Origin of the sequence: Streptomyces sp. NBC_00503 (genome assembly GCF_036346895.1) — a bacterium.
Taxonomy (GTDB): domain Bacteria; phylum Actinomycetota; class Actinomycetes; order Streptomycetales; family Streptomycetaceae; genus Streptomyces.
The window spans coordinates 7,208,052-7,262,318 of sequence record NZ_CP107855.1 but is presented as its reverse complement, the minus strand read 5'-3'; the positions used below and the strand labels follow the sequence as shown (position 1 = coordinate 7,262,318).

57 protein-coding genes and 2 pseudogenes (2 of these 59 running past the window's edge) are annotated in these 54,267 nt (G+C 72.3%); 24 read left to right on the top strand and 35 right to left on the bottom strand.

Features of this window, described 5'->3' with window-relative positions; translation table 11 throughout:
* From OG490_RS33130 to OG490_RS33120, 3 genes are all read right to left on the bottom strand, one after another.
* Positions 1-229: the 5' end (the start) of a helix-turn-helix domain-containing protein gene (locus OG490_RS33130; RefSeq protein WP_330299955.1), read on the bottom strand. The gene continues 470 nt to the left of window position 1, outside the view; 229 of the gene's 699 nt are visible here — the first part of the coding sequence; it begins with the start codon at positions 227-229; its stop codon lies beyond the left edge, outside the window.
* 101 nt (positions 230-330) lie between these two features.
* Entirely contained in the window at positions 331-1,164 is an 834-nt protein-coding gene (locus OG490_RS33125; RefSeq protein ID WP_330299954.1) for an enoyl-CoA hydratase/isomerase family protein, read from the bottom strand.
* Positions 1,165-1,243: 79 nt separating this feature from the next.
* The gene (locus tag OG490_RS33120; RefSeq protein WP_330299953.1) at positions 1,244-2,011 is read right to left on the bottom strand and encodes a PIG-L deacetylase family protein; all 768 of its coding nucleotides are present in this window, start codon (positions 2,009-2,011) and stop codon (positions 1,244-1,246) included.
* An 18-nt stretch (positions 2,012-2,029) separates the two neighbouring features.
* Here OG490_RS33120 and OG490_RS33115 point away from each other — a divergent pair, with 18 nt between their 5' ends.
* Positions 2,030-2,833: an MBL fold metallo-hydrolase gene (locus tag OG490_RS33115; protein ID WP_330299952.1), complete on the top strand. Its 804-nt coding sequence runs from the start codon at positions 2,030-2,032 to the stop codon at positions 2,831-2,833.
* Between the two features lie 19 nt (positions 2,834-2,852).
* Here OG490_RS33115 and OG490_RS33110 read toward each other — a convergent pair whose 3' ends face one another.
* From OG490_RS33110 to OG490_RS33100, 3 genes are all read right to left on the bottom strand, one after another.
* Positions 2,853-4,166 (bottom strand): alpha/beta fold hydrolase, encoded by a 1,314-nt coding sequence (locus OG490_RS33110; protein WP_330299951.1) that lies wholly within the window; start codon positions 4,164-4,166, stop codon positions 2,853-2,855.
* A gap of 183 nt (positions 4,167-4,349) precedes the next feature.
* The gene (locus tag OG490_RS33105) at positions 4,350-5,435 is read right to left on the bottom strand and encodes an S-(hydroxymethyl)mycothiol dehydrogenase (protein ID WP_330299950.1); all 1,086 of its coding nucleotides are present in this window, start codon (positions 5,433-5,435) and stop codon (positions 4,350-4,352) included.
* 108 nt (positions 5,436-5,543) lie between these two features.
* Positions 5,544-6,506, bottom strand: coding sequence for a LysR family transcriptional regulator (locus tag OG490_RS33100; RefSeq protein ID WP_330299949.1), 963 nt, complete (start codon positions 6,504-6,506; stop codon positions 5,544-5,546).
* 70 nt (positions 6,507-6,576) lie between these two features.
* Between OG490_RS33100 and OG490_RS33095 the strand changes: the two genes are divergently transcribed.
* Positions 6,577-7,524: a dihydrodipicolinate synthase family protein gene (locus OG490_RS33095; RefSeq protein WP_330299948.1), complete on the top strand. Its 948-nt coding sequence runs from the start codon at positions 6,577-6,579 to the stop codon at positions 7,522-7,524.
* On the opposite strand, the gene OG490_RS33090 is transcribed toward OG490_RS33095, so the two are convergent.
* Positions 7,521-8,378, bottom strand: coding sequence for a GNAT family N-acetyltransferase (locus tag OG490_RS33090; RefSeq protein WP_330299947.1), 858 nt, complete (start codon positions 8,376-8,378; stop codon positions 7,521-7,523). The two genes, OG490_RS33095 and OG490_RS33090, sit on opposite strands and share 4 nt — an antisense overlap.
* Positions 8,379-8,518: 140 nt before the next feature.
* Here OG490_RS33090 and OG490_RS33085 point away from each other — a divergent pair, with 140 nt between their 5' ends.
* Both OG490_RS33085 and OG490_RS33080 read left to right on the top strand, forming a co-directional pair.
* Positions 8,519-9,544, top strand: a complete 1,026-nt coding sequence (locus OG490_RS33085) for a DUF5954 family protein (protein WP_330299946.1) — start codon at positions 8,519-8,521, stop codon at positions 9,542-9,544.
* Between the two features lie 358 nt (positions 9,545-9,902).
* Complete coding sequence (locus OG490_RS33080; RefSeq protein WP_330299945.1) at positions 9,903-10,610, top strand: LysM peptidoglycan-binding domain-containing protein; 708 nt, start codon at positions 9,903-9,905, stop codon at positions 10,608-10,610.
* 80 nt (positions 10,611-10,690) lie between these two features.
* On the opposite strand, the gene OG490_RS33075 is transcribed toward OG490_RS33080, so the two are convergent.
* The 9 genes from OG490_RS33075 to OG490_RS33035 all read right to left on the bottom strand — a co-directional run bounded on the left by OG490_RS33075 (position 10,691) and on the right by OG490_RS33035 (position 19,372).
* Positions 10,691-11,296, bottom strand: a complete 606-nt coding sequence (locus tag OG490_RS33075) for a response regulator transcription factor (protein WP_330299944.1) — start codon at positions 11,294-11,296, stop codon at positions 10,691-10,693.
* Entirely contained in the window at positions 11,293-12,528 is a 1,236-nt protein-coding gene (locus tag OG490_RS33070) for a sensor histidine kinase (RefSeq protein ID WP_330299943.1), read from the bottom strand. Before OG490_RS33070 ends, OG490_RS33075 begins: the two co-directional genes overlap by 4 nt.
* A gap of 51 nt (positions 12,529-12,579) precedes the next feature.
* Positions 12,580-13,302: an ABC transporter permease gene (locus OG490_RS33065; RefSeq protein WP_330299942.1), complete on the bottom strand. Its 723-nt coding sequence runs from the start codon at positions 13,300-13,302 to the stop codon at positions 12,580-12,582.
* Complete coding sequence (locus OG490_RS33060; RefSeq protein WP_330301158.1) at positions 13,299-14,285, bottom strand: ABC transporter ATP-binding protein; 987 nt, start codon at positions 14,283-14,285, stop codon at positions 13,299-13,301. Before OG490_RS33060 ends, OG490_RS33065 begins: the two co-directional genes overlap by 4 nt.
* 129 nt (positions 14,286-14,414) lie before the next feature.
* Entirely contained in the window at positions 14,415-15,335 is a 921-nt protein-coding gene (locus tag OG490_RS33055; RefSeq protein ID WP_330299941.1) for a squalene/phytoene synthase family protein, read from the bottom strand.
* Between the two features lie 39 nt (positions 15,336-15,374).
* Positions 15,375-17,060: a serine/threonine-protein kinase gene (locus OG490_RS33050; RefSeq protein ID WP_330299940.1), complete on the bottom strand. Its 1,686-nt coding sequence runs from the start codon at positions 17,058-17,060 to the stop codon at positions 15,375-15,377.
* Between the two features lie 107 nt (positions 17,061-17,167).
* The gene (locus OG490_RS33045; protein ID WP_330299939.1) at positions 17,168-17,443 is read right to left on the bottom strand and encodes a GlsB/YeaQ/YmgE family stress response membrane protein; all 276 of its coding nucleotides are present in this window, start codon (positions 17,441-17,443) and stop codon (positions 17,168-17,170) included.
* Between the two features lie 142 nt (positions 17,444-17,585).
* The gene (locus OG490_RS33040) at positions 17,586-18,578 is read right to left on the bottom strand and encodes a hypothetical protein (RefSeq protein ID WP_330299938.1); all 993 of its coding nucleotides are present in this window, start codon (positions 18,576-18,578) and stop codon (positions 17,586-17,588) included.
* Entirely contained in the window at positions 18,575-19,372 is a 798-nt protein-coding gene (locus OG490_RS33035; protein WP_330299937.1) for a phosphatase PAP2 family protein, read from the bottom strand. The genes OG490_RS33040 and OG490_RS33035 overlap by 4 nt, the downstream gene beginning before the upstream one ends.
* A gap of 254 nt (positions 19,373-19,626) precedes the next feature.
* Between OG490_RS33035 and OG490_RS33030 the strand changes: the two are divergent.
* Positions 19,627-20,229: pseudogene (locus OG490_RS33030) on the top strand (TetR/AcrR family transcriptional regulator); the annotation flags it as partial.
* A gap of 301 nt (positions 20,230-20,530) precedes the next feature.
* Here the strand turns inward: OG490_RS33030 and OG490_RS33025 are convergent.
* Both OG490_RS33025 and OG490_RS33020 read right to left on the bottom strand, forming a co-directional pair.
* Positions 20,531-21,067, bottom strand: a complete 537-nt coding sequence (locus OG490_RS33025) for a TerD family protein (protein ID WP_330299936.1) — start codon at positions 21,065-21,067, stop codon at positions 20,531-20,533.
* A 109-nt stretch (positions 21,068-21,176) separates the two neighbouring features.
* Complete coding sequence (locus OG490_RS33020) at positions 21,177-22,289, bottom strand: hypothetical protein (RefSeq protein ID WP_330299935.1); 1,113 nt, start codon at positions 22,287-22,289, stop codon at positions 21,177-21,179.
* Between the two features lie 260 nt (positions 22,290-22,549).
* On the opposite strand from OG490_RS33020, the gene OG490_RS33015 reads away from it, so the two are divergent.
* Positions 22,550-23,362 (top strand): glutamate ABC transporter substrate-binding protein, encoded by an 813-nt coding sequence (locus OG490_RS33015; RefSeq protein WP_330299934.1) that lies wholly within the window; start codon positions 22,550-22,552, stop codon positions 23,360-23,362.
* Positions 23,363-23,442: 80 nt separating this feature from the next.
* Here the strand turns inward: OG490_RS33015 and OG490_RS33010 are convergent, their stop codons facing one another.
* Positions 23,443-24,009 carry a DJ-1/PfpI family protein gene (locus OG490_RS33010; protein ID WP_330299933.1) on the bottom strand — a complete coding sequence of 189 codons (567 nt, stop codon included), beginning with the start codon at positions 24,007-24,009 and terminating at the stop codon, positions 23,443-23,445.
* Between the two features lie 237 nt (positions 24,010-24,246).
* Between OG490_RS33010 and OG490_RS33005 the strand changes: the two genes are divergently transcribed.
* Positions 24,247-25,083 (top strand): endonuclease I family protein, encoded by an 837-nt coding sequence (locus OG490_RS33005; RefSeq protein WP_330299932.1) that lies wholly within the window; start codon positions 24,247-24,249, stop codon positions 25,081-25,083.
* Between the two features lie 30 nt (positions 25,084-25,113).
* Here OG490_RS33005 and OG490_RS33000 read toward each other — a convergent pair.
* Positions 25,114-25,484, bottom strand: a pseudogene (locus OG490_RS33000) (GNAT family N-acetyltransferase).
* Between OG490_RS33000 and OG490_RS32995 the strand changes: the two are divergent.
* Positions 25,408-25,629 carry a hypothetical protein gene (locus OG490_RS32995; RefSeq protein WP_330299931.1) on the top strand — a complete coding sequence of 74 codons (222 nt, stop codon included), beginning with the start codon at positions 25,408-25,410 and terminating at the stop codon, positions 25,627-25,629. The pseudogene OG490_RS33000 and the gene OG490_RS32995 sit on opposite strands and share 77 nt — an antisense overlap.
* A 12-nt stretch (positions 25,630-25,641) precedes the next feature.
* Here the strand turns inward: OG490_RS32995 and OG490_RS32990 are convergent, their stop codons facing one another.
* The 3 genes from OG490_RS32990 to OG490_RS32980 form a co-directional block, all read right to left on the bottom strand.
* Positions 25,642-27,303: a beta-N-acetylhexosaminidase gene (locus OG490_RS32990; protein ID WP_330299930.1), complete on the bottom strand. Its 1,662-nt coding sequence runs from the start codon at positions 27,301-27,303 to the stop codon at positions 25,642-25,644.
* Positions 27,304-27,378: 75 nt separating this feature from the next.
* Positions 27,379-27,816, bottom strand: a complete 438-nt coding sequence (locus OG490_RS32985; protein ID WP_330299929.1) for a GlcG/HbpS family heme-binding protein — start codon at positions 27,814-27,816, stop codon at positions 27,379-27,381.
* A gap of 73 nt (positions 27,817-27,889) precedes the next feature.
* A complete protein-coding gene (locus OG490_RS32980) occupies positions 27,890-29,122 on the bottom strand; it encodes an MFS transporter (RefSeq protein WP_330299928.1) in 1,233 nt (410 codons plus the stop codon).
* 103 nt (positions 29,123-29,225) lie between these two features.
* Between OG490_RS32980 and OG490_RS32975 the strand changes: the two genes are divergently transcribed.
* Together OG490_RS32975 and OG490_RS32970 are read left to right on the top strand one after the other, a co-directional pair.
* Positions 29,226-29,690, top strand: coding sequence for a MarR family winged helix-turn-helix transcriptional regulator (locus OG490_RS32975; RefSeq protein ID WP_330299927.1), 465 nt, complete (start codon positions 29,226-29,228; stop codon positions 29,688-29,690).
* Positions 29,691-29,761: 71 nt separating this feature from the next.
* Positions 29,762-30,181, top strand: coding sequence for a hypothetical protein (locus tag OG490_RS32970; protein ID WP_330299926.1), 420 nt, complete (start codon positions 29,762-29,764; stop codon positions 30,179-30,181).
* Positions 30,182-30,332: 151 nt separating this feature from the next.
* Here OG490_RS32970 and OG490_RS32965 read toward each other — a convergent pair whose 3' ends face one another.
* The 3 genes from OG490_RS32965 to pdxR form a co-directional block, all read right to left on the bottom strand.
* Entirely contained in the window at positions 30,333-30,995 is a 663-nt protein-coding gene (locus OG490_RS32965) for a SigE family RNA polymerase sigma factor (protein WP_330299925.1), read from the bottom strand.
* A gap of 8 nt (positions 30,996-31,003) precedes the next feature.
* Positions 31,004-31,450 (bottom strand): LAETG motif-containing sortase-dependent surface protein, encoded by a 447-nt coding sequence (locus tag OG490_RS32960; RefSeq protein WP_330299924.1) that lies wholly within the window; start codon positions 31,448-31,450, stop codon positions 31,004-31,006.
* A 139-nt stretch (positions 31,451-31,589) separates the two neighbouring features.
* The gene (gene pdxR / locus OG490_RS32955) at positions 31,590-33,047 is read right to left on the bottom strand and encodes a MocR-like pyridoxine biosynthesis transcription factor PdxR (protein WP_330299923.1); all 1,458 of its coding nucleotides are present in this window, start codon (positions 33,045-33,047) and stop codon (positions 31,590-31,592) included.
* Between the two features lie 29 nt (positions 33,048-33,076).
* On the opposite strand from pdxR, the gene OG490_RS32950 reads away from it, so the two are divergent.
* Together OG490_RS32950 and OG490_RS32945 are read left to right on the top strand one after the other, a co-directional pair.
* Entirely contained in the window at positions 33,077-34,132 is a 1,056-nt protein-coding gene (locus tag OG490_RS32950; protein ID WP_330299922.1) for a DMT family transporter, read from the top strand.
* Between the two features lie 134 nt (positions 34,133-34,266).
* Positions 34,267-35,760, top strand: a complete 1,494-nt coding sequence (locus OG490_RS32945) for a recombinase family protein (RefSeq protein ID WP_330299921.1) — start codon at positions 34,267-34,269, stop codon at positions 35,758-35,760.
* 490 nt (positions 35,761-36,250) lie between these two features.
* On the opposite strand, the gene OG490_RS32940 is transcribed toward OG490_RS32945, so the two are convergent.
* Positions 36,251-36,451, bottom strand: coding sequence for a hypothetical protein (locus OG490_RS32940; RefSeq protein ID WP_330299920.1), 201 nt, complete (start codon positions 36,449-36,451; stop codon positions 36,251-36,253).
* A gap of 280 nt (positions 36,452-36,731) precedes the next feature.
* Here OG490_RS32940 and OG490_RS32935 point away from each other — a divergent pair, with 280 nt between their 5' ends.
* The 7 genes from OG490_RS32935 (at position 36,732) to OG490_RS32905 (ending at position 42,816) form a co-directional block, all read left to right on the top strand.
* Positions 36,732-37,085 carry an HNH endonuclease gene (locus OG490_RS32935; RefSeq protein WP_330299919.1) on the top strand — a complete coding sequence of 118 codons (354 nt, stop codon included), beginning with the start codon at positions 36,732-36,734 and terminating at the stop codon, positions 37,083-37,085.
* Positions 37,086-38,200: 1,115 nt separating this feature from the next.
* Entirely contained in the window at positions 38,201-39,031 is an 831-nt protein-coding gene (locus OG490_RS32930) for a major capsid protein (protein WP_330299918.1), read from the top strand.
* Between the two features lie 140 nt (positions 39,032-39,171).
* Entirely contained in the window at positions 39,172-40,386 is a 1,215-nt protein-coding gene (locus OG490_RS32925; protein WP_330299917.1) for a helix-turn-helix transcriptional regulator, read from the top strand.
* Between the two features lie 90 nt (positions 40,387-40,476).
* The gene (locus OG490_RS32920; RefSeq protein WP_330299916.1) at positions 40,477-40,665 is read left to right on the top strand and encodes a hypothetical protein; all 189 of its coding nucleotides are present in this window, start codon (positions 40,477-40,479) and stop codon (positions 40,663-40,665) included.
* Positions 40,662-40,892, top strand: coding sequence for a hypothetical protein (locus tag OG490_RS32915; RefSeq protein ID WP_330299915.1), 231 nt, complete (start codon positions 40,662-40,664; stop codon positions 40,890-40,892). The genes OG490_RS32920 and OG490_RS32915 overlap by 4 nt, the downstream gene beginning before the upstream one ends.
* 604 nt (positions 40,893-41,496) lie before the next feature.
* Positions 41,497-41,643 carry a hypothetical protein gene (locus tag OG490_RS32910; protein ID WP_330299914.1) on the top strand — a complete coding sequence of 49 codons (147 nt, stop codon included), beginning with the start codon at positions 41,497-41,499 and terminating at the stop codon, positions 41,641-41,643.
* Positions 41,644-41,649: 6 nt separating this feature from the next.
* Positions 41,650-42,816, top strand: coding sequence for a protein-L-isoaspartate(D-aspartate) O-methyltransferase (locus OG490_RS32905; protein WP_330299913.1), 1,167 nt, complete (start codon positions 41,650-41,652; stop codon positions 42,814-42,816).
* Between the two features lie 71 nt (positions 42,817-42,887).
* Here OG490_RS32905 and OG490_RS32900 read toward each other — a convergent pair whose 3' ends face one another.
* From OG490_RS32900 to OG490_RS32890, 3 genes are all read right to left on the bottom strand, one after another.
* On the bottom strand, positions 42,888-43,202 hold the full coding sequence (locus tag OG490_RS32900) for a YbjQ family protein (RefSeq protein ID WP_330299912.1): 315 nt from the start codon (positions 43,200-43,202) through the stop codon (positions 42,888-42,890).
* Between the two features lie 268 nt (positions 43,203-43,470).
* The gene (locus OG490_RS32895; protein ID WP_330299911.1) at positions 43,471-44,169 is read right to left on the bottom strand and encodes a response regulator transcription factor; all 699 of its coding nucleotides are present in this window, start codon (positions 44,167-44,169) and stop codon (positions 43,471-43,473) included.
* Positions 44,159-45,403, bottom strand: a complete 1,245-nt coding sequence (locus OG490_RS32890; RefSeq protein WP_330299910.1) for a sensor histidine kinase — start codon at positions 45,401-45,403, stop codon at positions 44,159-44,161. Before OG490_RS32890 ends, OG490_RS32895 begins: the two co-directional genes overlap by 11 nt.
* Before the next feature lie 367 nt (positions 45,404-45,770).
* Here OG490_RS32890 and OG490_RS32885 point away from each other — a divergent pair, with 367 nt between their 5' ends.
* Both OG490_RS32885 and OG490_RS32880 read left to right on the top strand, forming a co-directional pair.
* Positions 45,771-46,268 carry a hypothetical protein gene (locus OG490_RS32885; protein WP_330299909.1) on the top strand — a complete coding sequence of 166 codons (498 nt, stop codon included), beginning with the start codon at positions 45,771-45,773 and terminating at the stop codon, positions 46,266-46,268.
* Positions 46,269-46,459: 191 nt separating this feature from the next.
* Positions 46,460-47,101 carry a hypothetical protein gene (locus OG490_RS32880; RefSeq protein ID WP_330299908.1) on the top strand — a complete coding sequence of 214 codons (642 nt, stop codon included), beginning with the start codon at positions 46,460-46,462 and terminating at the stop codon, positions 47,099-47,101.
* Between the two features lie 64 nt (positions 47,102-47,165).
* On the opposite strand, the gene OG490_RS32875 is transcribed toward OG490_RS32880, so the two are convergent.
* The 4 genes from OG490_RS32875 to OG490_RS32860 all read right to left on the bottom strand — a co-directional run bounded on the left by OG490_RS32875 (position 47,166) and on the right by OG490_RS32860 (position 50,594).
* Positions 47,166-48,143: a phosphatase domain-containing protein gene (locus OG490_RS32875; protein WP_330299907.1), complete on the bottom strand. Its 978-nt coding sequence runs from the start codon at positions 48,141-48,143 to the stop codon at positions 47,166-47,168.
* 5 nt (positions 48,144-48,148) lie between these two features.
* The gene (locus OG490_RS32870; RefSeq protein ID WP_330299906.1) at positions 48,149-49,357 is read right to left on the bottom strand and encodes an RNA ligase; all 1,209 of its coding nucleotides are present in this window, start codon (positions 49,355-49,357) and stop codon (positions 48,149-48,151) included.
* A gap of 62 nt (positions 49,358-49,419) precedes the next feature.
* Positions 49,420-50,130 carry an epimerase gene (locus OG490_RS32865; protein WP_330299905.1) on the bottom strand — a complete coding sequence of 237 codons (711 nt, stop codon included), beginning with the start codon at positions 50,128-50,130 and terminating at the stop codon, positions 49,420-49,422.
* 29 nt (positions 50,131-50,159) lie between these two features.
* Positions 50,160-50,594, bottom strand: a complete 435-nt coding sequence (locus tag OG490_RS32860; RefSeq protein WP_330299904.1) for a VOC family protein — start codon at positions 50,592-50,594, stop codon at positions 50,160-50,162.
* Between the two features lie 130 nt (positions 50,595-50,724).
* Between OG490_RS32860 and OG490_RS32855 the strand changes: the two genes are divergently transcribed.
* Positions 50,725-51,432, top strand: coding sequence for a YoaK family protein (locus tag OG490_RS32855; RefSeq protein WP_330299903.1), 708 nt, complete (start codon positions 50,725-50,727; stop codon positions 51,430-51,432).
* A gap of 41 nt (positions 51,433-51,473) precedes the next feature.
* Here the strand turns inward: OG490_RS32855 and OG490_RS32850 are convergent, their stop codons facing one another.
* Positions 51,474-52,409 (bottom strand): tellurite resistance/C4-dicarboxylate transporter family protein, encoded by a 936-nt coding sequence (locus OG490_RS32850; protein WP_330299902.1) that lies wholly within the window; start codon positions 52,407-52,409, stop codon positions 51,474-51,476.
* 464 nt (positions 52,410-52,873) lie between these two features.
* Between OG490_RS32850 and OG490_RS32845 the strand changes: the two genes are divergently transcribed.
* Complete coding sequence (locus OG490_RS32845; RefSeq protein ID WP_443065903.1) at positions 52,874-53,839, top strand: urea transporter; 966 nt, start codon at positions 52,874-52,876, stop codon at positions 53,837-53,839.
* A gap of 128 nt (positions 53,840-53,967) precedes the next feature.
* Positions 53,968-54,267 carry the 5' portion of an urease subunit gamma gene (locus tag OG490_RS32840; RefSeq protein WP_330299901.1) on the top strand. It continues 6 nt past the right edge of the window, so only the first 300 of its 306 coding nucleotides appear in the window; its start codon is at positions 53,968-53,970; its stop codon lies off the right edge, out of view.

Sequence of the window (54,267 nt, the reverse complement as noted above, 5' to 3'; positions counted from 1 at the left end):
CGTCGCGGTGCTCGGCCTCGGCGACGAACGCGTACTTCGCCAGGACGCGCAGGTGGTAGCTGGTGGATGCGGAGGACTCCCCCGTGCTCACGGCGAGTTCGCTCGCGGTGGCCGGGCCGTCCTGCCGCAGCAGTCCGAGCAGCCGGATCCGCAACGGGTGCGTGAGGGCCTTCAGGGCTGCTGCGTCCCGTTCGGGATCGATGACTCGCCTCTGCTCTTCGCCGATCATGACGGGAGGCTAGATCACCCCGAGGGCTTTCCAAAAGTATTTTTGCAGAACTTCTTTTGGAATCTGGTGGATCGGCCGCCGGGACCTCAACCGCCGCGCCCTCAGGCCCCCGTGAAGCGTGGCGGGCGGCGGGACGCCTTGGCGGTGTAGCCCTCGCGGGAGTCCTCCGAGGTGAGGGTGAGGGCCGCCGTCATCGCCACACGGTCCAGGGCCGCGGGCAGGGCGGCGTCCGCGTAGGAGTCGACGGCCCGCTTGATGCCCTGGACCGCGAGGGGGGCGTTGGCCGCGATCTCCGCCGCGAGGGAGCGGGCCGTCGATTCCAACTCCGCCACCGGCACGACCTGTTGGACCAGGTTGAGCCGCAGCGCCGTCTGCGCGTCGATGCGGCGGCCCGTCAGTGCCAGGAACTTGGCCCAGCCCGCGCCCGCCTCGCGTGCGATGCGCAGGTCTCCGCCGGCGTCGACCGCAACGCCCAACTGGGCTTCCGGCAGAGCGAAGACGGCGTCGTCCGCCGCGATCCGGATGTCGGCCATCAGGGCCAGCTCGAAGCCGAAGCCCAGGCAGTAGCCCTGCGCCGCGGCCACCACCGGCTGCGGCAGCCGGGCGAGGACCGCGAAGCGTTCGTGGACCCAGCGGATGCCCTCGTAGTAGTTCCGGTTCCGCTCGGCGGCCGAGGCGCCCGTGATCGCCCCGCCCGGCGCCGTCACGTCGATCCCGGCGCAGAAGGCCCGTCCTTCGGCCCGGAGCAGGACCACCCGTACGTCCGGGTCGAAGCGGATCCGGTCGGCCAGCAGGCCCAGCTGGCGGGTGGACTCCCAGCTCCAGCCGTTGAGTTTGTCCGGTCGGCAGAGGGTGAGTTCCGCGATCCCGTCCGCGACCTCCAGACGGATCCGTTCCTCACCCTCCGCGATCTCCGTGCCGATGGTGTCGATCACGCGGACACCCTAAGCGGTCTCGGGGAAATGGGGTACGTTTCCGTGCCCCATTTCCCCGAGACCGCTTAAGGCGGACCGCTCAACGCGGGAAGACCTCGAACGCCACCGCCGGCCGCCCGCCGAACCGGGCCGACGCCTGCCGGGCGTTGCCCGTCAGGAAGTTGCGTACGTAGGTCTCCGGGTCCTCGTCCGTCAGGACCTCGATGTACGCCTTGTGCTCCATCAGCGATTTCACCGAACGCTCCAGCCCCGGACCGGCGTCGGCCGCGTGCGTGGGCGTCGTGGTGCCGGACACCGCGACCCAGCGCACCCCGTCCCAGGGCTCCAGCCCCTGCTCCGCGATGAGTTCGGGGAAGATCCAGCGGTTGCCCGCGTCGCCCGCCGCGTCCAGGGTGGCCCGGCCGACCGCCTTGTGGTCGGGGGTGTTCCACCAGCCGCCGCCGTCGGCACCGCCCCAGGTGTCGCGGTGGTTCATGGTGATGACCAGCTCGGGCCGGTGGCGGCGGATGGCGGCCGCGATGTCCCGGCGCAGTGCGAGGTTGTACTCGATCACGCCGTCGCGGTAGTCCAGGAACTCCACCGTGGACACGCCGACCACCGCGGCGCTGGCGCGCTGTTCGGCTTCGCGCAGCGGGGCGCAGGCGACGGGGTCGATCGTGTCGATGCCCGCCTCACCGCGCGTGGCCAGCAGGTAGACCACTTCGCGGCCGCCGTCGGTCCAGTCGGCGATGGCCGCCGCGCACCCGTACTCCAGGTCGTCGGGGTGGGCCACCACGGCGAGCGCGCGCTGCCAGTCGGTGGGCATGGGCTCCAAGGACGCTGCGGGCGCGTCCAATTGTTCAGTCATGCGTCGCACAATAGGCGAATGGACAGACGGGGCCGGGTAGTGGCACTGCTCGACGCATCGGGGACCTTCTTCGAGCCGGCCCGCACGGCCTTCCCCGGGGCGGACCCCGCCGCCTGGGCGCGGGCCGCCCGGCTGGATCCGGGCGCGGCCGGGCCGGACGGCTCCTGGCGGCTGGACTTCCGGTGCTTCGCGGTGGCCGGCCCGGGCGGCCGCTGGGTGCTGATCGACGCGGGGATCGGTCCGGCGCACGGGCCTGCGGCGGGCTGGGCCCCGGTGCCGGGCCGGCTGCCGGCGGCGCTCGCGGAGGCGGGGATCGGCCCGGCCGATGTGGAGGCGGTGGTCCTGACCCATCTGCACGAGGACCACACGGGCTGGACCCGGGACGCCACCGGCCGGCCGTTCTTCCCGGCCGCGCGTCACCTCGTACAGAGCGCGGAGGTGGCGGCGCTGGACCGGGCGGATCCCGTGTGGGAGTGGGTGGTCGCGCCGCTGCGGGCCGCCGGGCAGCTGCACGAGGTGACCGGGGTCCACCGGCTCGCCCCCGGTCTTACCCTGCTGCCGACGCCCGGTCACACTCCCGGCCACCAGTCGGTGCTGGTGGAGCAGTCGGCTCCGGGCGGCGGCGCCAGGGACGTGCTGGTCACCGGGGACGTGCTGGTGCATGCGGTGCAGCTGGCCGATCCGGCGGTCCCGTACTCCCACGAACGCGACCCGGCCGCCGCCCGCGCCTCGCGGGAGGCGCTGTTCGCCGAAGCGGCCGGGCGCGGCGCCCTGTTGGCCACCGCACACCTGACCCGCGCCTTCGTCGAACCCTCCGCCTGACCCGCTGCGGGGGCGCCGCTCAGACCTCGTCGCGTACGAGCGCCAGCAGCCGGTCCAGGACGCGCGGGCCGCCCGCCCGGACGCCGTCGTGGTCGAACTCGTCCGTCACCCAGGTCCGCAGGCCCCGTACGGCCCGGGCGGTGGCCAGGGAGTGCGCGGTGTCCACGTACATGTCGTCGTGGTAGACGGCGGCGGCCACCGGCACCTCGTTGGCGGCGAGCCGCGCCGGGTCGTACAGGGGCGTCCAGCCGGTACGGGCGGCCAGCAGTGCGGCGGTCTCGCGCAGCGGGGCGAGCGCCGGGTCGCAGTCGAAGTGCCAGGGGTGGACGGTCTCGCCGGTGAAGTACAGCGGCTCGTCGCCCTTGAGGGTGAGGGCTGCGTCGAAGCGCGGCTGCTCTGCGCGCACCCGGTCGGCTGCCCAGCCGAGGGGCGCGGCCGGGTCCTGGGCGTAAATGGTCTCGTGGATCAGCGCGTACAGGGGGTGTCCGGCGAAGGAGAGCTGGGCGTGGACGGCCTCCAGGAAGGCGTCCGAGAGGGCGGGCCCGGCCGTGGTGGGGACGAAGGCGTCCTCCAGCAGGTAGTGCAGCTGGTGGCTGCCGTCCGAGACGCCGAGGAGGAGGCCCAGGGACTGGAAGGCCTCGACCGTCAGCCGGTAGCCGCCCGGGAGTTCGGCGGGCTGGTCGTGGAGGTGGGCGGCGATGCGCCGGGCCCGCTCGACGTCCATGGGGTAGCGGGCGTAGTGCTCCCGGTTCTTGCGCTCCATGCGGGGGTACGCGGCCTCGTACACCTCGGCGGCCGTCGCGTCGAGGGACGGCAGCCCGCCGGTGATCAGGGCCGCGCTCAGCCCCTCGGGGGCGACGCCGAGGTAGTGGGTGACGCAGAACCCGCCGAAGCTCTGGCCGAGGACGGTCCAGGGCGCGCCGCCGGTGAGGAGGGGGCGGATGGTCTCGGCGTCGCGCACGATGGAGTCGGTACGGAAGTGGGCGAGGTACTCGGCCTGCTGCGCGGGGGTGCCGCGCAGGGGCAGGGTCTGCCGGTTGAGCGGGGTGGACCGGCCGGTTCCGCGCTGGTCCAGGAGGAGGACCCGGTACTCGGCCAGGGCCCGCTCCAGCCAGGCCTGCCGGCCGACGAACCGGCGGGCGCCGAAGCCGGGACCGCCCTCCAGGTAGAGCAGCCAGGGCAGGGACTCGGGGTCCTTCCCGGTGGCCACCAGCTCGCGCGCGTACAGCTCGATCCGCTCGCCGCCGTCCGGGCGGGCGTGGTCGAGCGGCACCGTGAAGCGGTGGTCGGTGATGACGACACCGGGCTGGCGGTAGCTGGCACTGGAGGTCACGGACGGCCCCTTGGACGGCGGTGCCCCGGCCGGGTCGCGACCGGGGTGCGGAATGGCGGTGCGGCCGAGTCTAGTACGACTCTCCGCTACGCCCTGCCCCTTACCCGGAGGGCCGGGCCCCGCGCGTCCTAACGGCAGGGGCCGGGCCCCGCGCACCCTAGCGGCAGGGCCCGAGCCCCCGCGTCAGAACTCGACCACCGAGCGGAGCACCTCGCCGCGCTCCATCCGCTCGAAGGCCGCTTCGACCCCGTCCAGTGCGATCCGCTCGGAGACGAAGGCGTCGAGGTCCAGGCGGCCCTGCAGGTAGAGGTCGATGAGCAGGGGGAAGTCCCGCTCGGGCAGGCAGTCCCCGTACCAGGAGGACTTCAGGGCGCCGCCGCGCCCGAAGACGTCCAGCAGCGGGAGTTCGAGCTGCATCTCCGGCGTCGGGACGCCGACCAGGACCACGGTGCCGGCCAGGTCGCGCGCGTAGAACGCCTGCCGGTACGTCTCGGGGCGGCCGACGGCCTCGATGACCACGTCCGCGCCGTTCCCGCCGGTCAGCTCCTGGATGGCCTTGACCACGTCCTGCGTACCGCCGTTGACGGTGTGCGTGGCGCCGAGCCCGCGCGCCCACTCCAGCTTCCGGTCGTCCAGGTCCACCGCGATGATCCGCGAGGCGCCGGCCAGCCGTGCGCCCGCGACGGCCGCGTTGCCCACTCCCCCGCAGCCGATGACGGCCACGGAGTCCCCGCGCCCGACGTTGCCCGTGTTCAGGGCGGCGCCGATGCCGGCCATCACCCCGCAGCCGAGCAGTCCGGCGGCGGCGGGCGAGGCGGCCGGGTCCACCTTGGTGCACTGGCCGGCCGCCACCAGGGTCTTCTCGGCGAAGGCTCCGATGCCCAGCGCCGGGGAGAGCGGGGTGCCGTCCTCCAGGGTCATCGGCTGGGTGGCGTTGTGCGTGGCGAAGCAGTACCAGGGCTTGCCGCGCTTACAGGCCCGACAACTCCCGCACACCGCACGCCAGTTCAGGATCACAAAGTCGCCGGGGGCCACGGAGGTGACGTCCGGGCCGACCGATTCGACGACCCCGGCGGCCTCGTGGCCGAGCAGGAAGGGGAACTCGTCGTTGATCCCGCCCTCGCGGTAGTGCAGGTCGGTGTGGCAGACCCCGCAGGCCTGGACCCGTACGAGGGCCTCGCCCGGCCCCGGATCGGGCACGAGGATCGTCGTCGTCTCCACCGGTGCGCCCTTGCTCCGGGCGATGACCCCTCGTACGCGATGTGTCACGTGCTACCCCGATCTCGTTCACGGTCCGGTCGGGTCCGGTCCGGCTGCTCCGACGGATCCCCCCGGTCCGGCCAACGTACACGCGCGTTCACATGTGCGGGAGTTGCCTCATGCCCCCGCGCGCCGGGGAGCCAGTTCCGGCGGCACCGCCGAGCGCAGGGCCGCGCCGAAGGCGGCCACGGCCGGGTGGGCGCCGGCCCCACTGCGGAAGGCCAGCTTGGTGCGGCGTTCCATGAGGAGGCGGGTGAGGCCGACCGCCGGGTCCGCGTGCCCGGCGATCCCCAGCTGCGGCACCACCGCCACGCCCTGGCCTGCCGCGACCAGCGCGAGGACGGTGGCGAAATCGTCGACCCGGTGACGGATCCTCGGGGCGAACCCGGCGGCCTGGCAGGCCCGTACGGTCATGGCGTGGCAGAGGGTGCCGTGCGTGGCCATGATCCAGGGCGCGTCGGCATGCCGGCGGAGCATCGCGCCCTGGTCGGGTGGGGCGGCTACGGCCGCTCCGGCCGCTCCGGGCAGGGGCGCCCGGGGCGCCTCCTCCGCCGGGGCCGCCAGGTACATCGCCTCCCGGTACAGCGGCTCGGTGGCCAGCCCGGGCTCCTCGGGGGCGGGGACGAAGTCGTACTCGTGGATCAGGGCCACGTCCAGGTCCCCGGCCCGCAGCGCGTGGGCCACGGCCGCCGGGTCGGTCTCGGACACCATCGGCTCCAGCCCCGGGTGGCGGCGGCCCAGGGCGACCAGGGCCGCCGGGACGATGGCCCGGGTGGCGGTGGGGAAGGACCCGATCCGCAGCGCTCCGGCCAGGCCGCTGCGGGCTTCGGCGAGATCCGCGTCGGCCTGTTCCAGCAGTTCGAGGACGGCTTCGGCGTAACGGACCAGGTTCTGCCCGGCGGGGGTGAGGCGGACCCGGCGGCCGGTGCGCTCCAGCAGGGCCAGGCCCGCCTCGCGTTCGAGGACGCCGAGCTGTTGGGACACCGCCGAAGGGCTGAAGGACAGCGCTTCGGCGACGGCGGCGATGGTCCCCCGGCGGGCGAGTTCGCGCAGCAGGCGCAGGCGTCGTACATCGAGCATCGGATCAGCTTACGGTTCGGATAAGAAATGCGAACTGGATTCGACGCTCGGAGCGGGCAAAGCTCTACGCATGACACCGAACCACTCCACGCGGAGCCTGCGCGGGATCCACGTACCGCTCGTCACCCCCTTCACCTCCACCGGCGAGGTCGCCGCCGAGGCCCTGGAAGCCCTGGCCCACGAGGTGCTCGGCGCGGGCGCCACCGGGATCGTGGCCCTGGGCACCACCTCCGAGGCCGCCGCCCTCGACGAGGGGGAACGCGACCTGGTCACCGACGTCTGCGCCCGGGTCTGCCGGGAGCGGGGGGCGCTGCTGAGCGTGGGCGCCGGGGCGAGCGCGACCCTCGCCGCCGAGGCCTCGCTCGTCCGGCTGAAGCGGTGGCCCGAGGTGGACGCGGCGCTGGTGAGCGTGCCCGCGTTCGTCCGGCCCGCGGCCGCCGGGGTGCTCGCGCACTTCACCCGGCTCGCGCAGGTGAGCCCGGTGCCGCTGATCGTCTACCACGTCCCGTACCGGACCGGGCAGTCGCTGGACGCGGCCGCGCTGCGGGCGATCGGATCGCTGCGCGGGGTGGCGGGAGTGAAGTACGCGGTCGGCGCGGTCGACCAGGACGCGGTGGAGCTGATCGGCGACCTGCCCGAGGAGTTCGAGTTCCTGGTGGGCGACGACGCGTACCTGTCCGCGCTGCTCGCGCTCGGTGCGGCGGGCGGGATCCTCGCCTCGGCGCATCTGGCGACGGCCTCCTTCGCCTCGCTCGCGACGGCCTGGAGCGCGGGCGGGGCGGGCGACGCGGACCGGGCCCGCGCCCTGGGCCACGGGCTGGCCCGCCTCTCCGCCACGCTCTTCGCCGAGCCCAACCCGGCAGTCATCAAGGGCGTGCTGTACGCGCAGGGCCGGATCCCGACCCCCGACGTACGGCTCCCCCTGCTGCCGGCGAGCGGGGCCGCGGTGGCGGCGGCTCAGCGGGAACTGGGCCGCCTCCAGGACGCGTTCCCGGGGCTCGGCGGGGAGACGGCCTAGAGGCCGATGTAGCGGAACTCGTCCAGCACGGCGAAGCCGGTGTTGTCGTAGAGGCTCATCGCCACTTCGTTGCCGCCGAAGACGTTGAACATCATCGCCTCGTCTCCGCCCTGCCGGGTGGCCCACTCGCCTGCGGCCATGGCGGCGCGTCCGTAGCCCTTGCCGCGGTGCTCCTCGTAGACCTCCAGCGAGAAGCCGAAGGTCACGCCGGGCAGGAAGCCGTGGTTCACCCAGCCGGTGCCGATCGCCCGCCCCTCGGCCTCCAGCGCGTAGAAGGCGTGACCCGGGGTCAGGTACCCCTGCGGAAGGTACTTCTCGAAATCCCGGTCGGACTTCTCCTTGGCCTGGGCCGGGGTCAGGGCTCCGGCCCGGACGATGTCCGCGATGTACGCGGCCTCCTCCCCGGCGTACCAGCCCGGGTACTCCTCCTCGGTGAGCCGGCGGACCGTCAGGCCCGCCGGCAGCTCCGGCCGCTCGGCCACGGCGCGCATCCGGTTCTGCCCCCGTACGGGACAGTCGGCGAAGAGCCCCGCTCCGTCTCCGCCGGTGAGCCGGACCTCGGCCCGCTGCGCGCCGTGCTCGGCGCACCACCGCTCGGCCCACGCACGCCCCTGCGGCGCCGTCAGGTCGTGGATCCGGCCCACGGTCGCCCCGTTCTCCTCGGCGACCTCGACCGCGGCCCACCCCGTGCCGTCCGTGGCCACGGTCCAGCCGTCGATCCCCTTCTCGGCCCGCTCCAGCAGGGCCCGCGCCAGAGGTTCCGAGCAGCCTGCGGCCCGGTATCCGGCCAGCACCCGCTCCTGGAACCCGGCCCGCCACTCCCCCTGGTACGCCACGATCTGCATCTCGTCCATCCGCCCACCCTAGGCCGGAGCACCGACAGTCCCGGCCCCCGGGCCGCCGCCGCGGCGAGGGTTTAGCACAACCTCAGTGATTCGGGACCGAGTTGTGGATGCTCCCCGCCGACCGGCCCGGGATGTGCCGAGAATGCGGTATGAGCAGTGAGGTACCTCCCGGGCGCGAGCACCTCTACATGAACGTCGAACACGCGCGGCATCCGGTGGCGGCGGCGCAGGAGGCCGACGCCTCCGACGCGGCGCGGAAGTACGACCACTACGTCGTCCGGGGACCGCTCTTCGGGATCGCCTGCCAGCCGGTGGGTGGCGGGCACCGGTGGCAGGTGCTCAACCCGGTCGCCTGCGGGGTGCCGCAGGACGCCCGGGACGGCCTGAACTCCTCGCTGTGGTTCCGCGCCAAGGACGACACCGACGACCGGGAGGTCCGCCGGGAGCTGCTGGCGGCCGTCGCACGGCTGGAGACGGAGCCCCTCAACGAGATCACGGCGGCCGGCACCCGGTACCGGGTGGTGCGGTGCGAGGAGCTGCTCTACTGCAACAGCGAGGGTCCGGAGCCGCCCCGGCCCACCGATCCGGAGCCGCCCGAGCGCGGCTGGGACCCGGGGACCCGGGAATCCGAGCTGGACGCGGGCTTCGTGATCGACCACATCGCGGCGACGAGCGTCATGGAGGCCACGGAGCGGCTCGCCCTGCGGGAGCTGCAGTACCGCAGCCCCCGCTATCCGGCCGGGGTACGGGCGGACTCGCGGCGGGCGGTGCGCACCCATGCCGGGATCGTGCTGCTCCCGGCCGCGTTCCGGGTGCTGGAGCGCACCGGGGCGGGCTGGGAGCCGGCGAGCACGCTGCTGGCGAGCCCGCACGCGGCCCGGCGGGCGCTGGTCCACATGCTGACGTGGCTCTGGCCGGCCGTGTACGAGCTCCCGGAGCCGGAGCGGGCCGGGTACGCCCGGGCGGCGGAGGAGTTCCGGGCCGCCGGCGACGCGGACTCGGTGCGCCTGGACGACGGCCGCGAGCTGCTGGTCGTACGGATGCGGCGGGTGCTGCGGATCGGGCCCGACGGGCCGGAGGCGGCCCGCCCCTCGGACGAGGTGGAGGGCGGCTGCGGGCCCTCCCGGCTGCACCCGCCGATGGACGAGGACGGCAGGGTCTCCTACGAGACCTGATTGACCCGTGGTGGGCGATTCGCCGCCAACGGGCGGGTCGCCCGAATCAGGTGCGGCGACGGGCGACTTGCCCGTTTTGGGGACCCGCCCGGAATTCCGTGATGTGGGTCACGCCCGCCGCATCAACATCATTTCCCCGGAAGGGTCGATTCCCTTTTCCCGGAGGGAATTTCCGCAATTCCCGGATCCCTTTTCAAGGTCATCCACCGGGCCGATAGCGGGAAGTGGATCTCCCGGTCGAATTCGTGTCTTGTTCCGGCCCCGCGGACTCGCCTACGTTCACCTCGTTCCCGGTGGTCAGCTGCCTGATCCGGCCGCCGCCAGGGCTCTCCCGTACCCCCACGTGAGGAATTCCGCCATGCCCGCTCAGGGAAAGCACCGTCGGCCGAAGAACAACCCGATCACCCGCAAGCTGGCCCTCGCCGGCACCGGCGGCGCAGCGGTCCTGGCCCTCCCGCTGATCAGCGCGACCACGGCCGGAGCCGCCGAGGCGACCAGCGCGGTGAGCAGCGCGGTGACCGCCGCCGTGACCGCCGTCCCGACCACGTACTCCGTGGTCAGCGGCGACACCCTGGCGAAGATCGCGGCGGAGCACTCCATCGGCGGCGGCTGGCAGCAGCTCTACGAGGCCAACCGCAGCGCGGTCGGAGCCAACCCCTCGGTGATCCGCCCCGGCCTGAAGCTGCAGCTGGGCTCCGTCGCACCGGCCGCGGTCCCCGCCGCCGTCCCCGCGGCCACCCGCTACGCCAACAACCTCGACGGTTGGATCCGGCAGTCGCTGGACGTCATGGCCCGGCACGGAATTCCCGGCAGCTACGACGGAATTCACCGCAACGTGATGCGCGAATCCTCCGGGAATCCGATGGCCATCAACAACTGGGACTCCAACGCCGCGGCCGGCATACCCTCCAAGGGCCTGCTCCAGGTGATCGACCCGACCTTCCGGGCCTATCACGTCCCCGGCACCGCCCTGGACTCCTACGACCCGGTCGCCAACATCACGGCCGCCTGCAATTACGCGGCCGCCCGCTACGGCTCGATCGACAACGTCAACGGCGCCTACTGAGCGACGTCGACCGAGCGGGCCCCAGGGCCCGCCCGGTCACAACCAGCCCGGTGAAGCACGCGCGCTGACAGTCCGCCCGGTCACAGCCAGCCCTGGCGGCGGGCCGCGCGAACGGCCTCCATCCGGTTGCGGGTTCCGGTCTTGCCGATCGCCGCGGACAGGTAGTTCCGCACGGTCGACTCCGAGAGGTGGACCTTCGCCGCGATGTCGGCGACGGTGGCCCCGTCGGCCGCCGCGTTCAGGACGTCGACCTCGCGCGGGGTCAGCGGGTTCGGGCCGGCGCTGAGGGCGGCGGCGGCGAGCGCGGGGTCGATCACGGTCTCCCCCGCGAGTACCCGCCGGACGGCCGCGGCCAGTTCCTCCACCGGGCCGTCCTTCACGAGGAACCCGGCCGCCCCCGCCTCCATGGCCCGGCGCAGATAGCCGGGCCGGCCGAAGGTGGTCAGGATCAGCACCCGGCAGCCCGGGAGCCGGCGGCGCAGGTCGGCCGCCGCGTCGAGTCCGCTGCGGCCGGGGAGTTCGATGTCGAGCAGGGCCACGTCCGGCCGGGTCTCCAGAGCGGCGGGCACGATCTCGTCGCCGGCGCCGACCTGCGCGACGACCTCGATGTCCTCTTCCATTCCGAGCAGCAGCGCCAGGGCCCCGCGCATCATGCCCTGGTCCTCGGCCAGCAGCAGCCTGATCATCGGTCCTCGCCTCCGCCCGCGGCCTCGCGCGCCGTCTCACCCACGGTCTCGCCCGTCTCGTACGCGGTCTCGCCCGCCGTCCCGTACGCGTCCTGGTCCACCGGGAGTTCGGCGGTGACCCGGAAGCCGCCCCGGTCCGGGACCGGGCCGCCGACCAGGGTGCCGCCGGCCACCGCGAGCCGTTCGGCCAGCCCGGTCAGACCACTGCCGGGCGGGTTCGAGCCTACGCCGCCCCCGTCGTCCGTGATCACCAGGCGGACCCGTTCGGCGGCCCCCTGCACCTCGATCTCGCACCGGGTCGCCGAAGACCCGTGCCGGATCACGTTGGTGACCGACTCGCGGACCACCCAGCCCAGCAGCGCCGCCGTCTGCGGGGGCAGCGGTGGCCCCCACTGCCGTACGACGGGCTCGATCCCGGCGGCGGACAGGACCCCGCGGGCCCGGTCGAGCTCACCGGCCAGACTCGCCTCGCGGTAGCCGGTGACGGCCTCACGGATCTCCACGAGGGCCTGGCGGCCAACGGATTCGATGTCGGCGACCTGGGCGAGGGCCGCGTCGATGTCGCGGGGCGCGAGCCGACGGGCCGCCTCCGACTTCACGACGATCACCGACAGGGTGTGGCCCAGCAGATCGTGCAGGTCCCGGGAGAAGCGCAACCGCTCCCGCTCCACCGCGGTGCGGGCCAGCTCCTGGCGGGTGTCGCGCAGTTCGCGCACCGTCTCGGAGAGGGCGAGGATGGCCGCGGTGACCATGCCGGACAGGAAGGTCCCGTAGACGACGCCCACCGCCCCCCAGCCGTCGCGGTAGACGCCGATCGCACCGGCCACGGCGCACAGGCCGAGGACGGTCAGGCCGAGGGTCCGGCCCCGGAGCACGGCCCCGACCGCGAGCCCGAGCAGGGGGAAGAAGGCCAGCCAGCTGCCCCCGTAGGCGAGGGCCAGCCCACAGGTGACCACGCCCATGGCGACCAGGCTCCAGCGGGTGCTCGCGGCCTCCCGCGCGCCCTTGTGGAACGCGCGGAACACCACGCTGATGTAGAGGGAGTTAAAGATCAGCAGGCCGGCGCCGCCGACGAGCGGGTTGGGGGTCTTGCCCTGGATGATGTTGGAGAAGGCGCCCATGCCCATGAGCAGCCACGGCAGCAGGGTCAGCCCGCTGTTCACTCCGATCCCGGCGGGTCTGGGCAGCCGGCTCCTCTTCACCTCGGCGGCCGAGCCCGGGTTCACACCCATGTCCGTTCCCCGTTCCGCGGCGCATGCCGCCTCGTGTACCGCGCGCATCGCCTACACCGTCCGCGCGGAGCGACGGTACGAGAACACCGCGTAGGAGCCGAAGAGCAGCGCCCACGCCAGGATCACTCCCGGCGCCGCGAGCCCCGGCGCGGATCCCGCGGCGAGTTGCTGCCCGATCTCCGCGAACCGGTGCGTCGGGGTGAAGTCGCTCAGCGTCCGCAGCCACTGCGGGAAGAGCGCGGCCGGGAACCAGAGGCCGCCGACGATCGACAGCAGCAGGTTGCAGGAGACGTTGACGAGGCCGGTGGTCTGGGCGGAGAGGCGGTAGCCGTTGCCCAGGCCGAGGAGGGTGAAGGGGAGGGCCCCGAGCCAGAGCGCGAGGACGACGGCCGCCCACTGCCAGGCGTCGAGGCGGACCCCGTTGACGAGCGCGCCCGCCGCGAGCACGGCGGCGACGGCGGGCAGGACCACGACGGAGCCCGTCAGCGCCCGGCCGGTCACCGCCTGGCGCGGGGTCATCGGGGTGACGCGCAGCTGGCGCAGCCAGCCGACGCCCTTGTCCTCGGCCACGCCCGTTCCCGTGGAGAGGGCCGCGCCCAGGGCCCCGTAGGCCGCCATCGCGACCATGGAGGCGGTCTTCCACTCGGGGTCGACGGTGCCGAGGTTGGTGAAGAGCAGGTACATCACCACCGGCATGCCGATGCCGAAGAAGACGAATCCGGTGTCGCGCAGTGTGCGCCGCACTTCGAGCCGGACATAGGCGGTGACGATCATCGGGCACGCTCCGCGGCGGTGTCGGATCCGGTTCCGGAATCGGCCCGGGAGGGGGCACCGGAGCCGGTCAGGGCGAGGAAGGCCTCGTCGAGCGAGGCGGCCGTGACCTCCAGGCCGCGGACGGCGCCGCGGTGCACGAGGGCGACGACGGTGGCGTCGGGGTCCTGGGTACGCAGCTTCGCGCGGTCCCCGGCGATCTCCACGGCGACCACCCCGGGCAGGGTGGCCAGCTCCCCGGTGGACCGCCCGGCCAGGTCGAAGGCGACGAGGGAGCCCCCGGCGGCGCGCCGCAGCCCCTCCCCGGTGTCGTCGGCCACGACCCGGCCGCGGTCCAGGACGAGGATGCGGTCGGCGTGGGCGTCGGCCTCGTCCAGGTAGTGCGTGGAGAACAGCACGGTGTTGCCGCGCCGGGCGTACGCCCGCATGGAGACCCAGAAGGCGCGCCGGGCCTCCACGTCGAGGGCGGCGGTCGGCTCGTCGAGGACGATCAGCTCGGGGTTCCCGGCGAGGGCGACGGCGAAGCGGACCCGCTGGGCCTGGCCTCCGGAGAGCCGGTCCACCCGGCGGCCTCCGAGCCCGGTGAGCCCGGCCAGCTCCAGGGCCTCGGCCACCGGCATCGGCGCCGGGTAGGTGCGGGCGACGAAGGCGACGAGCTCGCGCACGGTGAGCCGGGGCACGGCCCGGCCTTCCTGGAGCATCGCGCCGACCCGGCCGGAGCGCACCGCCCGCGCGGGGCTCTCGCCGAAGAGGCGCACGCTGCCCGCGTCGGGCTCGTCCAGGCCGAGCAGCAGGCTGATGGCGGTGGACTTCCCGGCGCCGTTGCGGCCGAGCAGGGCGACGGTTTCGCCGCGCCGGATGTCGAGGTCGAGACCGGCCACGGCGTGGACGGGTCCGAAGGACTTGGCGGCGTGCCGGAAGCTGACCGCCGCGGGCACGGCTTCCGCGGCCCCGTCGGGCGCCGCCGCATGCGTCTGCGTCTGCATCTGCGTCATGTGAAGAACGCTACGGAGCGCGGCGGCGCCCCGGCAGATGCGCATGTACGGACTCCGGCCGTACGAATGTCACTGCCGGAGGCACGTCACTGCCGGACGGATGTCACTGCCGTACAAACGTCACTGCCGGACGGCGGTGCGCGGCCGTTGCGCCCTGGCGCGGGCCAGAGTGCGCAGCGGCGCCACCAGCCCGTAGCCGACGTCCTTGCGCAGGGCTCCGACGCCGACCCGCTCCACCCCCGCGAGCTGGTGTTCCATGAGCTCGGTCATCGTCACCACGACGGGCCGCAGCCCGGGTTCGGCCAGGTCGAGGACGACCTCGGCGGCGGCGAGGGCGGTACGGGCGCGGGCGCACTCGGCGGTCAGGAGTTCCCGTACGCCCGGGGTGTCACGGGCCTGTTCGAGGTCGGCCCGGGTCACGGAGTGCTCGGCGAGCCGGTCGCGGGGTATGCACAGCCGCCCGTCCGCCAGGTCCCCGGCGAGGTCGGCGAGGAAGTCCACCCGCTGGGCGGCGTCCACGAACCGCCGCCAGGCGGCGGCCTGTTCGGTGTCGGGACCGCCCTGGTACTGGAGCCCGGTGAAGACGAGCACGCCGGGCCAGGCGTAGGCGTCGAGGTAGGCCTGGAACTCGGCCTCGGTGGCGAACCCGTCGAACACCGCCTCCGCGGTGGCGGCGCCGTCGAGGAAGCGGAAGATCCATTCGGTGGGCAGGCCGCGGGAGCCGACGGCGTGGGCGTAGGCGCGCAGCAGCGGGTCGGGGCTCTCGCCGGTCTCCAGCGCCCGGCGGACCTCGACGCCCAGCTGCTCCAGGCCCTCGGCCCGCTGTTGCGGGGTGCCGGTCTCGGCGACGTCGTCGACCCGGTTCATGAAGGCGAGCCCGGCCGCCAGCCAGGGCACGAGCACCGGGTCGGCCAGCAGCCGCAGGGTCAGGTAGGGCGCGGGCTCCCGGCGCAGTACCCGGCGGGCCGTGTGCGTGTAGTCGGCGCGGAGCCGGGGGCCGGATATCCCGGCGGTGGTGAGCGTGGTGCGCCAGCTGGGCATGGTGGTGGGTACTCCGCTTCGTTCGTCCGTACCGGACGGTCAGTTCCGGTAGACCTTCTTGATCTTGAAGTCGGTGTCCGCGAGGACGTAACCGCCTTGACCGTACGGGTCGCTGATGTACGGGCGGATCGCGGGGGTACCGAGCCAGGGCGAGACGTTGAGGTAGCGCGAGCTCGGGATCTCGACGGCGAGCTCCTTCTGCGACTGCTCCAACAGGGCGGGCAGGGCATCCCAGTTGAGCGCGGCCATGTCCATGAGGGGCTCGCCGGCCTTGACGGTGCCTTGCGGGCCGCTGCGCTTGGCGACGCCATTGCGGTACTGCCAGGAGTCGACGGTCTTGGCTCCGGGGGCCGTGGGGATGGAGGCGATCACGTACTCGTCGTAGACCCTCATGTCGACGAAGGTGGTGGTGCCGGCCTGCTGCTTGAAGGCTTCGGCGGCGGCGCGGATGCCGGCGGGGCCGATGAGGCTGCCCTTGGGCGCGCTCGCGGTCGCGGCCGGGGAGGTGCTCGCCTTCGGGGTCGGGGCGCCGGAGGTTCCCGGGGTCGCGGTCGACGGGGAGGGCAGCGCGGAGGAGGAAGGACTGCTCGGCGGCTTGGCGTCGACACCCTTGCCCCCGTCGGTGTTCGCGCTGCCCGGCCAGTTCAGGATGCCGATCGTCGCCCCGGCGGCCAGGACCGCCACGAGGAGCCCGCCGAGCAGGGCGGTCCGGCGGCGGGGGTGCGGGTGGGGGCGGCCCGACCCGGGGACGGGCACGGTCGGCGCGTACGGGTTGCCCGCGCCGGGTTCGAAGCGCGTGGGGGCGGGCGGGGCCGCCGGAACCGCGGGTCCGAACTGGCCCAGGGCAACCGGAGGGGTCACCGGGGTGGCACCGCCGAGAGCACTGCTCGCACCGCGGAGCAGCGCTTCCAGCTCCTCGGCGCCGGGCCGCACGGCCAGGTCCCGTACCAGCAGCCGTTCCAGTACGGGCCCCAGCGGGCCGGACCGTACCGGCGCCGGGATCGGCTCGTCGAGCACCGCGACCACGGTGGCCAGGCTGGTGGCCCGGCGCAGCGGGTGCACCCCCTCCGAGGCCACGTACAGGAGCATGCCGAGCGACCACAGGTCGGAGGCGGGCAGCCCCTCCTCGCCGCGGGCCCGCTCGGGGGCGATGTACTCCGGCGAGCCGATCAGCACGCCGGTGGAGGTCAGCGCGGTCGCCCCGTGCAGCGCGGCGATGCCGAAGTCGGTGAGGACGGCGGAACCATCGGTCCGCAGCAGTACGTTGGCCGGTTTCACGTCCCGGTGCAGCACGCCCTCCGCATGCGCGGCCCGCAGCGCGGAGAGCACGTCGAGCCCGAGCCGCAGCACGTCCGCGACGGGCATCGGCCCGGAGGCCAGCCGGTCGTGCAGGGAGCCGCCCTTGACCAGCTCCATCACGATCCACGGATGGCCCTCGACCCCGTCGGCGGGCTCCACGATGTGGTGGATCGTGACCACGTTGGGGTGGGCGAGACGCGCGAGCGCGCGGGCCTCGCGGACGGCCCGTTCGCGCAGCTGGACGGCGAGATCGGGCTGTGCGGCGGCGGTCGCCGGGTCCGGGGGCCGGACCTCCTTGAGTGCGACGTCCCGGTGCAGCGCGATGTCCCGCGCGCGCCAGACCGTCCCCATCCCGCCGCTGCCCAGGGGCCCCGCGAGTTCGAAACGCCCGTCGATCAACCGTCTGCCGGAATCACTGCTCTCCATGGCCGGTCATCGTAGGGGCCGCCACCGACGGCGGCGCGACCGGAGTGGGTGCTACCGGCAGGCACCGGGCGCGGGCAGGGGCCCCGGGGCGGGAATCAGCGGCGGAATCAGTGGCGGGAACTGCGGGAGTTGCCGAACAGGAGCCGGTAGGCGATGAGCAGGACCAGGGAGCCCGCGATGGCGGCACCCCAGGTCGCGAGGTCGAAGAAGTCGTTCTGGATCGGCTTGTCGAGGAATTTCGCCGAGAGCCAGCCGCCGATGAAGGCGCCCGCGACGCCGATGAGGGTGGTGCCGATCAGGCCGCCGGGGTCACGGCCGGGCAGCAGGACCTTGGCGATCCCGCCCGCGAGCAGTCCGAGGATGATCCAGCTGATGATGCCCATGCCTGTTCACTCCGCTTCGGTGTGCGCACCGTGTGCGCGCTTCGTCTTACCGAGGAGGACGCGCGAACGGGTGAAACGGTTCTCGCCACCGCGCGGCGAACGCGACGGCGGCGGCCGGCGGCGACATCCGCCGCCGGCCGGATCAGGCCGGGACCCGGTCCTTGCGCCCCGCCGGGGAAGCCGTCTGCAGGGGAACCCCGGGGAGCGGAGCAGCCACCTGCGCGGCCGGTACGGATGCCCGGGCCGGTGCCGACACCGATCCCTGTGCCGGTGCCGGTCCCGATGCCGGTGCGGCGGCCGGGGCCGCGGCCGGGGCGGGCGCCGAGGTCCGGGTGAGCAGCAGTACGCCCCGGGCCGCCGCGAGCGCGCCCGCCACCGCGAGCAGGACTCCGACCGCCCCGCCCTGGAGGCGTTCGCCGAGCAGCACCATGCCGATCGCGGCGGCGGCCAGCGGGTTGGCCAGGTTGACCACCGCGAGCGGGGCTCCGAGGCCTCCCCGGTAGGCCCGTTGGGACAGCAGCATCCCGCCGACCGCGAAGACCACCACGAGCAGGGCCACCGAGACCACGCGGACGCTGAGCAGCGCTCCGCCGCGGCCGCCGGCCACGGCGACGGTCTGGGTCAGGGCGGAGGCCGCCGCCGAGGCCAGCCCGGAGGCCGTCGCGTGGCGCAGCCCCGAGCGCGTGTCCCTGCGTACGGTCAGCAGCACGATCACCGCGGCCGTGGCGCCGGAGACGGCGAGGGCCTCGGTCAGGGTGAGGGTGTCGTCGGGGGCCGGGCCGGAGGCGGGGAGCAGGAGCAGGCCGAGGCCGACCACGGTGGCCAGGGTGCCGCGCCATTCGGTGGCCGCGACCCGCCGCCCGGCGCCGTGGGCGCCCATGGGGACGGCGGCGACGAGGGTGAGCGCGCCGAGCGGCTGGACCAGGGTGAGCGGCCCGTAGCGCAGGGCCGCGGCGTGCAGGAGCGCGGCGGCGGCGTTGAGTCCGGCGGACCACCACCAGGCGCCGTTGCCGAGCAGTGAGGTGGCGCTGCGGGCGACGGCCCGGCGGGCCAGGCGTTCCTGGGCGACGGCGGCGGCCGCGTAGGTGGCGGCCGCGGCGAGGCAGAGCAGGACGGCTACGAGGGTGGCATTCACCGGACTCCTCCTACGGTGGCTGGCTCGGGTACGGCTCGGCGCGGGGCCGGCACGCTCCGGGCCGCGACGAGGGAACGGACGGCAGGACGCGGGACCAGCAGCAGGGCGGCCCCGAGCAGCAGGGCCGCCACGACGGCGTCGAGCCAGTAGTGGTTGGCCGTGCCGACGACGACGATCAGGGTGACGAGGGGGTGCAGCAGCCAGAGGAAACGCCACCGGGAGGAGGTGGCGGCGATCACGCCGAGGGCCAGCATCAGCGCCCAGCCGAAGTGCAGGGAGGGCATCGCGGCGAACTGGTTGGCCATGCTGTCGGCGGCGGGCGAGGCCCCGTAGACGGTGGGCCCGTAGACCTGGCCGGTGTCGATCAGGTGGGCGGCGGCGAGCATCCGCGGCGGCGCGAGGGGGAAGCTCAGGTGGATGGCCAGGGCGGCGCCGGTGAGGACGGCCAGGACCCGGCGGGTCCAGAGGTAGTGCGCGGGGCGGCGCAGGTAGAGCCAGACGAGGAAGAGCACCGTGGCGGGGAAGTGCACGGCCGCGTAATAGGTGTTCGCGGTGTGCACGAGCGCGTCGCCGTGCAGGAGCAGCCGCTGGACCAGGCCCTCGCCGGGCAGGTGCAGGGTGCGCTCCGCGTCCCAGACCCGGGCGGCGTTGCGGAAGGCCTCGTCGGTGCGGCCGGTGGCCAGCAGGCGACCGGCTTTGTAGACGGCGAAGAGACCGGCGACGAGCAGCAGCTCGCGCATGAGGCGGCGGCGCTGTACGGCGCCGGCCCCGGCAGGTGTGGTGTGGGAGGTCATCCCCCGGTCTCGCTTCCTGTACACGGGCACACATCGACACGCCAGTGTATCGATACATTCGCGTATCGATACGCGGGTGTACCGATACGCCTGCGTTCCCGTAGACTTTCACTCGACACAGTCTCCAGATGGTCACTGGACGATCACTGGAAGATCGCCACAGGACCGCCGGACGACCACTAGAGCCGCAGGCCGGACCGCCGCGATACGGACCGCGATACCGGACGCGAGCGCCCAGCGAGGAGAGCAGCCCCATGACGTCGCCGACGCCGGAAGCCGCCCCGGCCCCTGCGCGCCGCTCCAAGATCACCCCGGAGCGGGAGCAGCAGTTCTACGAGGCCGTCCTGGACCAGCTGCGCGAGGACGGCTACGAGGCCCTGACCATGGAGGGCATCGCGGCGCGGGCCAGCTGCGGCAAGTCCACGCTCTACCGGCAGTGGAAGACCAAGCCGCAGCTCGTCGCCGCGGCCCTGCGCGCGGACCGGCGGGGCACCCTGGCGGCGGTGGACACCGGGACACTGGCGGGCGACCTGCGCGAGGCGGCCACGATCGCGGCCTGCACCTCGGGGCGCGACACCCGGCTGACGCAGGCCCTCGGCCATGCGGTGCTGAGTGACGAGGAACTCAAGGCGGCGCTGCGCGAAGCGATCGTGGAGCCCGAGCTGGCGGCCTTCGACGCGATCGTGGACCGGGCCGTGGCGCGCGGCGAGCTCGCGGCGGGGCATCCGGCCGTGGAGTTCCTGCCGGCGCAGCTGATGGGTGTGGTGCGGATCCGGCCGGTGCTGGACGGGCGGTACGCCGACGCCGAGTACCTCGTACGGTTCGTCGACGCCTGCCTGCTGCCGGCGCTGGGCGTGAGCCCGCACGCCGACCCCGCCGCGGCGGGCGCGGTCGCTACGGCTCCGTCCGCCGGCCCGGCCGCGCCCGCCGCTCCGGCCCCGCCCTCCGGCCAGGAGCCGGCCCCCGGCCCGTAAGCGGACCGGCCCCCTGAACCGGCAGACCGCCGTCCCCGATGACCGGGCGGCGATCTGCCCGCGCTGCCTCGTGGGGACGGTGGCAGCGCACCACCGGACCGGGCGGCGGCCACTCCCTCGCGGAGTGCCCGCCGCCCGGTCTGCGCGGTGGCCTGGAGCCCGTCGCCGAAATCCCGTACGGGGGTCAGCTCCGGGCGGATCCCATGACCCGGGCGAACTCCTCCGGGTCGGCGTCGAAGCCCCGCACCGCCGGGTCCAGTGCCCAGCTGCCCGAGGTCTCGCGGGTGAACTCGGCGACCGTGGCGGCGCGGGCGGACCCGACGGCCGCGAACCCCTCCACGGCGAGGTCGGTGTAGCCCTCCCGGATCCGCAGTCCGGTACCGGCCACGGAGGAGAAGGTCAGCGCCGGACCGGAGCTCGCCGGCTGGATCACCACCCCCACCACCACTCGGGTCAACTCCGTTGCCATCCGCGACAGTTCGAGGGTCATCACCTCGTCGAAGCCGAGGCCCTGGCCGGTCCGGCTGTCGCGGTCCAGCGTGATGGTGCCGTCGGGCGAGCGGCTCCCGAAGTGCACGAGGTGGACGGGCTGCCCGTACGGGTCGCCAGCTCCGTAGACCGCGGCGAGTATGTCCAGATCGTGTACGGGCGCACCCGCCGGGCTGGGATCCCAGCGCAGCGCGATCTCCACCTTGGACAGGCCCTTGCGTACTCCGCTCACCGAACTCCCCCTCCGCTTACCCTGCGTTGCCCTCCCATGCTGTCACGGGTCCGTGCGGGTGGCCCGAACTACCGTACGTTCCAGGCCAGTACCCGGAGGCGGGCCGGGCCTACCAGTCCCCGTCCTGCACCGGCCGGCCCGGCCTCGGGGTCTTCCCCAGGGGTTTGACCTGGCCGGGGGCCGGCTGGATCCACGGGTTGCCGTCCTCGCCGAGCCATTCGCCCACCGGCTCCACCTGGCCCAGCGCCCCCGAGGGGGCCAGATCGGTGCCGCTCTCGTCGTAGCAGTCGAACCACGGCAGCCCGGCCTTGGTGTAGGCGGCCCGGTCCACCGGCGAGGGAGGCGGCTCCTCCCCGGTGATCCGGCGCCACTCGGGCGGGGACACCAGGTGGACGAAGACCCGCGCGGCCGGCTCCCGCGCCCACTCCCCGAGTCCGCGGTCGTCCCGGTACACCTCCTGGCGCATGGCCCCGCCGACGCCGAGTCCCATCGCGGGAGACCTCCGCGGCTCCGCGGCGCGGGCCCGCATCCGCGGCTCCGCGGCCGAGCCGGGCGGACCTCCGTAAGCCGGCGCCGGGGCGGCCGCCGGCATCATCGGCCCCGCTCCGTACCCCACGGACGGCCCGCTCGGGAGCGGTCCTCCGGCAGGCGGGCCCCAGCGCGGCACGGCCGTGCGCGCCCGCTCCGCCTCCCGCCACCGCGCCAGTGCCTCCGCAGCGAGCCCGAACGCCTGGAGCTGGACCCCGCCGGTGGTCTCCTCCCCGGTGACCTGGCCCTCGACGGTGGCGCCGAGCCCGAGCGGGACCGCGACGAACTGGCGCACCGTCCCCTTGCCCGAATTGATCCCGTCCAGCCACGGCTGGCGCGGGAGGACGAGGTAGTTCTGCGGATCGCGCCCGAGCTCCCCGGTCCACCGCTCGCCGGAGACGGCGCACACCTTGCCGACCCCGACCTGGAGCGCGGTGGGCTGCGCGGTCCCCGCGAAGCTGAGCCACATCGCCTCGCGCAGGTACACGGGCAGCATCACCCCGCCCTTGGCCAGCCACTCCGCCGGCACCGTGTCCGGATGGTCCTCCACCCGGCGCAGCGGAAACTCTCCGAGCCCCGGCGGCAGGTTGTGCGTACCCGACTCCGGGAGCCGCAGCGTCCGCATGAAACGGACCTCCGCACCGTCCCCCAGCAGCAAAGCGTTCCCCTTGACCCTTGCCCCGCCCTCGGCCATCCGACCGGCTCCTCTCCCGTACAGGACCGGATCCGCCGCAGGATCTGCCGCCGATCCGGATCGTTACCCTCAAGATTTGCTCAGATCCCGTGACACTGCGCCCGGCGGTTTCCTAGCTTCCTCATATACGCGTCCACCTGCCCCCGCGGTTCCCCGCGTCCCGGGCCCGTCCCGGCGCGCTCCCGCGCGCCCGCGCGACCCTGCGTACCGCTGTCGCGTCCCGCGCACCGCGTATCGCGTTTCCAAGGAAAGAGTGCAGCATGAAGGTTTCCCAGGCCGGTGCGGTCGCCGCAATGATCGGTCTCGCCTTGACCGCATCCGGATGCGGCGGTGACGACGGCAAGGGGGACCTCTCCATCGGCATCAAGTTCGACCAGCCGGGCGTCGGCATGCGCGAGCCGGACGGCACCTTCACCGGTTTCGACGTGGACGTGGCGAACTACGTGGCGAAGACGCTCGGCTACAAGCCGGACCACATCACCTTCAAGCAGGTCCGCAGCAGCGACCGCGAGCTGCTGCTCCAGTACAACGAGGTCCAGTTCGTCGCGGCCAGCTACTCGATCAACGACAAGCGCAAGGAGAAGGTCGACTTCGCCGGCCCGTACTTCCTGGCGCACCAGGACCTGATGGTCCGCGCCGACGACACCTCGATCACCAAGGCCGAGGACCTCAACAGCAAGCGGCTGTGCTCGGTGACCGGCTCGACCTCGGCGGAGAACGTCAGGAAGACCCTCGCCCCCAAGGCGAGCCTCCTGGAGCTCGGCGGCTACTCCGAGTGCGTCGTCGCGCTCCAGGACCACCTGGTCGACGCCATGACCACGGACAACTCCATCCTGGCCGGGTACACGGCCCGCAAGGGCAACGAGGGCAAGTTCCGGCTGCTCGGGCTGAGCCTGAGCAACGAGAACTACGGAATCGGCATGAAGAAGGGCAGCACCGAGCTCCAGGGCAAGATCAACGCGGCGATCCAGAAGATGGTCGCCGACGGGTCCTGGGAGGCGGCCGTGAAGAAGAACTTCGGCGCCGACTACAAGTACGAGCCGGCCCCCGCGGCCGTCGCCTCGGGCAGCTGACGACCGCCGGCTGACTCCGGAGCTCCCCTTCCGGCCTTCCGGGCCTTTCAGGCCGGAAGGGGAGCCCCGGAAGAGACGGCCTAGGCCAGCGGGGCCTTGCCGCGCAGCACGGTCAGGAATTCCCGCATCCACGCCGAGTGGTCGGGCCACGCGCGGGCCGAGACCAGCGTCCCGTCCACCACGGCTTCGGAGTCCTCGAACTCGGCGCCCGCCGCCTTCATGTCCAGTTCCAGCGCCGGGTAGGCCGTGACCCGGCGGCCGTCCAGCGCGCCCGCCGCGGCGGTGATCAGGGGGCCGTGGCAGATCTGCGCGATCGGCTTGTCGGAGCCGGCGAAGGCGGCCAGGATCCGCCGCACCTCGGGGTCGTTGCGCAGGTACTCGGGGGCGCGCCCGCCCGGTACGACGAGGGCCGCGTACTCCCCCGGGTCCACGTCCGCGAAGGCGATGTCGGCGGGCCAGGTGTAGCCCGGCTTCTCGGTGTAGGTGTCGAAGCCGTCCTCGAAGTCGTGTACGACGAACCGCAGTTTCTTCACGGTCGGCGCCGCGATGTGGACCTCGTACCCCTCTTCGCGCAGACGCTGGTAGGGGTAGAGGACCTCCAGCGACTCCGCCGCGTCGCCGGTCACGATGAGGATCTTCACTGCCATGGGCTGCTCCTGGTCGGGCTGTTCACGGTGTGGCCTCCGCCACAGTGCAGGGGCCGACCTGTCCTGCCAAGTGACTCTTGCGCCAATTCACCCACATGACGCGCGTAGAAAATCCTGACTCCCGACACGTGCTTTTCATCTGTTCGGCACATGACAATGTGAACCTCGCTCTGCCACCTGATGCCCCGCCAATTCCCCGGGCGGGAGCGGTGCGTTGTGGAGAGGTACCCCCACGTGATGAGAATCTCGCGCCTGGCTCCCCTGGCCGCCGGCCTCGCGGCGGCCGCCCTGGCCCTGGTCCCGGCCTCCGCCACGGCCGGCCAGCGAACGGCCGCCACTTCGGCCTCCCCGGCCTTCCCGGCCTACTCGGCCTCCTCCACCTCCGCCGCGGTGGACGCGTACTACACCTCCGCCGAGGGCAAGACCGGCGCCGCGCTCAAGACGGCGCTGCACAACATCATCAAGACCCAGTCCAAGGTGACGTACGACGGCGTCTGGAACGCCCTGAAGGTCACCGACCAGGACCCGGCGAACCCCAACAACGTCATCCTGGTCTACTCCGGCCGCTCCCAGTCCAAGTCCACCAACGGCGGCGGGGTCAACGACTGGAACCGCGAGCACGTCTGGGCCAAGAGCCACGGCGACTTCGGCACCGCCACCGGGCCCGGCACCGACCTGCACCACCTCAGGCCCGAGGACGTCACGGTCAACAGCACCCGCGGGAACAAGGACTTCGACATGGGCGGCAGCCCGGTCGCCGAGGCCCCCGGCAGCTTCACCGACTCCGACTCCTTCGAGCCGCGGGACGCGGTCAAGGGCGACGTGGCCCGCATGCTGCTCTACATGGCCGTGCGCTACGACGGCGGCGACGGCTTCGCCGACCTCGAGGTCAACGACAAGGTCAACAACGGCACCGCGCCGGCGATCGGCCGGATCAGCGTCCTGAAGCAGTGGAACCTGCAGGACCCGCCGGACGCCTTCGAGCAGCGCCGCAACCAGGTCATATTCGACACCTACCAGCACAACCGCAACCCGTTCATCGACCACCCGGAGTGGGTCAACTCCATCTGGTAGCCACCCGGTCGGCCGCAGCCCCGCCCCCTGCTACTGCTCGCCCAGGGCCATCCATTTGCCCGGAGCGGCGAGCGGCTCGAAGCCGGCCTTGACGTAGACCCCGTGGGCGTCCCCGGTCGCCAGCAGGATCCGCCGCAGCCCGTACGGGGCGAGGTGGTTCCGCACCGCCCCCGCCAGGGCCGTGCCGAGCCCCTCGCCCCGTACGCCCCGGTCCACGTACACGTCGCAGAGCCACGCGAGGGCGGCCCGGTCGGTGACGACGCGCGCATAGCCGACCTGGGCACCCGAAACCCGTCGTAGACCCCGAAGTTCAGCGATCCGTCGATGGCGGCGTCCTGCTTCTGCCTGCTCCGCCCGAGGGGCGACGACCAGCTGGTCGGAGGGGTCGGCAACGACCGGATCGACGGCGGGGGCGGCGACGACTCGATCTTCGCGGGTCCGGCCGACGACCTCCTCGACGGCGGAGCCGACACCGACGCCTGCGACGGCGAGGCGGGCACCGCCGACGGGGCCGTCAGCTGCGAGTCGACCGCCGACATCCCGTAGGAACACCGCCAGTTACTGGAAGCGGTCGGCGAGGGCCTTGAAGGAGGTCCAGTCCAGGGCGGGGGTGCGGGGGTCCCAGAGCTTCTGGGACAGGGCCGCGAGCGGGAGGCGGATGCCGGCCGCCACCTGGTCCTGGGTCTGGGCTCCGGCCAGATCGCACCAGACCGCGAGGCGTGCGCCCAGGATCCGGTCGCCGTAGGTGGCCGGGACGGCGGCGGTTCCGCGCAGCACGAGCGGGGTCCACTGTTCGTAGATCCGCTTGCCCGTGGGGTACGTGAACTGGTTGGGCTCCCCCAGCACGTAGTAGAGGTACTCGTCGTTGAGGTTGACCACCTTGCGGCCCTCGCGCAGGTACTCCAGCGGCGGCCGGGCCCCGCCCTCCTTGCCCGTCCAGTACTCGACCTGGATGTCCTGGGCGGGCTGGGCGAGCCCGCCGGTGAAGAAGCCGTCGTTCCAGGCCGCCGGCGCCCGGCCCGCCGAACGGACCACGTCTGCGCGGTCGTTGAGCCAGCCCGTCGCCAGGTCCTGGACCCGGGCGGTGGGCCCGTACCGCTGCCGGGCGGCGGCCGTGAGCTGCGGGAAGGAGGCCTGCGGATCGCGGTAGACCAGCGCCTGGTACTCGTCGGCGCCCAGGTTCCATATCGCGCCGGGGAACAACGGGAGGTACTCCCGCAGGAGTTCGTCCACGAGCTTCGCCGCCGCCGGGTCGGCTATGTCCACCGCGCCCTTGACCACCCGGCCCTGCGAATCGCGCAGCTGGAGTCCGGGGTGCGCGCGCAGCACCGCGCCGAGGTGGCCGGGCGAGTCGATCTCGGGGATCACCGCGATGTGCAGCCGGGCGGCCAGCGCCGTGATCTCGCGCACCTGTGCCTTCGTGAGGTGCGGGGTGGAGACGATCTCGGGGTGGGTGTCGGACTGGATCCGGAAAGCCTGGTCGTCGGAAAAGTGCAGGCCCAGCTGGTTCAGCTTCAGGTCGGCCATCTCGCGCAGCCGCCCCTCGATCCAGTCCGGGGTGAAGTTCTTGCGGGCGATGTCCAGGTTGAGGCCGCGCTGCGGTTTGGCCGGGGCGTCCCGCACGGTTCCCTCCGGGGCCGAACGGCCGCCGGTCACCTCCTGTTTGAGGGTGCGGGTTCCGTAGAAGACCCCGGCCTGGTCGGGGCCGGTGATGCGGACCTGCCCGTCGCGCACGGTGAGCGTGTAGGACTCGGGAGCTCCGGAGTCCTTTGCGCCGAGGGCCAGTTGGACGTCTCCCCGGCGGGTGTCGACCGATTCGGCGAATCCGATGTGGAGTTCGCCGGCCAGCAGCCTGCCTTCGTCGGACAGGGCCGCACTGTCGGACGGCGGTACGACGACCCGCGCCTCGGGGGCGGGCCGCCAGCCGGGGCCGCGGGCCGGCACGTGTTCCCGTACGGCCGGGACGGTGCCCGGGGTGGCGGAGAGCGGGTACGAGCCCGTCGGCGAGGGTTCGGCGGCCGACGGGGTGATGGCGGTCGGGGTGGCGGCGGACGCCGACAGCGCCCGGTCCGGCGAAGCGGCGGCGGCCGGGGTCCGGGTCCCGCCGGGGGCGGCCGAGCCGGTCGTACAGCCCTGGACGGAGGCAAGGGAGACCAGCGCGGCGACCGTGGCCGTCGCGATGAGATGGCTCCGCCTGTCCTGCTTCGTCTGTCGCATCATGCGTCCGTGTCCCCCGTACCAACGTGGCACGGGGGACACGGGTGCGCGACCCGGGCGGGAGGCGCGGCCCGCCGGTCAGGCCAGGGCCGCCACGGCGGCGGCCGCGAAACCGTGGTCCTGGGCGGGGGCCCCGCCGCCGACGCCGACGGCTCCGACGAGCCGGCCGTCCCGGTGCACGGGCAGGCCCCCCGCGATGAACAGCAGCGGCCGGTCGAGAGCGGTGGGCAGGGTGTGGAAGGGCCCGCCGGGCTGGACGGCGTCGACCAGGTCGGCGGTCGGGGCGTTCAGCTGGAGCGCGGTGAAGGCCTTGCGGGTGCTGGTCTCGCCGGAGATCAGGACGGCCCTGTCGTCGCGCCGGAAGGCCAGCAGGTGGCCGCCCGCATCGAGGACGGAGACGCTGACGGCGACCCCCGCCGCTCCGGCAGCGGCCGTGGCGGCCGCGAGGAGCCCCTCGGCATCGGCGGTGGTCAGCGGGGCGACGGCGGCGCGGGCGGTGGAGGTGCTGCTGGACATACGGGGGTCTCCTGCGGTTCGGACTCGGATGTGGGGGGGGGAGGGACGAGGGCCCGGTACGGGTCCTCGGGGATCAGTGGTGGGCGGGGACGGCCGCGGCCGCCGGGGCAGGGGCTCCGGCCGCGACGACCCGGCCGGAGCCTTCGCCGCCCGCGCGGGCCGCCGTACGCCGTTCCAGTGCGCCGGAGAGCAGGGCGAGGACGAGGGCGGAGGCGGCGAGGGCCGCGCCGACCCAGTTCGGGGCGGTCCAGCCGAACCCGGCGGCGATGACGATCCCGCCGAGCCAGGCGGCGAGCGCGTTGCCGAGGTTGAAGGCGCCGATGTTCACGGCCGAGGCCAGGGTGGGTGCTCCGGCGGCCTGGTCGAGGACGCGCTTCTGCAGGGGCGGGACGGTGGCGAAGCCGAGGGCTCCGATGAGGACGATGGTCACGGCCGCGCCCGCCTTGGTGTGGGCGGTCAGCGTGAACACCGCGAGGACGGTGGCGAGCGCGCCGAGGGACACGTACAGCATCGGCATCAGCGCGCGGTCGGCGAACCGGCCCCCGATGAGGTTCCCGGCGACCATGCCGAGCCCGAACAGGACGAGCAGCCAGGTCACGGAGGTGTCGGCGAATCCGGCGACCTCGGTCATCATCGGCGTGATGTAGGTGACGGCGGCGAAGACCCCGCCGAAGCCGAGGACGGTCATCGCCATGGCGAGCAGGACCTGGACGTTGCGGAACGCGGCCAGTTCGTGGCGGATCCGCACGCCTTCGGGGCGGGGCAGATCGGGGACCAGTCGCGCGATGCCGATCAGACCGACCACGCCGAGCGAGGCCACGGCCAGGAAGGTGACCCGCCAGCCGAGGTGCTGGCCGACCAGGGTCCCGAGCGGGACGCCGACGACGTTGGCCACGGTGAGGCCGGTGAACATCATGGCGATGGCTCCGGCCTTCTTCTGCGGCGCGACCAGCTCGGCGGCGACGACCGCGCCGATCCCGAAGAAGGCGCCGTGGGCGAGGGAGGCGACGACGCGGCCGGCGAGCATGACGCCGAAGACGGGGGCGAGCGCGGAGACGACGTTGCCGACGACGAAGAGGCCCATGAGCAGCATCAGCATGCGCTTGCGGGGGATGCGGGTGCCCAGGACGGCCATCAGCGGAGCGCCGAGGACCACGCCGAGGGCGTAGCCGGTGACCAGGAAGCCGGCGGTGGGGATCGAGACGCCGTAGGTGCCGGCGACTTCGGGGAGGAGGCCCATGATCACGAATTCGGTGGTGCCGATCCCGAAGGCGCCGATGGCGAGGGCGAGGAGTGCGAGAGGCATGAGGGGGTGCCCTTCAGGGGGGAGATTGCCTGCGTTCACATTAATTGCAGACGCCGATTAATTGCAAACGCGGGCTATTGCGGCAGTGACCTATCCTGTGGGTATGACGGCCACGGACAGTGCACTCACCGCCCTCTCCCAGGGCTGGTGCGCCCTCTCCCTCCTGCACGGGCGGATCGAAACGCACATCGAGCGCGCACTCCAGGCCGGACACGGGCTGAGCGTGCGCGAGTACTCGCTCCTCGACGTCCTCAGCCGCCAGCACAGCGGCCCCGGCGGCCACCTTCGGATGCACCAGGTCGCCGAGTCGGTGGTGCTCAGCCAGAGCGCGACGACCCGGCTGGTCAGCCGGCTGGAGGACCGCGGGCTGCTGGGCCGCTACATCTGCGACACCGACCGGCGGGGCATCTACACCGATGTCAGCGAGGCCGGCCTGGCCCTGCTGGCCGAGGCCCGGCCCACGAACGACACCGCCCTGCGCGAGGCGCTGGACGAGGCCGCGCGCACGCCGGAACTGGCGCCGCTGGTGGACGCCGTGAAGAACACCCCGGCGGCGGACCCGGCGTAGGCCGTCCCATTCGAGGCGCCCGCCACCGCGGCCCCGCCCCGGCCCGTCCCCGCTATCGGGTGCCGGACGGGGTGGCCGGCGGTCGCGAGGGCGAAGGGGAGGCCGAGGGCACGGGCGAGGAGGACGGGACGGAACTCGGCAGCGGCGTCCCGGCGCCGGGCGTCGGCGTCGCACTGGGCGCCGGACCGCGCGTCGAGCTCGGCGTCGCACCGGGCGGAGCGGAGACCGAGGGCGAAGACGGCCTCGGCGACGGCGAGAACGGCGTGGGCGACGACGGGGCCGACACCCGCGGATCCGGCGCCGGAGCGGTCGGCGAGCCCGACGGCGGCGCGGCCGGCGGTACCGGGTCGGGGTGCACCGACCCCGGGTCCGGAGCCAGTACGGCGTACCCCACGGCCGCCGCCGCGGCCAGCCCCGCCAGGGGCAGCGCGAACCCGCGCAGGCGCAGCCGAGCCCACGACAGCCTCCGTACCCCCGCCCCAGGGGGCTGAGCCGGGCCCAGCTCGCGCACGGTGACCGCGGCGGCGCGGGCCTCGAGAGCCTGCCGCAGCCGCCGCTCGACGGGCCGTTCCGGGCCCTCGTGACCCTGCGGACCTTCGTGACCCTCCAGACCCTCGGGGCCCTCGGGGCCCTCGTCACGCGTCATATCCGACCCTCCAGAATCCGTTCCAACGCGTCCAGCCCGCGGCTCGCGTTCGACTTGACCGCGCCCCGGCTGATCCCGAGCGTCTCGGCGATCTCCGCCTCGCTCAGGTCGGCCCAGTAGCGCAGCACCAGTACCTGGCGCCGTCGCGGCGTCAGCCGGCCCAGCGCGGCGAGCACTTCGCGGTGTGCCTCGTCGAGGACCACGGAGGCCTCGGCGGACGGTACGTCGACGGGCGGAGCCGGGGTCCACGCGCGGGCGGTCCGCCTGCGGCGCAGCACCGACCGGGCGGTGTTGACCACGGAGGTGCGCAGGTAGCCCAGCGCGTTGTCCACCTCCGCGATCCGCTCGCCGTGGCGCCGGTACAGCGCCGTGAAGGCGTCCTGCACCACGTCCTCCGCGGTCCCCACGTCGTCCACGAGGAGCACGGCGAGACGGACCATGCGCAGCCGGTGGGCGTGGTAGAGCTCGGTCACCGTGGGCTGCGGGTTGCCGTCCTCCCGGGTCAGGCCGTACGTGTACCCGTGCCGGTACGGCTCCGCCCGCGCGGGCGGAGCCGCCGGGGCCGATCGCTCGCGGCGCAGCAGGAACGACCACAAGCCCCGCCGCGGCCGGTCGAAGCCGGGCGCGGCGGGGCCCACGGATGGTGCGAGGTGGAGCACGGGGGTCCTCAGCCGTTGGTGCGGCGCCGCACGGCGTACAGGGCCCCGGCACCGGCGGCGATCAGCACGGCGGCCCCGGCACCGATCACGGCGGTGGTGGCGGAGGAGCCAGTATGCGCGAGCTCGGGCGCACCGGGCGCGGCCGGGGCCGCACTGGGAGCCGCGCTCGGGGAGGAGCTGGGACCCTTGCTCGGGGTCACGGTCGGCGTCGAGCCCGGGGGCAGGCTCACCGAAGGCTGCGGGGTCGGGCTGGCGGAGGGGGCGGAAGGGGCCGAGCTCGGCTTGGCGCTCACGCTCGGCGCGACCGTCGCCGGGGCGGGCGCGGCGCTGGGAGTCGCGGACGCCCCCTGCGCGGCGACGGCGGGCCCGGCCAGCGCGACGGCCATCCCGGCGGCCGCGACGGCGACGGCCGCGGCCCTGCGGATGTCCAGCGGGGTGCGCTTCAGGTTCTTCACGGTGGTTCTCCACGGTCGGGTCGAGGGCGCGGGTTCACGCCCTTCACCCCCACACGACGCGCGACCCTCCGGGAGGTTGCCGCGGTTCCCGAAAAACTTTTCGCGCGGCCACCGCGTGCGGCTGCACCGCGCCCGAGGGTCAGGGGCGCAGCAGCCCGCGCAGCGCCGCGCCGAAGGCGGCCACCCCCTCCTCGACCTCCCCCGTCGTCCCCGCCGCGTAGCCGAGGATCAGCCCCGGCGGCCCCGGGGTCATCCGGTGCCAGGACAGGGGGTGGGCCTTGACGCCGAGGGCGAGGGCCGCCGCGGCCAGGGCGGTGTCGTCGAAGTCCGCTCCGTCGAAGGTGACCATCAGGTGCAGCCCGGCGGCGGCTCCGTGCACCCGCGCGCCCGGCAGTTCGGCGGCGATGGCCCGCAGCATCGCGTCGCGGCGGACCCGGTGGCGGCGCCGTACGAACCGCAGGTGGCGTTCCAGTTCCCCCGATTCCATCAGCCGGGCGAGCACCAGCTGGGCGAGGACCGGGTTGCCGAGGTCCGCGTAGCGCTTGGCTTCGATCACCGCGTCCAGGTGGCGCGGCGGGACCAGCAGCCAGCCCAACCGCAGGGCGGGGGCCAGGAGTTTGGAGACGCTCCCGGCGTAGCAGACGGCCTCGGGCAGCATGGCGCGCAGCGCGGGGACGGGGGCGCGGTCGTAGCGGTGTTCCGCGTCGTAGTCGTCCTCGATGACGATGCCTCCGGCAGCAGCCCAGCCGAGGAGCCGGCGGCGCCGCTCCCCGTCGAGCACGACCCCGGTCGGGAACTGGTGCGCCGGGGTCAGGACCACCGCCTGGGCCGGTCCGGCCGCCAGGGCCGCGGTGTCGATGCCGCCCTCGTCCACCGGTACGGGCAGGAGCTCCATCCCGCCGTGTTCCAGCTGCTGGCGGGCCCCGAGGGAGCCGGGGTCCTCGACCGCGACGCGTCGTACGCCCTGCGCGTGCAGCACCTGGGCCAGCAGTCCGAGCGCCTGCGCGACCCCGGCGACGACGACCACCTCGCCGGGGTCGGCGCGGATCCCCCGGTTCAGGGCGAGCCAGCCGACGATCGCCTCGCGCAGCGCGGGCGTTCCCTGCGGGTTGCCGTAGCCGAAGTCGGCGGGGGTGAGTCCGTCGAGGACCCGGCGTTCGGCCTGGAGCCAGGCGGTGCGCGGGAACGAGGCCAGGTCGGGCACCCCGGGCGAGAGGTCGATCCGGCACGGTACGGCGCGCAGGGCGTCGACCAGCCCGCCGCGCGCCGGGGGCGGCGCGGGTGGGCCCACGGGCGGCGGCGCGGCGACGACCACGGTGCCGGCCCGGCCCCGGCCGTCCACCTGCCCGGTCTCCGCCAGCCGCTGGTACGCCTCGGTGACCAGGCCCCGGGAGACCCGGAGCTCGGCGGCGAGGATCCGGGTGGCCGGGAGCCTGCTGCCGACGGGGAGCCGCCCGTCGGCGATGGCGGCGCGCAGCTGGTCGGCGAGCCAGTCGGTGCGGCCGCCCGCGGGGGCGCGGCCGATGTCGAGCTGGAGGAAGTCCGAGCCGGCCTCGGTTTTGGACCCCTCTGGTGCGTTCTCTTTGGACCTGCCCATGAGTCCATTGTGGGGGCAGGCTCGAAGACATGAACAAAACGTCCGCTCCTTCCCCTACAGCCCCTGCACCCCCTACGTCCCTTCCCTCCCCCTCCCCCGCCCCCGCCTCGCCGACCTCGTCGACCTCGTCGACCTCGTCGACCTCGTCGCTGCGCGACCTCGCCCCCGGCGTCGTCGGGATGGCGCTCGTCGGCAGCAGCGTCACCGTCTCCCGGACCCTGGTCGACGCCCCGCTCTTCGGCGTACAGGCAGTCCGTTACACGGCGGCCGCGCTGCTCCTGCTCGCCCTGGCCCGGTTCGCCCGGGTGCGGATCCTGCTGCCGCGCGGCCGGGAGTGGCTGTGGCTGGCGGGGATCGCCGCCACCGGGCTGGTGCTGTTCAACGTGGCGGTCGTACGGGGCGTCGCGCACGCGGAGCCTGCCGTGATCGCCGTGGCGGTCGCCTCGGTGCCGATCCTGTTCGGGGTGATCGGCCCGCTGCTGGAAGGACGCAGTCCCAGCCGCCGGGTGCTGCTGGCCGCGCCGGTGGTCGTGGCCGGGGCGGTGCTGGTGGAGGGGACGGGCCGGACCGACGCGGCAGGGGTGGGCTGGGCGGCGCTCGCGCTCGGCTGCGAGGCCGGTTTCACCCTGCTCGCGGTGCCGGTGCTGCGGCGCCACGGCGCCTGGGGGGTATCGCTGCACGCGGTGTGGATGGGGGCGGTGATGCTGGCGGTGCTCACGGTGTGCGTCGAAGGGCCCGCGGAGCTGGTGTCGGTGACCCCGCGTCAGTGGGCGGCCGTCGGGTACCTCGCCGTCATGGTGACGGCGGTGGCCTTCCTCCTCTGGTACCGCACGGTGGCCGCGGTGGGCTCGGGCCGGGCCGGGCTGCTGACCGGGATCGCCCCGCTCGCCGCGGCCGGCGCGGGCGCCGCCACCGGCAGCGGGGTACCGGGTCCGGCGGTGTGGCTGGGCCTGGCCGTGGTGATCACCGGACTGGCGACCGGACTCCGGCCGGAGCGGCCCGGAACTCCCCCCACGGGCGATCCGGCCCACGGCGGGGCCGACGCGGCGGACTCCTCGCCGGTCACCCCGGCGGGTGCCGGCTAGGTTCCCGCGGGCACCAGCACCACGGCCGTTCCGTACGCGCACACCTCGGTGCCGACGTCGGCGGCGTCGACTGCATGCGCACATACGCATCTAAGATGACCAGCGGGAACGCGGTCACGCGTTGAGGGGGCGCTGTGGAAGAGATCGACCTGTACCTGCGGAAGAGCAAGGTGGTGCGCGAGGAGGATGCGCGCGACCTTACCTCCGTCATCACGCAGGAGGAGCTTGGCCGGCGCTGGGCCGAGCGGAACAACTACAAGGTCCGCCACGTCTGGGTGGACAACCTGAGCGCGTGGTCGGACGGGATCCGGCCCGAGTTCGACGGAGCACTCGGCGCCATCATGCTGGGCGAGGTCAAGGCGCTGTGGTGCTTCGCGCTCGACCGGTTCAGCCGTAAGGGCATCGATGAGATCGGCCCGGTGCTGGGCCGGGCGCGCGTCATCTTCGACTACGAGGGGCTCGACAGCTCCGTAGAACGCGACCGACGATGGATCACCGACCGGGCGGAGCAGGCACGCGAATACTCGCAGCGCCTGAGCTACAACATCCGGACCACGAAGGCCAGCCAGAAGGACCGGGGCAAGTGGCTCGGCAAGGCACCGTACGGTCTGGAGATCAACAATTCAAAGGAACGGAAGCTCGTCCACTCCCCCGACTGGCCGGTGATCGAGCACATCATCAGCGAGGTCGCCGACAGCGCCACGTCGGGACGGCAGCTTTGCATCCGCTTGAACAAGGAGGGGATCCCCTCTCCGTCCGGCGGCAAGTGGCAGTCGTCGACCGTCTCCCGCATCCTCAACAACCCCGTGTACGAGGGTTGGCAAGTCACCAACCAGCGCGGCGCCCCGGGCAATGCCACGGTCTACCGCAACGCCAGTGGTGACAGGGTCAGGGTGCTTGCCGAAGGTGTCGAGCCCATCGCTCACGATGCGTTGGCAAGGGCGCGGGCAGTCCTGGCAGGACACCTCGTGATGCCCCCTCGCACAGGCGAGCCGCGCAGAAAGCATCTTCTGACCGGTCTGACGCGCTGCGCAGGTTGCAAGGGTGCCCTGCCGTGCGAGGGACGCAGTCACGTCTGCTCCAGCCACAAAATCGGCAAGGGGTGCCCGAGCCCCACGTCCGTGCTGCGGACCGCATTGGAGCTGTACGTCAGAGATGCCTGGGTGGCCCGCCTCAGCGCCGCCGACGACGACGATCCGCTGCTCGTCGCAGTGGCCGAGCGCTATGCGGCTCTCACGGAACCGAAAACTTCAGAGGACGCTCACGAGGTCATAGCCGCTGTTAGGACAGCGGAGGCGGGCATCCAACGCCTGGTGGACCAGATGGCAGCAGGCATGTTCGACCCGCCCTTCGACAAGCACCTCCCCCGCTTGCAGGAAGAGGCTCGCGCCGCGCTCATCATCGCGAAGGCACGGGCCGCGAAGCTGGCACCGCAGAGAGTCGACATCACCTTCCTGCGCGACGCGGACATGGCACAGATGGCATGGGACGGCGCCGCTCCGGAAATGCGCCGGGAGCTTGCACGGCTGGCGATCCGTCAGATCTTCGTCAGCAAGGCAACTGGCCACTGCAAGGGGTTCGATGGCGACGCCCGCGTGACAATCATCTGGCACGACGGCGAGCGCTGACCTACCCCTCTGCACCCAGCACGCTCCGGTAGTCCCTCAGACCGCCGGGGCTTTCCCATGCCCGCAGACGGGCGCCTAGGCCGTCTGGCAGCACTGTACGGGCCGAGCGCCCCGAGCCGACGACCACAGCGGGTGCCACGCGTGACGATGTGACGCACAGAGGGTCTGTCTAGGTATCTCTTAAGAAATATAAGGAAACAGAGGGAAGGGCCCTTGTGCGTCACATCGTCACGCCCTCGGCTCGGCGGGAATCCCTCGCCCCCTACTACTCCCAGAGAGAGCGGGACTACCGCGCACCCCACCGCAGAGTGAACGGCGGACCGAGTGCCTGCCCTCTCTCACCAGCTCTGCCCGTGCTACACCGCACCCCGCGTTACCGGGGTGGCCAGGAGTCGACGTGTGGCAGAGCGCGGGGACTGAACCGCCCATGAGTAACCCACCCTCCGGGGTGCGCCGAAAGGGGTCGTAAGCGCGTGCAGTCCCCGAGGGGCTAGGCGGTCTCGCTGTCGAGTTTCAGGTCAACCCTGCCGACAGTCCCGCCGGTCATCTGGGCAACGTCACCATCCTCGAAGGCACCGGAAATGGTTCCGCCGGTCATGAGGAAGGTGTCGCGGCCGTCGCCCTGCGCGAGGCTCGCGATCTGCCCTTCGGTCATCGCAAAATCATCCGCGTTGGGTGTGGGGTCTGACATGGCGCCTCCGTAGTGAAGTAGGGGACACGCCAGCGATGTTGGCGTGCGGATGAAGCCTAGCCAGATCTGAGCATCGCGACCGGTTCGCCGGCGAGGACAACGAGCACCGAGCTTGTCAACCCAAACTGACGCTACCTGGTAGCACCCTTTCCGCCCGCTGACCCAACGGCCAGAGGCGCGCGGTACCGGTCCGGCTCGCCCGGAACATCGGCCGCAGAGTTCCCCGGTTCGAGTCCGGGGGGGGCACGCAACAACGAGCACCAGGACCAACGACAAGGGGGTGACCGTGCGCTGTATCGACTGCACCGAGCCCGCCACACACCGCGGACGCTGCGAGGCTCACCACAAGGAGTACGAGGGTCGGGCGAGCGTCCGTGCTCGGCGGAAGCGTCGGCAGCTCCTCGCGGGCGGCAACGATGCGGCTCGCCGGCTCCGGCGGACGATCCGTAAGGCGGGTCGGGCTCGCTGTGCGCGCTGTCTGCGGGACGTGCTCGCCTCGGCTATCGACATAGACCATGTGCAGCCGCTCGCCCTCGGTGGCGAGGACGTAGACGACAACGTGCAGACGCTCTGTCGGGGCTGCCACAAGCTCAAGACGCGCGAGGACTTCGGGGCTGCTGGTCCGCCGTTCTGACGCGTTGACTGCCTAGTTGTAGTCCATGAACTTCCTGGTGAACCAGGAGACAGACACCGCCTCGCACGGGCCCTACCAGGCCTGTACGGAGCGGAAGGGGTGCGGTGTAGGTGCGCACGCAGACCGCAGTAGGCGCCCGGTTGGTCCCGGGGCTGAACACGGCGGAAGAACACGGTTCGAGTCCGTACACCCCGCTCATTGGTGAGCCCACCACGCGGCCCCGACTCCGCTCGCTGTGGTGATCAGCGAGACGAGCCACACGGGTACGTGCTGAACGGTCAAGTACAGCCCTCCGCAGCGTAGTTCAAATTGTGGCTGCCGCTTGCTTTTCTCGGTGGCCTGAGTCATGAGCCCAAGTGCAGCACACACGGTCCAGCCTTGGGTGGGCCTGCATTAGGGCCCAACCGGTGGTTGCGCTGGGCATGCCCCGGAGTGGTGAGCGCGATACCTCTACATTCGCGCGGAGCGTCGAACTCCTTGACTATGACACGCCTTTCACCGCCCATTTTCGGCCGATTACTTGTCTTGTTGTCGACCCTCTACACCTGTCGAGCCCCGCCGAGAGGAGGTACCCCCATGCCCCGAAGACCCCGCCCCCCTTGCTCTGTACCCGGGTGCCCCGAACTGACCCGAGCCGGCGGACGCTGTGCCGAGCATGAGCGCGAGGCCAACGCGGACCGTGCGTCACGTGGTGGCGCTGTCTATGACACGCGCTGGCAGCGCATGCGCAGGGCCTACCTCTACAAGCACCCGTGGTGCGTGCTGTGTGGCCGTCTCGCCAACGTTGCGGATCACTTCCCGCTGTCCCGACGCGAGTTGATCGCACGGGGCGAGGCGAACCCGGACGCTGCGGGGCATCTTCGTCCGCTGTGCGTCTCGTGCCACAACCGAGAGACAGCGAAGCATCAGCCGGGCGGATTTGCTGCGGAAGCTCGTTCGCGGCTCCAATCCGGCGAGCGTCCGCCGTTCTGACCAGGGGGGTACCCCCGACCCCTCCCACGCCCGAGCGGCAGGGAGGCAAAAAACTCGCATGGCTCATCTGAGCTCTTGTGTGGAGTGAGGCCGGATTCTCGGTTTCGCTCCTTTTTTGTTTGCTATCGATATTGGAGAATTTCATGACTCTCACCCTTGCTGAATCCGCCAAGATTTCCCAGGACCACTTGCAGCGAGGCGTTATTGAGACGTTCGTGCAGGAGTCGCCAATCCTGGACCGTCTGCCGCTGATCCAGATTGCGGGCAATGCCTACCGCTACAACGAGGAGTCCACCCTTCCGGGGGTCATCGTGCAGACGCGAGGCAACCTGAACGACCAGCGCGCGATCCAGACCGCGATGAAGGTAAAGGCCGCATGCATCCACTTCGCTGACCAGTTCTTCAACGGCGATGCGGAAGTGAACCCGAAGGGCTTCGACGGGTTGCGCAAGCGGCTGTTCGGCAGTCAGGTTGCCGATGCCAAGGGCGTAGGTCCGGTGGCCAACGGATTCGAGTTCTTCGACGCTCTGGACGCACTGACCGCTCGCGTCCGTGGCATCAACGGTTCCAATGGCGCTCTCTACATGAACACCGAGATCCGGGCCAAGATCGTGTCGGGCTTCCGCCGGCTCGGTGGTGCCGAGCTACTGACGGCAGAGATCGCCGGTAAGCGTGGCGTGATGTGGAACGGGATTCCGATGCTCGACGCGGGCCAGCGGCTGGACGGTACGGACGTGCTGCCCCTGACCACCGGCACGAGCGGGAAGCAGACCGGCGACATCTACGCCGTCCGATTCGGCTCCACGGAAGCGGACGCGGGTGTCACGGGTCTGACCAACGGTGGCGTACAGGCCACTGATCTCGGCGAGTCTCACGACAAGCCCGTCTACCGCACTCGCATCGACTTCTACTGCGGTCTCGCACTCTTCGGCGGGAAGGCCGCAGCCCGACTGACCAACGTACTCAACGGCTGACCACCCCATAGAGCCCCCGTGCTCGTCTCCCTTCATCGGGCGGCGGGTGCGGGGGCTTTCGTCGTATGCCCACCTGACGTGGGTCACCCCGCCGCTTCCGAACAGCAGCACGTTGAAGCGTGCGGGCGTAGGTTCACCACATGGCTATTGAGCACTTGGGCGACCGCATGGCCAAGCTGCGGCGGGCTGCCGATCTCACACAAGAGGGTCTGGCTGGGCGGTCCGGCGTGTCCGTGGACGTGATTCGGAAGCTTGAGCAGCATCGGAAGCACAGCGCACGGTTGCCAACACTGCACTCCCTCGCCAAGGGGCTCGGAGTGGAGCTGACTGCCCTCCTGGGGGACCCGCCGGGCGTACCGTCGAGCGGTGAGGCCGACCCGCCCCAACTCGTAGCCGTCCGGCGGGCCATCATGCCCCCGCTGTTCGCTCCGCCTGTCGATCCTGCGGGTGTCGAGCGGCTGTGGCTGCCCCTTCTGAGAGCCGAACTAGCCGAAGGGTGGACGCTGTACCACTCGGCGGAGTTCGGCCGCCTCATGGACGTTCTACCAGGCATCATCTCGGACGCGCGCCTACTCTCTGCGGTGGGAAATCCGGAGCAGAAGGCGGCTGGCCAAGCGGCGCTGGGCAAAGCGCTGCAACTCGGCGGACACCTCGCCATCCGCCTAGGCAAGACAGACCTTGCCCTCTCGGCGCTGGAGCGCGCCTACGGTGCCGCCGGGGACTCGTCGGACCCGTTGCTTGCCCCGATGGTGTCGAACTCGGTTGCATGGGCCTATCAGCGACAGGCCCGTTTGGATGACGCTCGGAATCTGGCCGTGCACGCTGCGGACGGCGTGGAGCGGGAGCACACGGATACATCCGAAGGTGTCCGTGTGTGGGGCGCACTGCTGATGTCTGCCGCCACGTCGTACGCACGGAGCGACGACTACGAAACTGCCAACGACATGATGGTCACGGCTGAGAGGGCGGCCGACCGCCTCACCAAGCTGCCGCCCCCGGTGGACGGCAAGCTCGTCTCCGTGTTCAGCCGATCGTCGGTCCGTATCGAGCGCGTGCGCCTGGCGGTCCAGCACGAGCGTCCGGAAGAGGCGTTGAAGCTGTCCAAAGGCATGCGCCTATCGCCGGACACGCCTCCGTCGTGGCGTACGTGGCTGCTCCTTGATGTGGCGCGTGCCCACACCGATGTGGGCGACGGGGAGGGGGCGGTAAAGGCCCTCGAAGCCCTCAAGCGAGTTGCCCCGGGCTGGATGCGGCACCACACACTGGCGGTAGCCATCGTGAGTGATCTGTGGGCGGGTCCCACTCGGCCTGTCGGCCTGCGCAAGCTCGCCGAGTTCCTGGGAGTGGATCAATAGCGTTGCGAGAGTAGGACGTTACGTCCCTGTGGATCACTCCTATCCGGCGAGAACATCGAGCATCCGGCGGGTTACTCAAAGGGGTGCGGCATGGCGACGGCAGCACAGCAAGAGGCAGCACGAACCGACCCGCTCGAACCGGTCCCCGTCCCCGGATGCGGGGTGTGCCTCGCGCTGGCCACGGCCCGTGAGATCTCTCGGGAAGCCGATGACCCGTGCTCCGTGGCCGTGCAGAACGAGGAGCTCCGCAACCACCCGCACCGCCGGGACGCGGCATGAGCGTGATCTCGGTGATGCGCTACATCACGTACGCCATGCGACGGCATCCGTCCGCCGAGACGACTGCAACGGCGCGGTGTCTGAACCCTGACTGCGACTGGACCGCCGAGCCGACCGGCAACGCGGATGTCTGTACCGACATGTGCATTCAACACACGGGCCGCACGGGCGACATGGTGTTCCTAAGAGAATTCTCGGAGGTCGCCGTGGTGGAGCGTGGCCAGTGACCGACGACAACGAGTACCAGGACCACGAGCGGCCCAGCCGGCGAAGCGCGTTAGCCGTGACCCTCGGGACGGTCACATGGATCGGCGTGGTCGCCTGCATCGTAGCCAAGGGGTGGGGCGCGTGATCCCGGCTGAGCAAGCCCGGGAAATCCGCTGCGCTCTTCGCGAGATCGCTGCCGAAGCGGCGATGCGTAAGCCGCCACCACCGTTCCCTCCCGGCTCGGGCGGCATGTCCAGCCGTTCCCGTATGACCCTCCGGACCACGCACGTGGTGCTCGCTCGGTTGAGCCCAGGGGACTCCGAGTTGTTCGCCCGGCCCGGTGAGACCCGCGTGATCCGGTCCGGCGATCCGGGTCCGCTCATTCACCGTTCCGCAGCCGACCGAGCCCGGTTCCGCGCGCTCGGCTACTGGGACGGGTTCGGAGTCGAGTTCCCGCCCTGCCAGTGCGTGCGCTGCCGCACTAGCAAACCCTAGATTCCGTCCCTGCCGGTTGACCCAGTCGCATTCCCCATGGCGCAAGGCCCCCGGCAGGGGCGGGCAAGCCCCCACGCCTCACGGGGTGGGTAGTCAACCAGCAGTCACTACTTCACAAGGGAGCACAGCATGCCCAAGCACGGCGGTGGCACCGGATCAGGCCAGGGCGGCAGCCAGCAGGACGATGGCAGCAGCGGCAAGGGGCACGGCGGGGGCGGCACCGACACCGGCAGTGGCGGCAACTCGTCCGACGGCTCCGGCCCCGCGAAGAAGTAGAGGCCAATGACCAAGCGCAAAGAGGAGGTGGGCCCTTCGGGGCTCGCCTCTGCGCTCGTTGCTTCGGGCGCGCTGACATCGGACTGGCTGCCCGCTTTCAAGGCAGTTCCCCGGGACATGTTCGTACCAGCACGCATCTGGCCGGGCATCGCGGCAGGTACCCGGCAGAACGCCTTGGTGGACCGTGACACGGACCCTGATGCGTGGCTCGCCGCCGTGTACTCCGACATCCCCCTGACGACTCAGTGGGACGACGGCAAGCACACAGGGGACGACGTCGGACGCACTCCCACTAGCTCCAACTCTCAGCCCCGCATGGTCTTTGGGATGCTGGGGGACGCAGACGTCCACAAGCCGCACAAGGCCATGGAGATCGGAGCCGGGACGGGTTGGAATGCGGGTCTCATGTCCTTCCGTCTCGGCTCCGAGAACGTCGTCTCGATCGAGTACGACCCTGAGGTTGCCAAGGGCGCGATCAGTAACCTTCGGGACGCTGGGCTGTCTCCTTTGGTCATCGTGGGAGACGGACGGCTCGGCCACGCCGAGGGCGCCCCGTACGACCGGGTCATTGCCACATGCTCAATCGGGGAGGTCCCCTACGCGTGGGTTGAGCAGACCGTGGCCGGCGGGGTCATCGTCGCCCCCTGGGGAACCGGGTACGGCGGCGAAGCCATCGCCCGGCTGGTCGTGGGCGAGGACGGTACGGCGAGCGGACACTTCACCCGCTCCAGTGCCTTCATGCGTCTACGGCAGCAGCGCGCAGACCGGGCGCAGCATAACGCTTACCTCAAGGGCCGGGAGTGGCCCGCAGACGGCGTCAGGAGCACCACGACGCTTTCCCCGGCCGACATCGACGGGTGGGTCGAACAGTTCGCGATCAGCCTGCGGGTACCGGGCACGTTCTGGTCTGTGGAAAGCGACAACGATGGTTCTTACGTCGTGTGGTTCTACAGCGATGACACGCGGTCCTGGGCATCCATCGACTACGAGCCCGGGGCGAGTGAGTACCTCGTTGTCCAGTCGGGGCCGCGTCGGCTGTGGGACGAGACAGAAGCCGCCTACCGCTGGTGGGAGGAACAAGGCCACCCGGACTTCGATCGCTTCGGACTGACCGTCGATAGCGACGGCGACCGTGCGTGGCTCGATACGCCGGACAACCTGATCCGGGTCTGACCGCAAAAGCCCCGCCTACGGATTCGGCTCCGTGTGGCGGGGCTCCTCATACGCCTATGATGCAAGGGTGTTCATGCAGCCTCGGTCACGTCGAAGCGCATCATCAGCACGGCGTTCGCACCGCGCGCCTTCGCCTGCTCGATGAGCCGGTCCATGGCCTGGTTGCGGGTCTCCACCAGGGTCTTGGTGAGGCCCTTCAGTTCGCCGCCGATCATCGACTTCAGGCCCGCGCCGATCTGGCTGCCCAGGTGGCGGGAGCGCACGGTGAGGCCGAAGACCTCGCCGATCACCTGCTCGACCCGGTAGCCGGGGACGTCGTTGGTCGTCACGACCAGCACGCCGGTCTGCTGTGCGCCGGGGCCGCCGCCGTAGTCATCGATACCCATGGGTCCCAATGTGCGGGCGCCGGACGGCGCCCGCAACCGACCGGACCGCTGCCCCGCCCGCTTCGGCGGACCTTCAGTGTGCTCTTCAGCGGACCCTTCAGCCGAGCCCGGCGGCTAGTGCTGTGGCCGGAAAGGTTTGCCGGGGCGGCGGCGTCCGGTGCGGTGCATCGCAAGGCGGAGGACTGCGGCTCGTACTGGACGTACCGCCGCGGTCCGACAACGCGGCGAGGTGCCGTGCCGGGCGCCGCGACCCGGTGAACCTTTCCGGTCACAGCACTAGGCCGAACTCGTAGGCCACCACCACGGCCTGCGCCCGGCTGGAGAGGCCCAGCTTGCTCATGCAGCGGTGCACGTGGGTCTTGACGGTGGCGGCGCTGAGTACGAGGCCTGCGGCGATCTCCGTGTTGGACAGTCCGGCCCCGACCAGGCCGAGGATCTCGCGCTCCCGCGGGGTCAGGGTGTCCAGGCCGGGACGCGGGGTGCGGGCGGCCGCCGGAGCGGCGTACGTGTCCACGAGCCCGCGCAGGGCCCCGGGGCTGAACAGCATCTCCCCGGCGTGCACGGTGTTGATGGCGGCGAGCAGCCGGTCGGGCGGGGTGTCCTTGAAGAGGAAGCCCCCGGCCCCGACGCGCAGGGCCCGGAAGACGTACTCGTCGGAGTCGAAGGTGGTCAGCATGAGCACCTTCGGGCGCGGGCCGGGCTCGGCGGCCGAGGCCGCCAGGATGCGTTCGGTGGCGGTGATCCCGTCGATCCCGGGCATCCGGATGTCCATGAGGATCACGTCGGGGTGGGTCTCGGCGGCGAGCCGCACCGCCGCTTCGCCGTCCTCGGCCTCGCCGACGACCTCGTAGCCGGGCGCGGCGGTGAGCAGCGCGGTCAGGCCGGACCGGATGAGGAACTGGTCGTCGACGACGAGCACGCGCAGCACGCTCTCTCCTTCTCTGTCGGATTCCCGGTCAGCCGGCATGGCCCGTCCGGGGTACGGGGACGCGCAGGCTGACCTCGAAGCCGCCGCCGGGGGCGGGCTCGGCGGTCACCGTGCCGTGGTAGATCATCGCCCGCTCGCGCATGCCGATCAGCCCCTGCCCGCCGCCGCGCCCGGCGGAGGGTCCGTCTCCCCGCCCACCGCCGTGTCCGTGTCCGTGTCCGTGTCCGTCCCCGCGCCCACGGCCGCGTCCGTCGTCCTTGACCCGTACCCGGACCTCGTCCTCGGCGTAGTCCACGCGGACGGTGGTGCGCGCGGCCGGGGCGTGCTTGAGGACGTTCGTCAGCGCCTCCTGGACCACGCGGTACGCGCAGAGGTCGATCCCGGGCGGCAGGGCGTACGCCGTCCCCGTGATCGTGACGTCCACGGGGACTCCCGCCGCGCCGACCCGGCGGACGAGCTCTTCGAGGCGGCCCAGTCCGGCGACCTCCGGGGTCGCGTCCCCGGCCGGGGCCGTCCCGTCCTCGCGGAGCACGACCAGCATCCGGCGCATCTCGGCCAGGGCCTCGCGGGCGCTGGCGCCGATGGTGTCCAGGGCCCGGCGGGCGGTCTCGGGGTCGGTGGAGAACACGTACCCGGCGAGCCCGGTCTGTACGGAGATCACCGAGACGTGGTGGGCGATGACGTCGTGCAGTTCGCGGGCGATCTGGATGCGTTCCAGGGCGACGGCCCTGCGGGCCTTCTCCTCCTGCTCGAGGCGGAGCTGACGGGTCAGCTCGCGCAGCCGCCGGGAGCCGTCGCCCGCGACCCAGCAGACGGTGGTGGTGACGGTCACGAAGCCGACGCTGAGGGGGCCGATGCCGGGTTCGGCCAGCCGGGTGCCCCAGAGCAGGACCACGAGCGAGACGGCGGCGCAGCGCAGGGAGACCGGGCGGGGGCGCAGGGAGGCGACGGTGTAGAGGGCGAGGAGCACCCCGCAGACGGCGGGCACGTGGTAGTAGCCGAGGGTGAAGTAGGTGCCGACGCAGAGCACGGTGCTCGCCAGTACGGCCACGGGGAAGCGGCGGCGCAGCACGAACGGCAGGTAGACGGCGGCGAGCAGGGCGTAGGCGAGCGGGTCGGTGTCGCGCCAATAGCCTTCGGGATCCGGCCAGTTCCGGAGCATGTCCGACGAGATCCAGAGCGAGCCGACGGCCCACACGATCTCGCCGACGGCCGACCGCGCGGCGCGGAGCCGGGTTACCGCCGGGTGCGCTGACAGCGCGGACAACTGCACGTCGAACCCCCTCGTGTACACCCCTGGTTGTACAGGGTCACCACCCTCGGGGGTAGCCGGAGTTCAACCCGTGGATGGGCGAGAGCGGCGGACCGGCGCCCGTAGATTCCTGGTGCCGGCCCCAGCCGGCAGTGGCCCGATCCCCCCGGGGCCCGCCAGGCGGCCGTGCCCGTTCGGGGGCGGGCACGGCCCCGCCGGCATCCCTCATGGCACCGATCCGCGCAGATTGGGCATATCGGGCTAAATCCCGGTGCGCCAGCCGGGCGTTATGCCCCTCCGTCGTCATAGTCGTCCCTGGCAACCGCGAGGTTGCCGTCCCGTGCCGCGTTCCGCGGCCGGGTGGACGTCTTCTCGGAGGAGCCGGCTCATGCTGAAGCCCACCAGGACCATCCTCGCCCTCGCCGCCGGAAGCCTGGTGCTCGGCCTGGCAGGGGCGGGTCCCGCCTTCGCGGACCAGGACCCGCGGCCCGACAACCCGGGCCAGGAGAACGTCATGGACGACGAGGACCAGGGTTCCGACGGCCTCACCGACCCCGACACCTACCCGGACCGCAAGGACGCCCGGGGCATCGTCATCTCGCACGGTCCGCTGACCCTGCGCAGCAGGCCGAGCACCCACTCGAAGAAGGTGGGCCGGGTGCACCCGCACCAGAAGCTCTCCATCGAGTGCAAGAAGCGCGGCGAGCGCGTCGACGGCAACAACCTCTGGTACCTGCTGGACGACGACGACAAGAAGGACCACATGAACCGCATGAACGGCGGCGGCATGATGGCGATGCCCCAGGCCGCCAAGGAGCGCGAGGACCGCTGGGTTTCGGCGCGCTACGTCAAGAACCTCACCGAGGTGAAGTACTGCCGCTCGTAGCCGCACCGGCTGTGACCTGCGCCCCCGCGGACCCGGACCCGCGCAGTCCCATTGGCCATCCGGGCCGCGGGGCAGGTAGACAAGTTCTGTCCCCGCAGGCAGTCGGCCCGCGGGCAGAGCGAAGGACAGACACGGTGGCCCGTAGCGGACGACCCGGACGACCCAAGCATTCCGCCACCCTGGCGACGGCCGTGGCAGCCGTAGCGGCCGTGGCCGTTCTGGGCGGATGCTCCTCGGGCGGCGCCGCTACGGACCGGGCCGCGGCCTCTCCGAGCGGCTCCCCCACCCCGTCGGCCCCCAACTCGCCCGCCGCGCCCTCCGCGGCCCCCTCGGCCTCCGCCTCGTCGCAGGCGCCGTCCAGCGGGCAGAGCCCGCAGTCGGACCGGAGCTGGCCGGACGTCTTCACGGTCATCAACAAGTGGAAGGACCAGCCCCGCGGTGTCGGCGCGCCCGACGCGGAGGCGGTCCACTCGAAGTCGGTCGGCCTGCTCAACGACACCGAGACCCGCTACGGTTCCGAGAAGGGCTCCAAGTGCTGGCCCGAGCGGCCGACTTCGCTGACCGCGCTCTGCGCCGGGAACGCGGCCAAGGCCGCCGAGACCGCGAAGACCTCCCTGTCGTGGATCTCCCACGAGGACCCGCGCACCTTCACCACCCTGCGCGCGAACGCCGGCAAGGTCACCAAGGCGGTCGAGTCCTACAAGGCCCACGCGTGCGAGAGCGCCCCCGCCGCCCGGGCCGAGCGCGACGCCTGCTGGGAGGCCGGCTGGACCATCGCCCAGGCCTACCCGCTGCTGCGCGACGGATTCAACGCCGCCCTCCAGGCCCGCTGACCCGGAGGGGCGACACCCCGAACTCCCTACGCCCCTGCGCGTCCGGAGCCGTGGCGCAACGGCGCTAGAAATCGCCGTAGTTGACCTGCCAGGTCGCCAGCCCCATGCGGCGCCAGATCGCCACCACCCGGTCGCGGTCGTCCAGGGAGACCCTGATGGCGTACCGGCCGCGTACGTGCTCGTTGAAGAGTTCCGCCTTCACGATGTCGTCGCGGCGCGTGTCCCCGGCCGGGCGCATCCACAGTTCGTCGTACGGGACTTCGTGCTCCCGGAGCCAGGCCTCGGTCGGCTCCCGGTACTCCTCGCCCCGGCCGGACAGCAGCACGACGACGTCGCCGTCGGCGCGCCGGAAGGAGTCGAGGGCGTCGCGCACCGGCGCGTTCAGGGTGTCGATGCCGCAGCGCGAGAAATCGTACGGGTTGCGGTCGCCGGTCAGCGCGAGCGTGCCGTCGATGTCGCACATCACCGCAGTGGGCAGCGCCGGGTCGGCCACGTACGGAGTCACGTCCGGCTGGTCGTTCAGCCACTCCGCGGTGAGCCGCCAGCCGCCCCTGCGGGCCTTCGCGTGCTTGTCGGCCAGTATCCGGATGATCTCCTCGCCCACCTGGCGCTCCCGCGCGGCGTCGCGGCGCAGGCACTCCTCCAGGGGCACGTCGGTGAAATCGTGCACGACGAAGGTGGCCCGCCCCGCCACGGCCGCCTTCAGCCGCTTGGGGATGTGCGAGGTCAGGTGAGTGTTGTCGACGACCACGTCGAAGCCGCCCTCGACGGCCGCGCCGACGGCCGCGTCCTGGATGTCCAGCACCGTCTGCTCGTGCTTGTACGAGCGCTCGCGCCCCGGGTCCGGCACGTCGAGCATGCTGCGCAGGTCGTCGAGGTTGACGCGGCGCATCCGGCCGCCGGACTGCTCCTGGAGGGCGCGCGCGGCGGTGGTCTTGCCGGAGGCCGGCAGCCCCGTCATGACGTGCACCACCGGCAGTGCGGGTGTGGGAGCCTCGGTTTCGGGCTCGATCTCGGACTTGGTCTCGGGTACTGCGGACACGGGGGTCAGTTCTCCTCGTCGTTCGTGAAGGGGTCGGCGGTCTCGGGCCGCACCTGCCGCCAGCTGAGCAGCTCGGTCGTCCTGCCGTCCAGGCGCTGGAACAGTGCGCCGCGGATCGCGCCGTCGCGGATCCCCTGGGTGGCGCGCGCGAACGCGCCCCGGTCGCCGGCCAGGTGGGCGAGCGAGGCGTACGCCTCGTCGATGGCGCGTTCGCGCGCCCCGGCCTCCTCCTCCAGGCGTTCGATCACCGAGCGCACCCAGTGGTCGAACTCGTCGGGCACCTGCTCCAGCAGCGCGTCGAGCGGCTTGCCGCCCGAGGCCTCGATCTCGGCGACGGTGCAGTTCAGCCCCTGGGCCACCTGCTTGACGGGCAGTCCGGCGAACCGCTGGATGCCGTGTCCCCGCCAGATGTCCCGCTCGGTCGCCCCGGTGAGCACCTTGTGCAGCCGTACGTACTCGGCGATCTTGGCCTTGGCGCGGACGCCCGAGGCGAAGCGCAGCACGAAGCCCTCGGCGTCGGTACCGGTCGCGCTCCCGCCGTCCGGCAGGGTGTTGGAGGCGGTCAGCGCGAGCAGTTCGTCGAGCGGCATGGCGGGCCACACGGTGACGACGGAGCCGATCCCCTCCCAGTGCGCGGCGGCCTCGGCGAGCGGCACCTCGGCGCCGGCCGCCGCGTAGGCGGCGAGCAGCACGAGGTCGCGGCGGTCGCCGTAGTCCACGACGATCCTGTTCTGCGGGTACAGGATCTCCGCGAGGTACGTGGTCCCCGGCACCAGGCCGGAGGTGTCCCGCCGGTCGAGGCGGCGCTGCGCCCAGACGGCCTGGGTGCTGGTGAAGGAACCCCTGGACGCGACCCGCCACTGGTCCGCGTAGTGGAAGACCACGCCGAGACTGCCGTCGACCTTGTCGTACACCTCGAACGGCTCGTCCGGCAGGGCGGGCGCGTACGGCTGCCCTGCCTCGTGCTCGCCCACGTTGAAGAACTTGGGCAGCGGCAGCGCGACGACCGCGCCGGTGACGTCGTCGGCGACGAGACCGCGGCAGCGCGTGGTGACCTCGTTCCAGACCCGCTCGTACTGGGCGGTCCGGGTGTAGGTGTAGAGCGACAGCGGCAGCTCGGGGTGCGTCTTGCGCAGCACGTATCCGGCGTCGATGGCCTCGGTCAGCGCCTGTGCGGGCATCAGGTCGTGCAGAGTCAGGCGGTCCTGGCTCATGGGGTTCCTCCCGGTTCGAGATGCCTCATTCTCAGGGGCGGGAGGCTCTGACCGGAACCGAATTACCGCTGGTCCGGGGCATCCCCGCCGAGCCGGTTGATGTCCCGGGGCCGCAGGATGCGCTGGGTGCCCGCGTCCCCCGGCCCGGCCGCCGCCACGCCGATCATGGCGCGGCCCAGCGCCCGGGTGGTGGTGACCAGGTCGGGTGCGAAGCGCCGCAGCACCGGGAAGAGGGGCGCGGTGACGGCGTACGCGGCGCGGTAGAGCGGGGTCTTGGAGGGCACGCCGCGGTCGGGCTGCACGATCCCGGGGCGGAACATGTAGGCCTCGAAGTCGAGTTTCAGCAGGTCGTTCTCCGTCCTGCCCTTGACCCTGGCCCACATGGAGCGGCCGTTCTCGGTGCTGTCGGTGCCCTCGCCGGAGACGTAGGCGAAGGTGAGCCGGGGGTTGGCGGCGGCGAGGGGGCGGGCGGCCTCGAGCGTCAGATCGTGGGTGATCCGCCGGTACTCGTCCTCCTTCATGCGGAAGGAGGAGATCCCGAGGCAGAAGAAGCACGCGTCGTACGAGGCCAGGTCGATGCCGGCATCCGACAGGCCGCTGCTGTCCGACAGGTCGGTCGGGTCCGCCCGGACGAGCTCGCGCAGTTTGGGGTGGGTGACGGTGAGGGGGGTGCGGCCGATGGCCAGGACGCTCTCCACGGAGTCGTCCCGCAGGCATTCGCGCAGCACGCCCCGGCCGATCATTCCGGTCGCGCCGAAGAGGATGACGTTCACGGGCCCACCCTATGCGGGCGCCCCACGGCTCAGTGGGAGACGCAGAGCTCGTTGCCCTCGGGGTCGGAGAGGGTGGTCCAGGCGAAGGGGCCCTGGCGGCCGTCGTGCAGGTGCTTGGCGCCCTTGGCGATGAGCCGTGCGACCACGGCGCCGGGGTCGTCCTCGCCCGTGCGGACGTCGAGGTGGACCCGGTTCTTGACGGTCTTGGGCTCCTCGATCAGCTGGAAGAGGACGCGTGGCGCCCGTTCGAGGCCCTCGGGGTGGCGGATCCCCTGGCCCGCCTTCCAGACGAGGACGCCCCGGTGGGTGGTGGTGTCCTCCTCGCTCGCGTGCCCGGCGGCGATCAGGCCCCGGATGAACTCCTCGTCACTGGGCTCGACTTCCCATCCGAGGGCCTCGGCCCACCAGTCGGCGAGGGCGTGCGGGGTCGCGGAGTCCACGGTCACCTGAAACGTGTAGGCCATGCCGGGACCCTACTGAGGGGCCTCGGGCTCCGCCAGCGGAACGAGTCGCTATGTCCCTGGCGCGCCCGCGATCACTATCGTTGGCCGGGCCGAAGTCTCTCTCGGCCCGAGCAGCAGAGGGGCGGGCCCCATGACCTCCACCGCACGGCGCGGGATCCTGCGGCCGCTGGCCGCGCTGCTGTTCCCGCCGGAGCCGGGCGGGGCACCGTCGCCGCACGGGGTGCTGCCGCCCCTGCTGATCATCCTGACCTTCGTCAGCGGTGTGGTCGACGCGGTGAGCTACCTGGGGCTCGGCCACGTCTTCGTGGCCAATATGACGGGCAACGTGGTCTTCCTGGGCTTCGCGATCGCCGGGGACCGGTCCCTGTCCGCTCCGGACTCGCTGCTGGCCCTGGGCGCCTTCCTGGCCGGGGCCGCGGCCGCCGGCCGACTGCGGCGGCGCACGGGGGCCTCCCGGATGTTCGTGCCGCTGGTCGCGGTGCAGACCGTCCTGGTCTGCGGGGCTCTGGCGCTGACCGCGACCGGTGGGTGGCCGCCGGGCGTCATCGCCCTGCTCGCGCTCGGCATGGGGCTGCAGAACGCCGTGGTGCACCGGCTCGCCGTCCCCGATCTGACCACCACCGTCGTCACCAGGGCCCTGACCGGGCTCGCGGCCGATCCGTGGGGACCCGCGCCGCTGCGCCGCCTCGTCACGGTGGCGGCCCTGCTGCTCGGCGCCCTCGCCGGCGGCCTTCTGACGTTGCGTCACGGCCCCTCGTGGGCCCTGGCCTCGGCCGTGGGCCTGCTGGTGTGCGTGGTGCTCGCACCGCGGCTGGACGGCCACGGGTGGCGGCCCTGACGGTCGCGGGCACCGCCGGTTTCGCGGAACACCCCGGACGGTCAGTCGTCGGCGCGGGTCGCGACGAAGGCCACGAAGGTCAGTACCCACGCACCCACCGCGACCCAGAGCAGCAACTCGCCCAGCGGGCGCAGCCATTGCACGCCGGTCGGTCGCGCCGCGGAGAGGCAGGCCGTCGCGGTCATGCCGAGCGGGAAGACGCTCGACCAGCGCCGGATGTCGTAGCGCGGGCGCGGCCGGAACACCTCGGCGGCGAGGAGGACGGCGTACCAGGCCAGGGAGAGGCCGAGGGCCACCAGGGTCGCGGTACGCAGCCCCGTGTGCACCCGTCCCGTCCACAGGGGTGACGCGGTGAGCCCGGCTCCGGCGAGTGCGGTGATGGACAGGGCTCCGCCGGCCACCCAGTGGTCGCCCGCGCCGGACACCACCTCACGGAAGTCGAAGCGCAGCAGTGCCTCCGCGTAGAGCAGCAGCCCCAGGCAGAAGGCGGCCAGCGCCGCCCGGCCGAGCCAGTCGTGGCCGGTGGCTCCGGCCAGGGTGCCCGCGAGGACGGCGAGCCCCTGGGTGGCCACGCAGACGAGGAACGCCGCCCCGGGCATCCGCCGCCCCCAGTGCCGCAGGACGGCGAGGAGGAGCCCCGGCCAGAGCGCTGCCGCGAGGGCCAGCAGGGCCGCGGCCACGGCCTGCCATCCGAGGAGGGAGAGCCGGGCCCCGAGCACGGTCGTGGCGGCGACGGCGGTGAGGGCGGCCGGGGTGTCGGCCTCGGCGCGAAAGCGCCGCCGGTCGCCCACCAGCCGGGCGGTGAAGTCGGCCGCGAGGACGAGCCACAGCGCCGCGGAGACGGCCAGCGCGGCGAGCGACAGCGCGCTGCGGCCGATGAGGTGCAGACCGGCCGAAATGATCCCGGCGGCCATGACGGCGGCCCCGGCGGCCGGTGACAGCTCGGCCCACCAGCGGGCGCCCACGCAGACTCGCACCCGTCCAGCGGACACCGCCCGGCCGGGCTCCGCCGGTGAGGCGCGCCACGGGGACCCCGGCGATGACCCTTCCGGGCCCGGCCCGAGCCTGCGCAGGGGGCCGCTCCGGCGCTCCGGTATTGCGATATTCCGATACCCGGATCGCATTCCAGACCTCACGGAACGGGGAATCCGATCCCTTATTGCGATCAATAGGCAATAAGGCGAATAACATGAAAGTCGGAGCTCCGCAACCGTTCGCGCTTTCGACCGTCCGACGCATCCGCGAGCCTCCGGACCCGGCCCCCACCGTGCCGCGAACGGCCCCCGACACCCCCGTCTCCGGGTGGGATTGTCACGATTTACCGGTAGTGTCGCTGTGTGGCCGGTCACATCCGCCTCATCCGGTTACGGCTGCCCGGTCGCGGCGCAGGCCGATTCCCGGGCCCTTGCGGGCCCTCTCTTTTTGCGCATTGGAGACGGAAATGCAGGCCGTGGCAACGGAGCCCGCACGACAGGCTCCCGCTCAACCCGCGAGCTTTGTCCAGGAAGTACTGCGGGGCGTCGCCCAGGTCGATTTCATGCCGAATGCGATCACGGGCATCTTCTTCCTCGCCGCCCTCGCCGCCGCCGGCTGGCAGTACGCCCTCTACGGACTCCTCGGCGCCGTCGTCGGTACCGCCACCGCCTACGCCTTCGGCATCGACCGCGAGATCGTCTCGGCCGGGCTGCGCGGCTTCAACGGCACCCTCGTCTCGCTCGGCTTCGCCGTCTTCCTCGGCGCGGAGCACCTGTCCACTCTGCTGCTGGCGATCGGCGGCAGCATCACCGTCGTGGTCGTCACCTCGGCGCTCGCCACGATCCTCGGCACCTGGAACATCCCCACGTTCACGGCGCCCTTCTGCATCATCGCGAGCGTGATGACCATCGCGGCGCCCAGCTTCTCCCGTGTGTGGCACACGGGCCCCGGCCTGGCCGCGCTGCCCGAGCCCGCCTCGGGGGCCACGACGCTGGGCTGGGAGCAGCTCTGGCACGCGTTCTTCGCCAATGTCGGCCAGATCTTCTTCATGCCGCAGTGGTACGTCGGCCTGATCTTCCTGGCCGGCATCTTCGTGGCCAGCCGGCTCGCCGGGGTCATGGCCTGCGTCGGCAGCGCCACCGCCATCCTCATCGCGTGGGCGATGGGGTCGCCCGCCGAAGGCGTGTCCGAGGGCCTCATGGGCTACAGCAGCGTGCTCGTCGCGATGGCCCTGTGCGGGGTCTTCATCGTCCGCTCGAACTGGAGCTTCGGATTCGCCGTCCTCGGCGCCGCGGCGGCGACCGGGCTGACCTCGGCGATGACCGCCTTCTTCGCCCCGTTCGGCGGCCACACCTTCACCTGGCCGTTCGTCCTGACCACGCTCATCTTCGTCGCGGCCGTCCCGCAGATCCCCCGGCTGCGACGGACCTGAGAGGTCCGGAGCGGCGGTCCCGCCGCCCACCCCGCACCGCACCGCCCGCACGTCCGCACCGCCCTGCCCTGCGCCGAACCCGAGTCGCGTGCATCCGAACCAGCTCGAGAGCCGAAAGTGAGTGACCGATGAATCTCGCCCCCCGTGAGATGGACAAGCTCTGGATCTACGTCGTGGCCGATCTGGCCCGCAAGCGGCGCGACCGGGGCGTCAAGCTCAACTACAGCGAGGCCTGCGCCCTGATCAGCGAGGGCATCCTCGAAGGGGCCCGCGACGGCAGGACCGTCGCCGAATGCATGGAGCTCGGCAAGCAGATCGTCTCCGGCACCGATGTCATGCCCGGCGTACGGGAGATGCTGCCACTGCTCCAGGTCGAGGCCGCCTTCGTCGACGGCACCAAGCTCGTCTCCTGCCACGACCCCGTGGGC

What these genes read in the sequence shown, in the direction of transcription:
- OG490_RS33120 (WP_330299953.1), bottom strand. Translation starts at nt 2,011, where the DNA reads ATGACTGAACAATTGGACGCGCCCGCAGCGTCCTTGGAGCCCATGCCC.
- OG490_RS33115 (WP_330299952.1), top strand. Translation starts at nt 2,030, where the DNA reads ATGGACAGACGGGGCCGGGTAGTGGCACTGCTCGACGCATCGGGGACC.
- OG490_RS33100 (WP_330299949.1), bottom strand. Translation starts at nt 6,506, where the DNA reads ATGCTCGATGTACGACGCCTGCGCCTGCTGCGCGAACTCGCCCGCCGG.
- OG490_RS33095 (WP_330299948.1), top strand. Translation starts at nt 6,577, where the DNA reads ATGACACCGAACCACTCCACGCGGAGCCTGCGCGGGATCCACGTACCG.
- OG490_RS33090 (WP_330299947.1), bottom strand. Translation starts at nt 8,378, where the DNA reads ATGGACGAGATGCAGATCGTGGCGTACCAGGGGGAGTGGCGGGCCGGG.
- OG490_RS33085 (WP_330299946.1), top strand. Translation starts at nt 8,519, where the DNA reads ATGAGCAGTGAGGTACCTCCCGGGCGCGAGCACCTCTACATGAACGTC.
- OG490_RS33080 (WP_330299945.1), top strand. Translation starts at nt 9,903, where the DNA reads ATGCCCGCTCAGGGAAAGCACCGTCGGCCGAAGAACAACCCGATCACC.
- OG490_RS33075 (WP_330299944.1), bottom strand. Translation starts at nt 11,296, where the DNA reads ATGATCAGGCTGCTGCTGGCCGAGGACCAGGGCATGATGCGCGGGGCC.
- OG490_RS33070 (WP_330299943.1), bottom strand. Translation starts at nt 12,528, where the DNA reads ATGGGTGTGAACCCGGGCTCGGCCGCCGAGGTGAAGAGGAGCCGGCTG.
- OG490_RS33065 (WP_330299942.1), bottom strand. Translation starts at nt 13,302, where the DNA reads ATGATCGTCACCGCCTATGTCCGGCTCGAAGTGCGGCGCACACTGCGC.
- OG490_RS33060 (WP_330301158.1), bottom strand. Translation starts at nt 14,285, where the DNA reads ATGCAGACGCAGACGCATGCGGCGGCGCCCGACGGGGCCGCGGAAGCC.
- OG490_RS33055 (WP_330299941.1), bottom strand. Translation starts at nt 15,335, where the DNA reads ATGCCCAGCTGGCGCACCACGCTCACCACCGCCGGGATATCCGGCCCC.
- OG490_RS33050 (WP_330299940.1), bottom strand. Translation starts at nt 17,060, where the DNA reads ATGGAGAGCAGTGATTCCGGCAGACGGTTGATCGACGGGCGTTTCGAA.
- OG490_RS33045 (WP_330299939.1), bottom strand. Translation starts at nt 17,443, where the DNA reads ATGGGCATCATCAGCTGGATCATCCTCGGACTGCTCGCGGGCGGGATC.
- OG490_RS33035 (WP_330299937.1), bottom strand. Translation starts at nt 19,372, where the DNA reads ATGACCTCCCACACCACACCTGCCGGGGCCGGCGCCGTACAGCGCCGC.
- OG490_RS33020 (WP_330299935.1), bottom strand. Translation starts at nt 22,289, where the DNA reads ATGGCCGAGGGCGGGGCAAGGGTCAAGGGGAACGCTTTGCTGCTGGGG.
- OG490_RS33015 (WP_330299934.1), top strand. Translation starts at nt 22,550, where the DNA reads ATGAAGGTTTCCCAGGCCGGTGCGGTCGCCGCAATGATCGGTCTCGCC.
- OG490_RS33010 (WP_330299933.1), bottom strand. Translation starts at nt 24,009, where the DNA reads ATGGCAGTGAAGATCCTCATCGTGACCGGCGACGCGGCGGAGTCGCTG.
- OG490_RS33005 (WP_330299932.1), top strand. Translation starts at nt 24,247, where the DNA reads ATGAGAATCTCGCGCCTGGCTCCCCTGGCCGCCGGCCTCGCGGCGGCC.
- OG490_RS32995 (WP_330299931.1), top strand. Translation starts at nt 25,408, where the DNA reads ATGGCGGCGTCCTGCTTCTGCCTGCTCCGCCCGAGGGGCGACGACCAG.
- OG490_RS32990 (WP_330299930.1), bottom strand. Translation starts at nt 27,303, where the DNA reads ATGATGCGACAGACGAAGCAGGACAGGCGGAGCCATCTCATCGCGACG.
- OG490_RS32985 (WP_330299929.1), bottom strand. Translation starts at nt 27,816, where the DNA reads ATGTCCAGCAGCACCTCCACCGCCCGCGCCGCCGTCGCCCCGCTGACC.
- OG490_RS32980 (WP_330299928.1), bottom strand. Translation starts at nt 29,122, where the DNA reads ATGCCTCTCGCACTCCTCGCCCTCGCCATCGGCGCCTTCGGGATCGGC.
- OG490_RS32975 (WP_330299927.1), top strand. Translation starts at nt 29,226, where the DNA reads ATGACGGCCACGGACAGTGCACTCACCGCCCTCTCCCAGGGCTGGTGC.
- pdxR (WP_330299923.1), bottom strand. Translation starts at nt 33,047, where the DNA reads ATGGGCAGGTCCAAAGAGAACGCACCAGAGGGGTCCAAAACCGAGGCC.
- OG490_RS32950 (WP_330299922.1), top strand. Translation starts at nt 33,077, where the DNA reads ATGAACAAAACGTCCGCTCCTTCCCCTACAGCCCCTGCACCCCCTACG.
- OG490_RS32940 (WP_330299920.1), bottom strand. Translation starts at nt 36,451, where the DNA reads ATGTCAGACCCCACACCCAACGCGGATGATTTTGCGATGACCGAAGGG.
- OG490_RS32930 (WP_330299918.1), top strand. Translation starts at nt 38,201, where the DNA reads ATGACTCTCACCCTTGCTGAATCCGCCAAGATTTCCCAGGACCACTTG.
- OG490_RS32925 (WP_330299917.1), top strand. Translation starts at nt 39,172, where the DNA reads ATGGCTATTGAGCACTTGGGCGACCGCATGGCCAAGCTGCGGCGGGCT.
- OG490_RS32920 (WP_330299916.1), top strand. Translation starts at nt 40,477, where the DNA reads ATGGCGACGGCAGCACAGCAAGAGGCAGCACGAACCGACCCGCTCGAA.
- OG490_RS32915 (WP_330299915.1), top strand. Translation starts at nt 40,662, where the DNA reads ATGAGCGTGATCTCGGTGATGCGCTACATCACGTACGCCATGCGACGG.
- OG490_RS32910 (WP_330299914.1), top strand. Translation starts at nt 41,497, where the DNA reads ATGCCCAAGCACGGCGGTGGCACCGGATCAGGCCAGGGCGGCAGCCAG.
- OG490_RS32905 (WP_330299913.1), top strand. Translation starts at nt 41,650, where the DNA reads ATGACCAAGCGCAAAGAGGAGGTGGGCCCTTCGGGGCTCGCCTCTGCG.
- OG490_RS32900 (WP_330299912.1), bottom strand. Translation starts at nt 43,202, where the DNA reads ATGGGTATCGATGACTACGGCGGCGGCCCCGGCGCACAGCAGACCGGC.
- OG490_RS32895 (WP_330299911.1), bottom strand. Translation starts at nt 44,169, where the DNA reads ATGCCGGCTGACCGGGAATCCGACAGAGAAGGAGAGAGCGTGCTGCGC.
- OG490_RS32885 (WP_330299909.1), top strand. Translation starts at nt 45,771, where the DNA reads ATGCTGAAGCCCACCAGGACCATCCTCGCCCTCGCCGCCGGAAGCCTG.
- OG490_RS32870 (WP_330299906.1), bottom strand. Translation starts at nt 49,357, where the DNA reads ATGAGCCAGGACCGCCTGACTCTGCACGACCTGATGCCCGCACAGGCG.
- OG490_RS32860 (WP_330299904.1), bottom strand. Translation starts at nt 50,594, where the DNA reads ATGGCCTACACGTTTCAGGTGACCGTGGACTCCGCGACCCCGCACGCC.
- OG490_RS32855 (WP_330299903.1), top strand. Translation starts at nt 50,725, where the DNA reads ATGACCTCCACCGCACGGCGCGGGATCCTGCGGCCGCTGGCCGCGCTG.
- OG490_RS32845 (WP_443065903.1), top strand. Translation starts at nt 52,874, where the DNA reads ATGCAGGCCGTGGCAACGGAGCCCGCACGACAGGCTCCCGCTCAACCC.